Raw genomic sequence first — 41,694 nt, 5'->3', positions numbered from 1 at the left:
CTTAGATGCCATCTTCGCTTGGCAGACAGACGCGAACGTTTCTAAAGAGTCGTTTCAAGTCTGGAGCCTGAGAGTGAACGACGATAAGTCGGCACTCTTGACTGGCGATGACGGAAATGGAAATGAGATTGCTTCACAAGCTATTCCTTTTACCGATTTTCCGCTCTCTGAAATCCAGCTCTATTTCACGGACAGGACAGTTCTTCTACCCGGTGAATATTAAATGATCTTAGCTATGGGGTGGAAATCCCTGCCCCATAGCCCCAGGCTCTTCTAGCATTCGTCCCCTACCTTGCCGCAAGACACATCTTCAGCAAGGTAAGGGGTGGTGATGAAAACACTGTGAAGATGTGACCTTTTCCAAAAGAAAAAGGCTAGTATCTAAGTGACATTTTAGACATCCAACCCAGAAATACCGTCAGGCTTCGCTTCTACTCCGCAGGGTCGGCTTTTACACCAGCATCATCTACCTGATTGCGTTCGCTGTAGAGTCGTTACACAAAGCGCCACGGTATGAAAAACCCAAACGATGCACCCTTGTCAGTACAAGGGCAGCTTGGCACTGCAAATTCTTTATCCTGCCTGACACAAACACCGCTGCAAGATAAAACACACAGTTTCAAGGAATCAGCAGCCAGCAATGCCGCTGACTACGTTATCGTTCCAGGTACGGTTGATACAAAAGTAACGGAACGTTTTACGTGGTTTTATCGAGAAGCACTTTACAACAATGAAGCAGGCGTTTACCTGACTGATGAGCAGGGGCGAGTGAACGGCATTGCTCCAAGCGATCCAGGCTATGCTGAGGCAGTATTAACCAGCCCAACCCACAAAACTCTCTTCACCAGTGGGCAGCATCCGCTTGTCACTACAGAAGCCACATTCAACGGTGGCGATCGGCTTTCGTTCTACATCATTCAGAACAACACGTCTGAGGCGTGGCTCAACGCTAATCCGCAAAACACTATTGGTAAGGGTAAGCCTTTAGCGTTCTTTTCTGTAACTGATGCAAATGCCGATCATTTTGACCATACGCACAGCACGGCACGCAGTGATGGAAATTGGCAAATCAACTGGGAAGACCTGACCTACGGCGGGGATAAGGATTTTGATGATGTTGTGTTCAAGATTGAACCGATCGCAATCGAAACGCTGCAAAAACCGCAATTATCCATTGGAGACGTAAGCGTTACAGAGGGGGACGCAGGGTTTACCCCGGCACAGTTCACCGCAACACTCTCAGCCGCCGCGACGACACCCGTTACCGTTTCTTATACAACGGCTGATGGCACCGCCAAAGCAGGGACGGACTACCAGGCAAGCAGCGGGCAATTGACCTTTAACCCTGGAGAAACCAGCAAAACCATCGTTGTGCCGATCGGGGGTGATTTGCTACTGGGGGCGGATCGAACCTTCAGCATTACCTTAAGCGAACCGCTGAATGCCCTGTTAACCAAAGCACAAGCAACAGGCACCATTGTTGATAACGACACCGCAGCCTTTGCAAGCACTGTCAACCAAGTTGGCGCACTGAGCAGCACGCTTAAAAGCGAGCTTGACCAACTGGATGCAAACCTTGCCCTATTCAAAACCGAGCTAGCAAACGCTCAAACTGAGTTTGCACAGGCGCTTCAAACAGGAGCAAACCAGCCGCCTAGCATTATTTCGATACCGCAAACACAAGCCGTCGCGGGGCAGCTCTATCAGTACACCGTGCAAGTCCAAGATGCGGACGGCGATCCGATCACCTTTGGATTGGACAAAGCCCCTAATGGCATGACGATTGATCCAAAGACAGGCGTTGTCTCTTATAACCCTACTGCCAATACCACGACCCTTGTCTTTGACACGTCACAAAATCCATTCACACCGGGAATTAATAATCAAGGGTTCTGGAGTGCTACTTATCCTATTGATGGATATAGCTCCTACACGGTGGGAGAGCCATTCTGGATTGCTTCCAATCTGCCTACAGGCGATGTTATTAACGGCTATTGGACGTTTGACTTATCGTCCCTCACAGCTCCTATCACTTCAGCTACGTTAGAAGTTCAACGCTATTACGGCAGCGGCGACCCGACAGAAACGTTAGGGCTTTTTAGTGTGGAGACCGATGCCGCCACACTCAACAACCGTATAGGAACCAATAGCGCTATTTTCAACGATCTTGGAAGTGGTACAAGCTATGGCACTTATGCGGTAAGCACGACGGGCGATCCGACAGAAATTCTTGGATTCAACCTCAATACCGCTGCGATCGCTGCGATCAATAAGGCAAAAGGCGGCTTCTTCTCCATTGGTAACACCATCTTGAGCTTGGATCGTCCCAACAGCCAAAGCCCAGAGTATTTGTTTGCCTTAGTCGAGTTAGCCAGTAGCAGCGGGGTTCCACGGCTGGTTTTAGAAACCAGTGGACAGCAAGATGTTGTTATTACAGCGAGTGATGGGCGCGGCGGGGAAACGACCCAGCAATACACGCTTAACGTTACGGAAAACGCCTCCGGTGTCAGCAGCTCGCAGGGCGCAACCACTATTGTTCAAAACAACAGCCCGCGTTCATCAAGCTTTTTGACCAACCTGTTTAAGGAATCTATCAACACGGGACTTACCCAGTCGCAAGCGGCGGCGGCAGAAGTGACCACTCTTGCCCAAAAGCTGCACACAGCGCAGCAAAACCTGGATGAGATCACCGCGCTGGATCAGAAAGTTCTGGCGACCACAGCAGGGGATAACAGTAGTGGTGCAACCTTCCTCAGAGGACTTGCCCAGTACGTTTTAGATAGGGCTGTGAGCGATACCAGCAGTCTGACGCAAGACCTGACGGCAGCGCAAGCCAAGCTCACCACCGCAACAACCGCACTGGATGCGGTGAAAGCGCGGGTAAACAGCTATGTCACCCCACTGCCATCGGCAACCAACACCTTTAATTTTCCTGTTTCTAATCAGCCGCTGGTGGGCGTGATTGACACAGGCTTTGCCCAAAACAACCCGGATATTGATTACAGCCGCATTATTGCAGGCAAGGATTTAGTCGATGGTGATGCCAATCCCTTCCTTACACCAGGGCAGGGAAATGAGCATGGAACGGCGGTACTGGGCGTGATTGCGGCAACACGCGGCAATAATCTTGGTATTGATGGAATTAACGACAAAGCCCCGGTGTGGGTGGGCAGGGCTGTTGGCTCTGGTAATTGGGCAGCGTCTTTAACGGAATTTGTGGATGCGGCAAAAGCTGCCAATAAGCCGAATGCGATCGCGCTGCTCGCCTTTGATCTGACGCAGACAAACCCGGATGGCAGCGTGACTACTCGTGACAAGCTGACGCAAGAAGAGGTGGATGCCCTTACTTACGCACGGAATAACCACATTTTGGTGGTGGTGGCGGCTGGGAATCAGAACGGCGCACTCTCTGCGTTGGGGCAAGCCTCACAATGGTTTGACAATGTAGTAACGGTCGGTGCTGCCACGGGTACGAACAAAGCTAGCTATTCTTCCTTTGGGCAAGGGCTGACCTTGGTGGCAACGGGCGGTGATGGTGCTAGTCCTGTGCTGTCCACGGTCGGTAATGATGTGGGTGTGATGGATGGAACCTCGATCGCAGCAGCGGAAGTAGCCGGAGCTGTCTCAGAGGTATGGGCAGCAAACCCAACACTGAACTACCAGCAAATCATTAGCATCCTAAAGAATACCGCAACAGACTTGGGCGATTCCGGCTATGACCCACAAACAGGCGCGGGGCTGTTGAACCTTAATGCTGCGGTTACACAGGCGATGCTGACCACCCCCTTACAAGCAACCAGCACCGCTACTGCTCCCGCTCCCGTTCTCAACACCGCTAATTTGCCTAAAAGCAGCCTTATGGAAAGGGCAGCGAACGAGAATTTAGCTTTACGCAATGTGCTACCCATCGAAGCAGCGTACAAGTTAGGAGAAGGATTAGCTGTTCTTTTTGCAGGGATTGCGGCGATACTCCAGACACCTCATATACCCAATGATGTAAAGGATAACCCTATTGCCGAGGGAGATCCAATACCATCTCCCGGCAGTAGCGGTGGCAGCAGCAATGGCGGTGGTAGTGGCGGCAACGGTGGTAGTGGATCGAATACAGGATCACCAGGGGATCTACCACCTCAAGACCCTAACGAGCAGGGAAAACAGATTTGTGAAAAAATAAAACCTTACATCGATGCAATTCAAGAGGGAAGGCTGGATAGGGTTACTGGTTGGAATACTATTGATTCCCTTTTTACATACTTCAGAGGGCAAGGATACTCAGAGGCAGGACTAAACGCGGCACGGCAACAATGCGGACAATATGCATTTCCTGATAGCACAGGCAAAGAACCACTACAGAAAGAATATGAGTATTTTGTAGAACTTATGAAAAATATAGGAAATCAACGCTAAAAACAGATCCTATTTACCAAGGAGAATTTTCCATTGCTTAGGCATGGTATAGGGGAAATACCTTGCAACAAAGGCTGAACCTTTCTTCATAAGACGGACAGGCATAAAATTAGGATTAATATAGCCTTGCAAGTGGCTCGGCATTATTTCCATAGACGGAAGATCAAAAATATACCCGGCTTTATCAAGCATAGAAAGTCTTTCTGTGAGTATAGTAAGCGAGGTATTTGCCCTGTCTATGTCAGTTTCCAAATCATCTTCATTACCTCTATTCAAGAAATACCGTCCTTCTAGGACGTACTCTTTTAGTTCTTGTCCAAAAGTTTTATGTTCTACATTATATATCTCGCTAGGATGTCTTTCTAACCAGTAACGTTTTGCCCACCTCGATTGCGATTGCGAACTATCTTGCTGATTAGTTTCTTCAAGCCATTTTTCGTATTTATCAGCGCAAAGTGGCAGTAGGCTAATGAAGCTGCAATTATTCTCCTTCCAGAGACGGAATTGCATACTACGCAGGAATTGATAATAAATGTAAGCATCTTTCTGGAATTTTTTGAATCCCTCTCTATTATAGTGAGCAAAATCAGCATCATTTTGATAATAAACCCATGATGATTCTCTTTTATCTTTTTTGTCTTTAAACTCTATAAGCATTCCCAACCATAATTTATTTCTTTCTTCCCGTCGTGTGTCGTTCAAATGATTAACAATTTTTCCTAGTTTTTCAAAGGTTTCTTCTGGAATTTGCTCTTTGTTTTCTTCCCAGTTCTTGACAAGTTCAGGTTCGATAGATAAGTTCATTATCTTAATAAATTTCGCTCGACTAACACCCAAGTAGTCGTGTCTGAGTATAAAAAATGTTTCACCATCCATACAGGCAATAAGGCAGAATAAATTTGAATTTGTCAATAAAAACAATATTTTTATTGACAAATTCTAGCTTTAAAGTGATTCTCGACATTTAGCGATAGCTTTGGTACTGTTCATTCTGCGAATCAAAACACAAATCTTCGTACTCATACTCTTAACAAGAGAGTGGTAATGCAAGAGCCACTTTTCCTCGATGTGCCGTTTCAGGAAAAAGAGCAAGCCAAGCACTTAGGAGCGCGATGGCACCCTGACCGTAAGAAATGGTATGTGCCAGAAGGGATGGACAAAAACCGCTTTCGCAGGTGGCTTGCTGTGGAACCTTCTGTCGCCTTGATGCCTCCCTTGTGGCTGGTAGAGGCACCGCAGCGGCATCCACCACAATGGATGGGGTGCGTGCAGTGCGGGTTTGATGATAATCAGTGCTATACCTTGGCAGCCTCTGGGGGGCACGATGAAAGTAAACCGTGGCAGCCGCGCCTAACCAATGAATTGGTTGTGCTGCGGTGGATGGATGCACCGCCCGAAGCCATAGCGGCGGCGATCACACGGCAGGCGAAGGGCTATTTTCCCGATCGCTCCAAGCAGATGGGAATGCGATGCTACGTCAACCATTGCCAGCAGTGCGGCATGAGCCTGTATGAATCCTATCTGGGCGATCGCCTTGCCCCTTTTCTGGCAGAAACAAGGGATTGGGCAAGCAGAATTAGGCTTTACCAATTGCCGATCGCAGAGCCTGTCCGGGTGGAGTGCAGCTATATTGCTGGTGCAGCCGTTTCTCTGTTGGCAGAGCACGCGCAAAGGCTTTTATTGCCAGAACCAGCAAGATTACAGCCTTAAATCTCACATGGGAAAGGATTTCAGGCAGTGTGATACCTAAAATTGCCAGAAACGGTGTCATATCCCGAATTAAGCCGCAAGGCGTGCGCGTGGAGCGAAGTGACACACAATTCGCTTACAGCGGTGTAGGATAAAGATCCAGTCAATTCAATCAAGCAACCAGAATACAATCATGGGACTTTTTAATATTTTTGGTAGTAGTGATCGAGTTCGAGTTCGAGGGAAGGAAGGTAAAATTATTCGGAAGGAGTTCCTAGATAATGAACATTGGATCACGGTTGAAACTGATGATGGTCAGACCATCACTGTTAAACAATATGAGGTGACTGGGATATAGATTAAAACGTATAGAGCAGAGGAGAAGGTTAAGTTTCGGCAAATCTTTCACTTCAATAATCGCAACCTTACGATTTGAGCCAAGCCTAAAAGTACTGAGCAGAAAAAACTTTAGCGCCCGCCTCTATTCTTTCTCTTCAAGTCATCTACCAGCGTGCGCCGAATGCTTCCACCAACTTTTAGGCTTTTCGATCCTCTCCAGGCATAGCTATCGGCAATGAAGCTGGCGGTGCGTTCTGTTGCGTCCGACAGTCCCAGAGAAAACCCTAACGAGATCCGCAAAAGTGGCACGAGGAGCGCACCACTTACCAAAATGACACCCATATACTCAATCGTCATGCGCGGAATTAAGAGCAGCAGGGGAACTTTGGCACTGTAGTACAGCACAATCAGAGCAAACAGACCAAAGTACAGGATGAAACACAATAGGGGATAGCGGGCGCGTAAGAATTGGTAGAAAATCCAACTGCCTGCAACCAATCCTAGAAAAACTTCTATTTTCATGCTGGCTCTCACGCTACAAGTGTGGCTGTGTAAGAACGTTGAACGTTTTGGTCAAAATGCAAGGAACACCATTGGTAGACCTGATTTTTTATTCCTGCTCCATAGCAAAAATCCGGTAGATTGCAGAAATTAAGGGATAAAAATGTACTGTTTTTCTCAATAAGACATTGACAAAAGTTCATCTTTTTTGTATCAGAAGTTGTGGATGATATTTACGATTTTGAGCAGCAGCAAAACCAACAGCAGCGGAAATTGAGCAAGAGCTATGCCGCGCTTTCGGCGCTGGGTAAGTATATTCATCCGACATATCAAGACCCCGCCTGGACAAAACGGCTTGACCCCGATTTTGTTGCTGGAGAGCCGGATACAAACTATACCCTCTACAACGATCAGGGTCTGCCGAAAGGGATTGATTGGGAGCGGTTCTTCAGCGATCAGGCGGCTAAAGAGGCGGCTCGCCCGGTTAATGAAAATGCCTTGCCTTACCCGCAACAACCCTACAAGGCTTTTTCGGTGAAAAGTACATCATCTTCTGATGAAGAAAAGACCAATCCTGCAACATTACGCGCAAGTATACAGGCAACGAAAAAAGCCGCATTGGTTGCCCGTATTCATGAGCTAAGTGAACCCGCTAAATCAAGCTTGCTGGCATACCTTGATAAGGATGCTGCGTTACAAACCAGCCCTAACCAAGCAAAAGATACCTCAATCATCGACAGGGTGGACTGTCGCACAATGGATCGTGCGCTCCTTAAAAGCCACTTACAAAAGGAGAGAGCGCAGGAAATACTTGCGGAACAGCAGCGGAAGAAAACCTAACGCTCTCGTTCCTGATAATGCGCCATATTTTGGGCTTGTGCGCCATGTCGGGCTTGTGCATCTTGGGTTGCTATCTCTCGCCCTACATCGCGGTATCGTGCATCTAGGCTGGCTGTTTTCGGGGTATGGCTTTCCTGCAAAGAACGCTCTGGTCTTTGATTTTGCTCCTGCTCAACCTTTTTTTTCATCTCTTCGGTCAGCTCACTGCCATACTTTTGCTGCTGTTCAGGGGTTAGATTGGCGACAAAGGGACTATGGGTTGCCAGCGTCTGGGCAACGCCTTCAGGATCACGCTGGTGGTGCAACATGTGTTTGGCGATCGCGCCGTCCATGTCGCGACTGATGACTTTTTCGGGATGCCTTTCAACAATCTTGTCTTCGGCAAAACCCAGCGTTTTTTGATAGAGTTGCCGATTCGGTAAAAGATGGTCATCCATATCATAGACAACCTCATAAGTTTTTCGAGCCGCGTCTAAGCGTTCTTGCTGCTCCTGCGTTAGGGGCGGACGGGTGGCGCGATAGGCGTTTTGAGAAAACTGGCTATACTTGCTGCTGTTGGGATTCACCATAGGTCTAGGGGTAAGGGAATTAGGATGCCTGTAGAGGCGCATTAAACGGCTCAGGGATGATGGTTGTGTATGGGACTGGGGGGGAGGATGCCTGCTGCTGCTCCTGATCCTTAAAAACAGGCTTTAGCGGCGGCTTTGCCCGTGATCTTTATCCCGGTTGGCTAATCCGGGTGGCAACGTCCCATTGGGCGGGGGTGGGTTATCTTCTGCGTTTAGAAAGCTCAAGTCGAGTTCCGGCGCTGGCGGCGGGGTTACTGTAGGCATGTTGCCAGCATTGAATGAAGGCTTGATGCGCTGCTCGTCCCGTTGTTTTGCCTCGCGTCGCTGTTCTAGGCGCTGCATGATACTGGTGATGCCAAGACGCTTCCAATCTTCCCTATCCCAGAGGCGCAGCCGCTGATAGTGGTCAGGAGCCGCGAAGAAATCAGCGCACGCCTTATTTGGGGGTTGCAGGTTTTCCGCTAAAAATCTCAGCGGATAGGTGTGCTTGTGGGTGAAACGTGTTCGGTAATAGCCTGTAAGTCCCTGGTCGCTATCAATAGGGGGAATATTCAGGAACTCCGCAGGTAGAACGGTGCGCTCCGTGATAATTTGCTGGCTTTTGCCTGTGGGGTCGTTATAGCCGAACAGTTCACCCCCTTCGTCTTTATAAACTTTGGTTTTACGGTCTAGCTGTTGCTCTCCGATCGACTGCGCTGTCCACTCAGCGGTACGCGGCTCATCAAGGCGTAGCATTGCTTTATGGCGAAACTGTCCGGTGATCGCTTCACTCATGCCATCGCCATAAATCCGCCGCAGGTCTTCCATCGACTGGAAGCCAACTACGAGGCACACGCCCTTGCTGCGTCCTCGTGTTGCCAGAGGGTGCAGTTTATCAATCTTGCCCAAGCCTGGTAACTCATCCAGCACAATGAATGTGCTGGGCGGCTGTCCCGAAGGCTGATCACGACCATTCAGCAGCAGTTGCGCGGCACGGGTGAAAATCACGCGGTTGAGGGTGCTTAAGATTGTCTCTGCTTCATTATCTATTCCCAATACTAAAATACTGCTGCCTTGTACCCACTGTCGCAGGCTGATTTTATGCTCTGCTCGGTGCCAAAGGGCAGCGATCGTTCGATATTGCCCGATCTTGGTGGCAACCGTGGACATGATATTATCGGCGGTTTTTTCACTGCCTAGCACTTGCAGAAAATGGCGCGTGGCAGGATCTGAACCCAGCAACCCCACCGTCAATTCCAGAGATTGCAGCACAATTACCACATCCCGCAATGTCCACGCGCCGGGGGCATGACCGATAAAAAACTCGATCACGCCTTGGAACAATTGAATGGAGGCGGATCGAAAGAATTCGTCTTCTCTATCGCCTTCCCGTGGCACGAGGATATGGACGAGCGATTCAGCAGCGGCAAGGGTATTAATATCTGCCGCTATATCCCACGCATGGCAGCGATCATCAAACGGGTTCAGAATGCAGACTTTGGTTTGAAGACCCATGCCCGCAAGAATCGGCAGCATATTGCGCTGAGCGTCATAAATGATCGCTCGTTTGCGACTACCTTCAGTGATACGCGGCAATATATCCTGCATTAGTAGCCGTAATGTAACGGTTTTGCCGCTTCCCGAAGCGCCAGCGACTAAAAAATGGGTAACGGCTTCTGATTCAGGTATTCGTGCGCCGCCCCATAAAAAACCAGGATTTTCCGGGGTTAATCGACCGCGATAATAGCGCTGCGTTTTGGCAACAGAAAGCAGTTGTGTCCCTCGCAAATGCCTATCATTGCTAGCTTCGCTGCTTAAGTAATTTCGCCCCACAAACCACGGGGCAAGCAGCCCCATTACAGTGCCAAGAAAGAAATGCATCAGGTAGGCAAGCGTCAAACAGAGCAGACCAATGCCCTGAAAAACGTAGTATGCTCGCAAACGCTCTTTGTTGTTCTGAAAAATTCTCTGCAATCGTAAGAAGGCTACCAACAGCATGTTTGCCACAACAAGCAGTAACAGCCAGCCATTAGCGGTTAAGTAGTACGGTTTCCACAAAATAACCTGCGGGTACAAGTCGTGCAATGAGGAATGAACACAATACAAGACAACATTCATAAATGTTGGCTCTAACTGCGTTAGGGGGCGTAGGGCGTTTTGAGCGTTAACAATAGGCAGAACGACCAAGAACGTCCATAGAGCCAATAATCCAGCGGTGGTGTACCAGTGGAAATTTCGTTTCTCGAAGCTGTTTGCAAGAAAATCTAAGGCTAGTTGGAGCCGCCACATACCAGTACCAGGTGAGGGACATGAAGAAGACAACCTGCTGGTAGATGCTTATTGTTGATGTTAAGGCACTGGCAAATAAAAATAAAGCGAGATACAGTCGTTGTAGAAAATGGTACGCAGTGAAAAATTGCAGTATTTGCTACGTTTCGCCGTCACTTTATAGAACTGGGAGAGCATCTACCATGCCGTTACCCTGGAGTGATCAGCAGCAATGGCTGAAATTTTCTTGTTTAGTGGTGAGAAGGGAGGGGTAGGCAAATCGTTTGTTTGCCGTACTGCCGTTCAATACCACCTCGATCAGGCGATTCCTTTTGTTCTGTTTGAAACCGATCGCAGCAACCCTGATGTAAAGCGGATTTACGGGCACGCCACGGGGTGCCGTGTCTCGGTGTTCTCGGAAGGGGAAAAGTATGAAGACGCTGCTAACAGCATCTATAACGCTGCCCTGACTTCACGGGTGTTGGTTAATTTGCCTGCCCAGGCGTTTATTCCCTTACGCCAGTGGATAGAAGCCAACCAGCTTCTTGATATTGCCCCTGCCGATGGGGTGACGTTCGCCATTTGGTTTGTTTGCGACGGCGGCTATGACAGCCTGAAACTTCTGCGCCAATCGCTGGATTATTTCGGGGAAGCCATCCCGCATATTGTGGTGCGGAATTTTGGCAAGTGTGAGGACTGGGAAGCGCTGGATAAGGACGAGGGTTTGCAGAAACTCCTCAAAAAGTACAAAGCGCGGATGATTGATTTTCCCAAGTTCATTGGCAACGCCGATCGCAACCATATTGATGCCGAATCGCTAACCTTCGGGCAAGCACGCGATTATGAGGGCTTTGGCTCCATCTCAAAGCAACGGGTGAAGCGCTTCTTGAAGGAAGCGTATGAGGCTATTGGTCAAGCTGGGGTGTTCTAGCCATGCCCCACACCAACAATAAAACGCAGTGGCTGGACAAGGCACTGGACGGGCAGAGCGCTCATATCAAAGCGCGGGTGCTGGAAATCATCCTAAAGTACGGCATTGATCCCGAAAACGAGTTTTTCATTATTTTTGTGGCACTGGGGCAATTGCAAGTCCTGCTTGAAAACAGCCCCACGGAGTGGGAAGGGGTGTTTCAGTCGTTTCATAACGAGTTAGACCAATGGACGGACAGCAACCTGAAAGTACTGGAATCGCTGGTCAGCAAGGCGGAAGCGACCGATATGCTGGCACAAAGCTTAAAAGAGCTGGTGAGCTTATTGAGCAATTTGACCACCACCTGCGGCACGCTGCTGCAACGATCGCAGACATCCGACCAGACATCAGCCGACTTGATGCCCAGGTTAGAACGCTTAATCAAGGATTTGGAAGGCTCCTTGAGCCACAGCAAGCAAGACATCAGGCGGCAGAACGAGGCAATCTTGCAAGAGATGGGCGAGATCAGGAAGAAATGGGCTAACGCTTCGACGCATCTTAATTTGCTGAAGTGGTTGGTGGCGATCGCCCTGGGCAGCAGCCTCTTAAGTAACGTTCTATTGATTTTCTTGAGGAAGGCTTAATCCCGTTCAATAGCTATCGTTTTAGCCTGTTCTGGTTGTGGTTGGTGCTCTACATCTGTTGCCAGGTACAGACGATCAAGGCGCTTTTCCTCAAGGAGAATGCTCTGCTGCGCTTTCCAGCTCATCCGATCGGCAATAAACTGCTTTACCTGCGGCTGCTCCCAGGCTGTGCTAACGATGCCTTGCCCGTAGTCGGTTTTATGGGCTGCTTGAGGACTGGCATCATTCAGCGCTTTGATAACGGTGTCGCGGTTGTAGCCTGCTGCCAGCAACATGACCGCGCTATTCATGTCATGGATCTGTCTTTGTAGCGGCGAGCCTAAAATCTCGTCCGCTCCTTGTGTCTGAATTTTACGGAACAGCTCTTTTTGGTATTCCCGCAGGGCTTCTCCCTGGTAGGCTGGCGGGTCTGGTTGCAGAGACACTTGCCTTGCCTGGTTGCAGCGCTTTTGAAACTCTTGGGCAAAGCTGGTCTTCAGATCTGGGCTATCCATGCTGCTAGGCGTTTGAATGCACCATCAGCATAACCAACTTCTATCAGCGATCCTTCAAGTGATCGCCCCTTTTCCCGCTTGACAAGTGCAGGTCGCTATACCGATCGGTCTTCTAATTTACGGTTCGGGTTGTTGCTTTGCAACAATCTCTTGTTGCTGTTGCACGTCGAGCGCCTGGGCAAGCAAGCCTGCTGATCCATGCGTTTGACCAACCACTAAAGACTTGGCTTTGTCTAGTAGCTGCTGAAGCGTGGGTATTGCTGGTTTGTCCATTGCTCAATTCCTGGCTAATTAACCGTAGGCGATCGCGCTGGCTGGAGATACCTTTAGCCTTACTGGTTTTCTAGCAAAAGGTTGTACGGCTGGCAACGGCTTTAGCTTGCCCTCATCGTGTGATAGTGGGCAATGCGGCAAGCAGGCACCCATGTTAGAAACAGCCGCATGACTGATGCGTCCAGCAACAATCCTGCTCATAAAGGCTATCCGCGTTCTGCTGCGACCGTCAAGCGAGAATTTCAGCGTATTTTAGAACAACTGGCAGGACACAAGCGCCCTTACGAAATTTTTCGGGATTGGGCTGAGATGGCTGCCATCTCTGTTCATCAGCTACCTTATCACGCAGGTGAACGCCCCGTTGATGCCGTCTTTGAGGGCTTGGAACAGCAATTTTCGGAACGGGAACAACGCTACACGCCAGAAGAGCGAAAAACGCTCTCGCACCTGTTTGCTTTAACGATGGAAGGATTGGCAACTCCGAATGATTTTCTCGGTGAGCTGTACTGTGAGCTGGGCTTTACGAATACCAATTCAGGGCAGTTTTTCACACCCTATACTGTCAGCCGGATGATTGCCCACATGCAAATGGGAAATATGGAGGCAATTGTGCGTGAAAAAGGCGTTATCACCGTTGAAGACCCTGCTTGCGGGGCGGGGGGAATGCTGGTTGCCGCGACGGAAGAAGCCTTAAGTCAAGGACTTGACCCTCGGCAAATCTTGCAATTTTACGCAACAGACATTGACCGGGATTGCTTCAACATGACCTACCTTCAGCTCTCCTTGCTGGAGGTGCAAGGCACGGTAAGGCATGGTAATACGCTTTCTCAAGAAATATGGGAAACCCGTGATACACCACAAATGCAGTTCTTTAAGGACTGGCTCAAAGGAAGACAAGCCGAAGAACGTATACGGCGAATGCTGGACATCATGAAAGGGATGGATCGCCCTAGCGACAGTACTGCCGCAACGCCAGAGCCAGAAATACCAGAACAGCAACCAACCCCTGATATTGTGTTTAATCCGCAGCAGCTATCCCTGTTTGATTGGAATGAATTATCACAAGGCTTGTAGTTGCAAAGGAAGCTTGCCGCCTCGAATGTAGCGCGATAGCGCCTTTCCCCGCCTAGCGACCGTAGGGAGTGGGGCGCGTGTGGGTAGTCTGGGATTATTTCTTCAGGAATGCCCGCTTAATCGCAGCTTCCTTCTTAATATATTAAAAAAAGATTAAAGAAAGATTAGCAAGATTTTCTAATGCTCAATAACTACTTGTTAAGAATGTGGAAATTCGGCTTATCCACAGGTTGTTTTGTGCATCGAAAGCCGTGCCTCTTGTGCATCGAAAGCCGTGCCTCTTGTGCATCGAAAGCCGTGCCTTGTGCATCGAAAGCCGCGCCTTTGTGCATCGAAAGCCGTGCTTTGGTGCACCGAAAGCCGTGCCTTGGTTTTATGATGCGGTGTTTTGCGCCTAAAATCTTGACTTATCCACAGGTTTGTATGTGCATCGAAAGCCGTGTCTACTCACTACGGGATAGAGTGGCAACTCGCGTGACTGTTACGGCATCGTCTTCAATGTTGTAGTTTTGCAAAAAACCTATTTTCACAAGCTCGTCTAAAGCGGTACGGGATTGTCGTTTGAAGCTCGCGGCTTGTGTATTTTTGCAGCCCGTCAGCCGTTGCAAGGTCGCAAGTTTTACCGGATACGGTGTGCGATGGCTGCTGTAATAGGCATGGAGGGCTTGTGCAAGAGATTTGCGGCGCAAGGCTAGGCGCTGTTCCCAGTCGATCGCCGTCCATTGGGATTCACCGTAAAGCCGAATCAGGTCACGGTTAAGCTCTATGGTGTAGTGGGCTGTCGGCTCGCTTTTTGTACCCGATTTGATCAGCGATCCAAAGTATATTTTGCCTTCGTGGATGATCTCAACGGCTGTTGCGGTTAGCCGAATAATGGCTGAATGCAGTTGCCTGTGCTGCTCACCACCTGTTGGTAAGCGCATCGCTTTCAAAATCCCGTGCGCTGTGAAACTGCAATGGTTGCCTAAAGGGTGTTTTCTGGCTAGATGCACCAGGGTTTCCCAGAGCGTTAAATCTTCTTGGTTGAGCTGTTCGCCTGTGTATTTGACGGTGATACCCTGCTGGCTATAGAGCGTGGCTTCTTTCAAAGAACGCCGATCTTTGCCCTGAATTGCTGAAAACAAGGCGGATCGAATAAAACTGTTTGGGGTGCCGCGCTTGGCTTCTTGCCATAGTGGGAGCTGGATAACTTGGGCGCTCGTCTGCACTTCAACAGCGCGGCGAAAAGACTGTAGGCTTTCATCTAGCTTCTTGTCTGCCATATGTTGCCCCTTTATGAATGCGGCATATAATCGCCATATCTACAGAATTTGTCAAAGCCGCAATGCTTGCGGGATGCCTCATTGGAAAGGTGTATGCTTTGAGCGCGTCGTAGCAACGCTTTTCCCTTCAGGATTTGGTTAGACTGGTGTATACTTCCTCCTGTTTCGCCCGTATCGGAGATACCATGAGCATTAGAGAGCAGATTTTTCGTCACATGGAGGCTATTGAGGCTTCTGGGGATATTGGCTCTCTGAATGCCGCGATTTTGGCATGGCTGGGAGAGGTAGACGAAACGGATCGTCACCTAACTGTATTGGAACAAAAATTGGCAGAAAGCCGTGCTGCGCTTTCTGTTCAAGATGAAGACGCAGACATTGACAACGCGATCGGTTTTGAACCATTAACCAAAGACCAGCGCTTGCAACGGCTCGATCAGCGCTGGGAGCGTTATCAGCAAACAGGTCGTACTGTTTCGCACGACGAGATGAAGACCTGGGCTGCCAGCCTTGCGACAAAGCAGTAATCGTTTATGTATGCGGTCACCTGGCTTGAGGAAGCATCGCAGGATGTCTTCCGTCATTATGAGTTTCTTAGCGCCAAAAATCAGCCAGCAGCAATTCGCGCTGTCCAGGCAATCCTAGAAGCTGGGGAAAGCCTACAAACGTCGCCTTATAGAGGAACAGTCTTGCGAAGCCGACCCCATATCCGCTGGGTCAGGGTATTTTTTGGCAAATACGGGTACATCCTGCATTACAGGGTTGAGGAAGACACGGTGATCATTCTTGAAGTCTATGACGGGCGGGAAGATCGCGCTTTGTAGGAGTTGAGGTGAACTCTAGCAAAAACAATCACCCCACCTGTTGAGGTTTAACTTAACTCCAAGACCAATATCTTTCATAACTTATCCGCTTCTTCCAGAGAATGACGCAATCTTTGCCAAACCTGCTGTAGTAGCTGTGGTCGCAGACACACAAACACAATTAGTCCACCAGTTATTAGCTGTCCCCAACCGGAGCCATTGTAAGTTGGACAATCCCACAAGCAGATGTTACCGTCACCGAAAAATGATGCAAGCAAGGAGATTCCCACAATTTGATACATCCTTAAGAACTCAACTCAATTAGTAAAGAAAAATGATAACAATTAGAAATTAGCTCTAACGCTCCTTGTTCAAAACTTTAAAGTTAGCTTCTAGCCCTTCAGAACAGGCAACTGCTTCTAAGATTTCTATACGTCTTTGCAAATAGCCAATTTGCTCTGATAGCCGATTCTCTGAGGGCTTACCAGCTATCCAGATAGCAATACTACTAAATCCAGAAGTAGCTATGATGAGACATGGAAGTATAACGCCACTTTTTGTAATCTCTATGAGAGGTACACATAAAAGCAGACTCAGAACTGATAAGCCCCAAACCCACTTTGTAGCGCTAAAACGTAGATCTATACGCTGAGTATCTGCGGCAGCCTGAGTCATACCAAAGCTTATAATATGTTGTCTGAAGTAAGAGCATTAGGCTTAGGCGTGTTTAAGCACCTCTATTGCACCTCTTAGTAAAAGATGCTGAAAGGAAAAGCTACCTAACACAGCATGAGCAGCGCCAGTTACAGTAGATTGAGTAATTGTTGCTGCGTAACCTACACCTACATCGCCGACAGCAGAATTGACCACGCCTGCAACGGCGGCAGAAGAGACGAAATTGCCTGCACCACCAGCCAATCTACAAACTAATTCGGGGCAGTCCATTGCTTTAGCAACTTTTTCGGCACAATATCCACCAACAATTCCAGCTATTACCCCAATGGGAGCAGAGATAGGCGTTGAATACCCAATTGGCATAAATTCTCCTACTGGAGCAACAGAAGGGAAGTTAAATATATACTAGAGCATTGATCCCAAGATATGCTGTGTTAAGCGTTAAGCGTCAAAATAGCAGTATCTTTACATTGCATTCACATAAACAAGCTGCTGTAGTTTTGATCCGACATAAGTGGGGTTGAGTCAAGCTCAACTTCTTTAGCAAAAGCCTTCTATCGCTCCTGTTCCCGGTCTATTTGCTGCTTGAGGATATGCGGCTCTGGGTTTGATGTCTGCGCCTGTTGCTCTTGTTCCCGTTTCGCTTTGGCGGCAATAACTTCGGGGTCTAGCAGGACTTTATCGACTGTTCGGTTAACATAGTCATCGACGTGCCCCGCTTTGCGCTCGTGCAGGTTGGGGCTGGTCTCGCTTAAGGCGTGTTTGATCGCATCCGCGCTAAAGCCCAGCTTCGCCAGTTGCTTACACACCGCCCAATCCATTCGGCTTGCGTCTTCGTTCGGGTGATGGTTTGTATGGCGCTGGTAAAATCTTTGGAACGTGGTGTCTGCCCGTTGTTTTTCGGAAGGGGTCGCGGCGGCTTTTTGATGGCTTTCTGATGGTGCCTGGTTCTCTTTTGGTGCCTTGGTAGCCTCCAGACGCTTGTCTGCTTCGGTGAGCAATTTCTGGGCGTTTACGGCGATTTTGCCGTGATAGCTTTCCAGCAGCACGTAGGGTTGGTTGCCGTCGGCGCGGGTGTGGATGCCTTTCTGATTGGTAAAGCCCGCTAAACGCCCGAAATGCCGCCAGTCCGCACTATTAGGATCGCCGCCGTAGCGTTCGGCTAAGATCTTCGCTGCTGCGGTTGCCTGTTCTTTGGGAATAGGTTGATCGCTGAGACGCACCCAGGCTTGATAGTTCATTGGGCTGGTTTGGGTAATGGCGGCAGGTTTAAGACCGTCCTTGCCCATGCGCTCAAAGCTGCCTAAGTCCAGGTCATCAACCAGAATTAACCCCGCGCTGCCCAACGGGCGGATGTATACGTCCCTACCTTGGCTGTTTAACCGCTTTAGCCAAGGCACCGAATTTTTAACCTGGTCGCTTGCCCAGGTGCGGGTTAGCATTTTGCCTGTTTTGCTGTCCCTTAACCCTATTTCATACTGCTCTGCACCCATGCCTTGCAGTTGGCGGGTGATGCCTTGATAGGTGCGATCGCGCCGCTGGTTTACGGGCGGTGTGTCATCCTTGCCAAGGCTAGGCTGCTGTAATCCCGGTGCTGGCGGTGTAGGCTGTTTGGTCATGTCTTTTTCAATAGCAGAATGCAGCGGCTCCGCCACGGGCTTTTGCTCCCCTTGGCGGTGATTGTTCTGCTGTTGGGCAATCTGCTGTTCAATGTCTTGCAGTTCGCGGTTGATGGTGGCAATTCGCTGATACTGCTCGCCCCGTTCGGTGCTGATGACTAGGTTGTTACGCAGATCGCGCTTTAGCATCTTGTTCACTTTGGCTCCCAAGTGGATCTGGGGTAGCCGCTCAACGCCTTGTTCCTCCAAGCTGCGGTGGTCGATCCGCGCCTCATGCGCTGCTTGCTCAAGGGCGCAGTTTGTGTGCTGCGACCAGGCTTCCCGCCACTGCTGCAACAGGGCTTTTTCATTCCAGCTTCGGTTTTTGTTACCGAACCCATCTGCCCTAATTTCCCGCAAGGTCAGCAATACATGAGCATGAGGATTTTTCTTGTGCAGGTCGTGGTAAGCAATGTCCGCGATCATGCCTTTGCTGGTGAATTGCTCTTGCACATACTGCCGAACCAGTTCCATTTTCTGGTCATGGGTAAGCTCAATGGGTAGAGCGATGTCTATTTCCCGTGCCAGCTCTGCATCTTTGCGCTTCTCAGCGTGTTCAACTCCATTCCACAGTCTGGCGCGATCGCGCATCCATATTGGAGCATCGGAAGGAACTAGAATTTCCGTGGCATACACACCCCGCTTGCGGGTGTAGTCATGGGTAAGTCCCGTGCGCTCATCGTGGATTTCTTGCGCTGCCCGATACGCAGCAGCGCCCGTTGCAGTCCGTCCGGCACTGCGCTTAATTTTGCTAACAGATAAATGGTAAATCGCCATTTTCAGAATCGCAAAAAGAAGAAAGCAAAAGTGCTAAAGCCTAAACCGCACCATGCGCCATCGGCAATACAAAACGGATAACCTGAGCCTGTTAAATCGAAGCAATGTCAAACGTTCATTCACAAAAAGGTGCTGCCCCTAGCAAAAGCGAATGAACATTAACTCGCTAACCTGCTGTTTTCAAGTTTGAAAACGCCAGGTCTACCATTGCGTTCCTTGGGGAGCGCAATGCAGGGGTGCAGGGGGTTCCCCCCTGCCGCACTTACATCGCTTGCGATGTGTAAGTGCGCTCTTCACCTCCTCGCTGGCGCTCAATGTTCGAGGGGCAGCCTGCGGCTGACGCGGCTTGCCGTTGCTCCTTTCTTCACAAGGTTTCCTGAATTTCTTGAAAGATTCGGAATAATTTTCTATAAATTCACTGAAATTCTGGCAACTAGGGAGAGGGCGTATGTCAGGAAAACTGGAAAAGCTCTTAACAAAGCAGCAACAGCTAAAAGAGCAGATTAGACAAGAAAAATCCAAAGAGTCACAACAGCAACGCAAACTTGATACCCGTAAGAAGATCCTTGCTGGTGCAATGGTGCTGGAATGGATCAATCAGGGGAAGTTTTCTGAAGAAACGTTGCTGGCGGGTCTGGACGGTTTTTTAAGCCGGGATCAAGATCGCGCGGTGTTTGGTCTGCCCCTCAAAGCGGCGACAGGCGACACCGAACTGTCCCCACCCAAACCGCCTGCGAAACCCGCTGCCCCTAGTACAACTAACGCTGCCATAACGCAGCAAATAGGGAGCACTGCCCCAACGCTGCCCGCTCCTCGAACCCGACTGGTGGAACGGCAGGAACAGGCAGAATTGGAAAAAGAGTTTTTTTAGCGAAAACCAGAAAGCTGGTATACCAGCTTTCTGGTTTTCGCTATTTGCTTACTCACTTTCTACGCTGACACTGTGACAGGGGAAAGCAGATAGGCAAAGGTTCTGCCTATCTGCCTTCGGCTTAGATAAATGCGCCTGCGGTGAAATTTGCAGGCACGGCTTCGGGATAGCGCTGCGCTTGTTCTTCGCGGTGTTCTTGCTCCCATAAATACCGCCGAAAGTTGAATTGGTAAGAAACTTCTTCATCCGGCTGAATATCGCGGTCAAGTTTAACAACCAAGCGGTATAGTTCACGCAGACGCTTAAAAGGTAGGGTTTGTAGGTATTCGATAAAGTCAGTAGAATTGCCGCCTTTGATGGTCGCATCTATCATCCATTGGGTTGTATCCATCCACTGGGTCATGCAGAGCCAGCCGCCGGATCGCCCTTCTATAGTAAATTTGCAGTCGCCTGCGTAACCATTGAGGTAATACCGTAAGCCGTCCTCGCACGCTCCCGAAAAATAGAGGTCTCGGAAGGTCTCCCCGGTGCGGCAATGGGCAACGGTCGCAAGGTGCGCTTCCCATGCTGCATCGTATTCAGACGTAACGGAATAATCTGGGTTGCCATTGTTCCACCCCGTTTCGTCGCTGTTATAAACCTTGATATTCCACGCCAGTGGGTAATAGGTATGCCTGCCGAAGTAGGCGCACCGCTTAGGCGTTTTATTTGTCAGAAAGGAAATAATCGCTTGACGGGAGCGTAGCGGAAAAGCGTAGGGGGAGCGGAGCATCATAATGTGGGTCTTTCATGTTTTGCGATGATGGGGATAAGAAAGGACAGGACAGCAAGCCCTGCCCTGTTCAAGATGCTTAAGCATTGCGCGGTAATAGCTCGCGAATGACTTCAAGAAACTGCTTGGCGATCGGTATGGGCAACCAGTCACACTTCAGCCGTACCGTTTGTGAAAAGTAGGATGCATCCACATCCACATTGAACCCGCCGCCCGTGGCGCTGGTGGGCACATACAAAGAAGCGTTGTCTTTTGCCTCATACACCCGCACCTGATCGAGGCAATCAGCAAACACAGCGGTAAGCGTGGCAAAGTTTTTCTTGCCGCGCTCGCGTGTAGCGTCCTCTTCGTGTTTGATTGCCACGATCGCCGCCTTGAAGGTCTGAATGTAGTCACCTAAAAAACGGCGGATGATGTCTTTGGCGATCGCCTCTGGTGGGCGGCGGTGTGAAACGCTGATTTCGGGTCTTTTATTGCCGTTTCGCGGGCTAACATTCGTTTCTGGGTATCTACCGTAAACGCGCAGGCGTTCCGGCTCACTATACCGACTGTGGCGCAATACAAAGGCTGCACCATCTTCGCGGGTAAAAGTAACAGCATCACAATGAAGCTCAAGAGCGAGTGTCCAGTCTGGAAAGTAGGCGGCGATCGCTTGAAACAATGCCGGGAAGTCCTGGGGGTCTTGCGTCTTCATAAGGTTTGCTCGTGTTGGAAAAGGGTTAAGAACGTCGTTCTGAACCCTTGCCCCTCGGCGAGAGTGGGGAGGCAAACGCAAGCCCGTAACAAGGGGGTGGGGCATCACCCTGTCTGCACGCAGCAAGTGCAACGCAGCGAAGGAAGATAGGGGATACCCCTTTGTGTAGCCTGAAGGGTTGGCTTGCGTGCGCTAGGGGCAACGTCCCTTAGCCCTGGAATTTACTGAATGAACGGTTGACAGCAATGCGCGTCGCCGTCGGGAATTGGACAACCACAGGGGCGCAGGGCTTCGCCCTACTCAGAAAAAGGGTGCTTCGCACTTGCGGGAAGTTGCCACGACAGCAATGACTTTATGAAAGAATCCCGGATGGGGCACAGCGCCTAGCGTTTAATGCTGTAAGTACTTACCCGCCTGCTTTTATTGATATTCCTTGGCTTGAATAAACGCCATTTGGAGAAACCCTATGTCCATACTGAGATCGAAAACAGTCTGCTTTTGCCTCGGGAGGAACTCCAACACCGCGATTCAGATAGGAGTTGAGTTAGACTAAGCCGGACGGTCGCCTGCCCGGCTTGCTTACAAAAATAAAAATCTTCAAAGTGACTGCTCCGCTGAGTTTAACCCCGATTACTGGTAAATCTTTAGGTAAAATAAATTTATTCTTAGTAACATTACCGACATGTTATAACCGTGCTGAGTCCAAGTAAGCATCAATCATGCCAAAAAGTTACAGGCTTCTCATAGTAGCTCTTCTTGTTACAGCTTTCGCTGGCGGGTGTCGATCTACTGAAGAGTATCAAAAATTATCTGAGGCTGGTACAGCATATACTAATGCTCTAGATAGTCTACTAACAGTTGCAGGTAACAAAAGGCTTGATGCAAGCTCCGAATTACTGCTAAAAAGTCGTGCCTTTGTACCTCAAACGATCGAGGACTACAAGAAGCGCACTACTGCTGACATTGAGAGACTCATTGTTCTTGAGGACATCCGTAGACATAATCAACTTCTGGCGCGTTATTTCGACCTAATTAATCAACTGGCATCTTCTAATGCGCCTGAAACTGTTCAAAAAGAAATTGGAAGCACTGTTGATAGCCTCAATAAGGTTGGCAATAAATTGCGGGGTAGTGACTTTATCACGAATAAAGCAGCCATTCAAGGAATTGCTGGTCTTGTTGTCAGTGGTCAAATTCGAGGTGCCTTAGGCGAGGAACTGAGTAAGCGTAAAGATACAATCAATCTTGAATTTATCACGCAGAAAGAACTACTTCTAGCACTAAGTGAATCGCTACAACAAGACATAAAGGTGATAAAAGAGCAGCAAGAATCACGCTTTGTTATTAAGCCCTTTGTCTCAACTACTACTGTTAACAACGCTCGTGCTTCTAGTCCGATTGATGATGACGGGTGGATTACTCAAAGAAGAACTATTTTAACGATGGAGGCAACAGCAGCAGAGTTAGAAAGTGCTAGTAGCGCGATGAGTGAATTCAACGAGGTTTTCAAAGATTTTGTTGAAGGAAAGTTGAATCAAGGCAGACTTAACTCCCTTTTGTCTGACATTGAATCGTTTGTTTCGGTGGTTGAGAAACTGAAACCTAGTCAACTTAAGAACTAGTACAAGAGTCGATTTTTAATGGTGGAGGAACTTCAGGATGACAAGAAAGCGTGATAAAATTGTTGAGGGATTCTTTGAGGAAGAAGTACTATCAGTCTTTGGAAGATCAATTGCTTTTGAAGGTCGTCTATCCACAGAGTTTGATGAGTTAAAGAAAAAGCTAGACAGCGACCTTAAAGATCTGCGTGAGAAAGAATTAAAGCTCTTTTCTGATGAAGTTGAAGGTGCCTTTGCAGGCAAATCTGAAGACGAAAGGAAAAAATTTGACCAGTATAGAGCAGAACTTAGCATTACGCGAGAAAAATTGGAAACTGAAATATTTGCTAAAATTGCAGGTCGATTTAAAACACTTTCAGGAGAGCTAGAAAAAGGAATCGAAGCTTTAAAGGTTGACATCGAAAGTGTGAAAAAAACAACTCAGTTTTTTGAAACTCTAGCTCGCGTTGTTGGCATTATTGCTCGAATTCTTGTACTTTAATGTGAGTGCCCGTCATGCCCGATCAAAGCAAGCCCTATCCATAGCTTTGCAATGCCAAGTGGTAGCAGTTGTATAAAGCAACCGCGCTAGCCGTTCGATCGCCCATTTTGCCTGCTTAACCAGTCCTGTCGGGTAGCCTTCCAGAAAGGCCAGGATGTGCCGTCCTCAATAATGATGCGGTTGATCGTTGCGCCATCTAGCGCGACCGTTACCTGGAAGGGGAACCAATCCCCATAGACATAATAGTCCTGGCGGATTTGCTCCAAGTTGAGGCTGTATTCGCCTTCCAACGCGATCACAATCAAGCCTTCTAAAGCCTCTCTCGATCCGGGGTTTATAGCCAAAAAACTGGTATGCCAGAAAACCAGAAAGCTGGTATTATTGTAAACCAGCTTTCTGGAAGGCTCTGCCGCAGCAATCCTTAAGCGGTGGTGGGAATATTTTCCCTATCTGCTGTTTGAAAGCCTTGGTAGCCGTACTTTTTCGCTAATTCACCTAGGCTGCCTTTAGACCTTTTGCTCTTCTTCCAACCTGCTGGCTTGTAGTACCATTGCTTGCGCTCGCTATGCCATTGCAATCCGGCATCCTTCAAAGCGGCGCGGTTGCTTTTGGTATCTCCAGAAACCCAGATCCAGTAACCGATTAGGGCAATCTCTAGTGAGCGTAATTTCAGCAGTTCTAGCAGCTTATTCATAATCTCATTTTCAACCGCTTCTTTATACCGATAGGGTTTTTCGCTGTTCTCACCTACCCTGCCCTCGCTGCTTTTCAAGGCTTCGTGGTACTGGCGGTTGATTTCTTTCATGCTGTCCTCATTCCCGCCTCTGTCGGGGTGATGTTGCATTGCAAGAGTACGGTACAGGCTCTTAATGGCTTCAACGGTTTTTGTATTGATAAAGTAATTGATGGTCATTTTCAGTTTCCTTTCAGGGGTTGAGAACATCGCGTTCTGAACCCCTGCCCCTCGGCGAGAGTGGAGGAGGCAAAAGCAAGCCCGAAGCAGCGGAAGGGGTATCGCCCAGGCTGCACAAACACCGTGCGGAAGCTTGGGGATGCCGATGCGTAGCTTGAAAGGTTGGCTTGCTTGCGCCAGGGGGCAACGTCCCCTTAGCAAACTGGTATTCTGGTATTCTGGTTTGCTGTTAAACCTGAATACCGAAAAACTGGAATGCAATAAAACTGGTTTACCATTTAGCCAGAAACCATAAGTCTGGTATTCTGGTATTCTGGCAGCTTTGTTCAGAAAGCCAGAATACTGGTAAACCAGAAAGGGAGAAAACCAGATGAAAATATTGACGGTGACTGGCTACAAAGGTGGGGTGGGGAAAAGCACGACCGCTATCCACCTAGCAACGTATTTCAGTGACAAGGGCAAAACCGTTCTTGTGGACGGCGATCCGAATCGGACTTCCATCGCATGGGCAGAGCGCGGCAACTTGCCTTTTACCGTGGCAGATGAACGGCAAGCCATGAAAATGATTGGAGATGGCGAGTACATCGTGATTGATACTCCGGCTCGTCCCCATACCGATGATTTGAAAGAGCTTGCTAAGGGATGCGACCTGCTCATTTTGCCTACGGCTCCAGACGTTTTAAGTTTGGAGCCGATGTTGGAGACAGCGCGGGATTTAGGCGACGCGAAATATAGAGCGCTGCTTACGATCGTTCCGCCAATGCCCAGCAGGGAAGGGGAGTTGATGCAAAAAGACCTGATAGAGGGCGGCGTTCCTGTCTTCAAAACGATGATTCGGCGCACGGTTGGTTTTCCCAAAGCAGCGCTGGCAGGTGTCCCCATTCGGGACGTAACCGATCACCGTTTGAAAGATGCGTGGCAAGACTACGTTGCGCTGGGCAATGAAATCATGGAGATGTTGTAATGAGTGGTAAGTTCGGCGATTTAATCCGCAAAGCCAGAGAAACGGAGCAACAACCAGAAGACCAGAATACTGGCAAGCCAGAAACCCAGAAGACCAGTCAAGAGGTTGCGCTGGTGGCTGAAAAGGAAAAAGATGTGAATTTGTCCATTAAGGTGCCTGAATCATTGCGCCGCCACTGGGCAGCAGAGTCAAAACGAATTGGCGTTAGCATGACAGCCGCGATTATTGAAGCCTTGACAGAAAGGTTTGGTACGCCGAAGTAGCTACAATAGCACTCATTGTTATGCCACCCATCTCAGGACAGCCAACCACTATGTCTACGCTAACTTTTGTCATGCCTAGCACCAGAGTTACACGTAGACTATAAAACTGATGTGAAGTTCCTAAACAAATATTGTCTAACCAAGTTTAATCAGTAAGAATACTGAGAAGCATACGTATGCATCTACCTTCGTAATTAGACGTTAATTCATGTACGAAGGAGAGAAGTCATGGCTTTCAAACAACTTGCTATTGCAGCAGGTTCACTAGCTACAGTCACAGCATCACTTTTCACTGTTGCTGTTCCCGCTCAAGCCGCGAGCGTAACAGCAACTTCATATGTCAACCTGATTGATGGACCTAATATCGTCACAGACGTAGGATTGAATCCATCAGCCTCATCATCTGCTGGCGGCGGCGGCGGTTCAGCTATTGCAAGCGCTGGACCAACCGCCAGCTTGAGGGCGTTTGCAAATTCAGAAAACTCTATCTTGAGTACTCCTGCGGGTGCCTCCGCAGGATTTGGACTTAATTATGTCCTTGCTGGAAACCCAAACGCTGCCTTCATTCCTCTGACGTTCAATTTCAATCTTTCAGGAGGATTGAATGCCAGTGTTGATGTCACTAATACGGGCAGCGTAGCCAGTGCTAATTTCCAATATCTCATCATAGACACTGCTTCTTCTAATGTCGGAGGCAGTTCCTCATTAACCTTGCAAGGAAGGCAGGCTCCACTATTTTTTAGCTCTGGAACATTGGGTGATACTGGTAATGGCGGTCGTTTGGGAGCAAGAGTTACACCAGTTCTCAATATTCAAGGAACTGTTAATGTTGAAGGAGAGAAGATTCGAGCAGAAGACTTTCAGGATCTCGGTGAAACCCCTGCAGAGAAAGCACTATTTGCAACAGTAGGAAAGTTTTTAACAACAGATATTCCTCTGGAACAGTTTAGAACGGAAACTTCTTTCTTAAATGGTGCTATTATCAACGCCATCTCAAGCTTTGGGCTACCAAGATTAAATATTCCTGCGGGAAAAGTGTTAGGTGCAGACATTGACCTAGGGTTCGATACAGAATTTTTCTTTAACACCAATGTTCAGCTAACTAGGCAAGTTCAGGATAAGGGGTTCTTGATTGGTAGTCTTACAACTTCTGCTGCAACAAGTCCATTCGATGCCAATGCTAGCTCAAATTTTGGTAGTACCCTTAAGTTGACATCAATTACTGTTCCTCAGTCGTTTAATGCTGTTGATGTTAGCAATCTCAAGGTTATGTTTGATTCCGGACAAGTTTTTGATGTGATAAGGGAGTCCAATCCAACTCCTGTCCCGACTCCTGCCTTACTGCCAGGGCTTATTGGCTTTGGATTAAATATGTTTCGCAAGCGCAAACAGTTACAGCAAAAGCAGCTTTGCTAGTTCTACTTAAGTAGTGTCCATCTTGCATAGAACCATAAAACCAGAATTCTGGTTTTATGGTTCTATGGTTTTATTTTTCAGTTTTACAAATTCCTTGAGTTCAGTCATTGGAAACATCCCGCTAAACTCTTCCCACACTTCTTGCTTATCGAGGTTGGTGTAAACATACTGCACACCGTCCAGCATGGTTGCGCCACGGACAAGCCCGATCGCGCTGGCTAGGTCATACCATTCGTTGAAGCCAGGAGGGGCACTGCGCTGTTTTTCATTTCCAGCGCTGCTGTTGGAGCCTAATGCAGTGTTTTGCCTGCTATTGGGTTGCCATTGGTTTTCTATGGCTTGGCGCAAGAAACCAGCGGGGTTTTTGACCCGTCCGTTTTGCATCCGCTCCTTGAGGGCGGCGATCGCGTCTTTGACGGCTGTGGTTGTTGCAGAAACAACCACCTTGATGAGGTGTGGATTCAGCCTTACGCCTGTTTGTTCGGCTTCTGTTAATAATTCTTGATACGCTGGGTATTGCGTTTCTGGCTGACTTGTGTGGCTTTCATCCTGTTTTTCTGTAACAGGGTGGTGGGTGGGTTCTTCTGTCTGTTTGCTTTGAAATTCTCTGTTAGAGGGAACCGAGGAATGCGGGTTTGCGGGGCTTTTTTCGGAAGTTTTCTGCTGGTGAAAGGAAGATTCCTGCCTGTTTAAAGAAGTTTGCTGCCCTGGATGCCAAGCAATGAGCTTGTAGATCCGTCCTGAATAGCGCCTTACCACTTCAACCAAACCGTAGTCTACGAGCTGACCAAAGGCGATTTTTACCCACTTGAGGCTGTAGCCTGCCCATGTTTGAAACTCATCCAGTATGACTTCCTGGGACTTTCCTGCGGGGACAGCCCTGAGAAGCCAGCGGTACAGGTGTCCGGCACAGGGCGTTAATTCAAGGGCAAGCTGATCATGCTGTTCCGTAATCCTTGCGAAAGCAGTCATTTTTGCAGTTCTCCATTAATAGATGTGTTCATTCGCACGAAGAACTGCTATCCTTGAATTGCCACACTCAAAGACAGTTAGTTCTTCGCTTACTTTTCAAGCGACTAACGATTAATAAAGTTTGAAACCAGCATCCTAGAAGTTCTTGTCCAACTTCAGTGCTGGTTTTCAGCTTTTTAGGGCATCTCTAGTTTTTATCGTTATCATCACCTCCCTAGTTCAGGCTGATTACGCTTCGGTCAGCCTTGAGCATCCTTCTTATTACCCGACGATGGCTCGTCGTTAATTTTGCCGTCGGCTTTTGCCCTGCGGATCGCTTCCTCGATCGCAAACAACGCCATCTGTGAGAGCGATCGGCGTTCGTAATTGGCAAGCTTCTCAAAGTCCTCACGGACATCGGGAGGCATGTAAATCACGATTCTGGGTAGTTTCGAGGGCACACCGTTGACCATAGCTGTAACCATGCTGCCTGATCTTACTCCTGAGTGCATTTAACAGTTCCATTATGATCTAAAAGTGTCAGTCCAGGACTGACAAGGTACTGCTACTATTGAAACCATGTGTGGCGTTTGCACGTTGCACGCAGCAAAAAGCCCTGTCCAGACAGTTTCTGAGGCTCATCGGACAGGGCTACCCCTTAACGAGGTATATCCATGATGACAGAACAGCGAAGACAGGACTGCTGGGGCGTTGTGATGCGCGTCTCCAGCCAAAAGCATCCTACGTTTCTCAAGCATCAGATCGGTGTCATGCAAACGGTTGGGGCGATGGCCATTTTTATTCCGCTGCTACTGATTACTGGCGATCGCCAGACGCAAGCCGCGCCATTTACGGGCAAGATTGCTCAAATAACAGATGATTTACGCCCGTATGCCCAGAATGGGGGCATTAGCCAGCGTCAAATTGATCATCTGAACCGCTCCTACGCCAAACGGCAGAGTTATAAAGCCATTCAAACACTACGGCGGCGCGGGGAACTGGGTAGTCCCAACTACGTTTCGGAGTTCAGAGAGGTTTATGAAATCAGAGGCGGCGATCGGTATCACGCCCCGCAAAAGTTTCACATCCTCTACCGTCTCTCGCCTAGCTGCAACTACCGATGCAGTGAGGCATACGACTGGTACAAACAGTAAACTAAGAGCAATACAAGGAGAAGCCGATATGCTAGACCAACCCTGGACTCTGGAAACGCTGAAGAGCAAAACGTATGACTTGTGGCGCGAGCTGCACAAGTTGAATGAATGCTATTTCCAAGAGAACCCAGATGCTAGCAGCAACCTGCCTTTTGTGACTGAAATTCAGTCCTATGGGGAGTTAGAGCACGTAGAAACTTGGCAAGCCGCCTATGCCTCCCTTAAAGCCAAATTTTTGGCTGATGGGTGTTTGGAGGATGGGCAGTATCTGATTGAGTTCTACTTGCTGTATGCCTCCAAGAAATGGGGCTGGCGGCATCTGCTTCCCCTTGTGATTGCTCAACTCGAAATGATTCCCAAAGCTGTAGAAGCGATCGCCGATGGGCTTCGCACTATCGGTGTCTACGGCTGCGAATACGGTGCGACCGCCCAAGACATTGAGCAATTCAAGGAGTTTTTAATCAATGGCGATTCGGAAAAGTGGCGATTCTTCCGACCTGAACCAGCCGCAATCTCTTCGTGATGTCCGCGTTGAACAACGCAGAAATTACACCGATGCCTGCTCTGAAAAGGGGGCTGATGGTGAGGGGATTGCACGCGGCACAAACCGTGTCTATAACGAGACCTTCGGCAGTAAACCAGCAGGCAAACGCGACGATTGGACAGACAGGCAACAACAAGAAATTGCGGTTTCTGAAAACTTTGCCGCTAACCGGGTGCGCGACCTGCCTACACCAGACGAAGGCAGTTCACAAAGTAAAGCGAATGATCGGGTTGTTGAGGCTTCTGGAGAGGGAGCTAAAAACGCTAAAGACTATGTGGACGATCAGTCCGATAACGGTAACTGGTGGTCGAGGCTTTTCTAAAGGAAAGGGCAGGGGGCAAGGCTTTCCTGCCCCCCGCCCAAATATCTAACGATTTTCAGCCTGACGATACTGCGATCACCAGCATTTAACGACCTTGGAGGCGTAGAAACTGGCAAACACTTTGCGAGCGGCTTGAGTTTCCAGGAACGCAATTTGAACATTCACTGGACAGAGGTTATAATACGTTAGTATTACTGAGGAGAGTTATTATTCAGAAATGGAGGAAACGTGAGAATATTCATAATCTCCTCTGAACTAAGCTGAATATGTAGCGATTTTCCTATTTGTATTCAACATAGCGACTAAGCGTCTTGACTGCCTATGCATACTGCCACCTTTTACCCGATTGGAAATGCTGACACCTGTTTTATCGAACTTGGTAATGGACGGCGTATTCTTTTTGACTACGCAAACACTTACGATCCAAACGATGAGAAAGACAAAAGGATTGATCTCGAAAAAGAAATCCGCAGAGCGTTTGGCAGTAATAAAGAAACCGATGTTTTAGCACTGTCACATCTTGATAGGGATCATTACAAGGGGGTAACTGAGCTTTTTTGGCTAGAGCATGATGATAAGTTTAAGTCTGATAACCGAATTAAAGTTAAGACTTTATGGGTTCCAGCATCTGCTATTCTTGAAGAAAATCTTAAAGATGAGGGTGTAATTCTTCGTGCTGAGGCGCGTCATCGCTTAGAGAAAGGTGAAGGAATTCAAGTCTTCTCAAACCCGAATGCATTAGATGATTGGTTGAAGGACAAGAAAATTAATCCAGACGATCGCCAGGATTGCATCACTCACGCTGGTGAGCCAGTGCCAGGATTCTCACTCGCAAGTGATGGTGCTGAATTTTTTGTTCATTCGCCTTTTTCTGAACGCTGTGAGGATGAAAGCCTCGTTGTACGAAATGCGTCAGCGCTTTTTATGCAAGTTACGTTTGAGGTAGATGGAAGAAAAACTCGTCTTATACTGTCGGCAGATTGCCCATACGAGGAAATTGAAGCAATTGTCAGAGTAACTAAGAAACATCAGAATGAAGATTGGCTGAAATGGGATATAAATAATATTCCTCACCACTGTTCTTATCTCTCTCTCTCGGATGAGAAAGGTGATAAAAAGACAATACCTACAGATAATGTAAGATGGTTGTATGAGGAACAGGGGGAAGAATTTGGATTATTAGTTTCAACAAGCAACCTGATTCCTACCGAGGATACGGTTCAGCCACCGCACAAGCAAGCTGCGGCTTATTATGAAGATGTTGCGACCAAGCTTCATGGTGAATTTCTTGTCACGATGAATGAGCCGAAATCAGCTTCTCCAAAACCCCTTATTATCGAAATTACAGGTTCAGGCTATAAGGTAAAAAAATCTATATCCTCACCTGCAATAGCCATAACTACTAACAAACCACCGCGTGCCGGATGAAACTAAGATTACTGTCAGGCGATATAATATCGCCGGAGAAACTACGTTCTCCTCGTGCAGTAGCCCTTCATCGTTATTTAAATACTAGGCATTCTCTCTATTTCCAACTAATTGAATGTCTAGCTACTGAGCGTCTTGATACACTTGTGGTACAAGTCAGTATTGAGGTTTATCAACACCGTACTATTGATATTAGACCAAAGGAAATATTAGCGATTTCATTTGTCAGTGATAGGGATACCTTACCTATTTTCTATCCATTAAGGCTCGATTTTCCAATTGATCTTGTCCATATAATGGTTGATTGGAATGAAGAGTATCCAAGTCTTTGTTTATGGGAAGAACCATTTGAGGATCTTCGTTCTAGGCTTACGCCCTATCTACTTCTTGCACGGCTAAAAGAATGGCTTGAGCAGACGGCTGATGGAACATTGCACGATGATAAACAACCATTAGAACCTGTTTTACTAGGCAATAACGATCAAATTATTATCCCAGTGGACGCAACCGCGTCTGGGAAAAAATATGTTGCCCTCAGCTCGGAGAATGCTCAAGGGCAGTCAACTCTTTGCTTTGTAGAACAGAATAAGTTGGGGAAAGATGAAAAGCCTGGTTTTGTTTTAGCTGGGTTTACGACTCCTCCGATTACGCATCGGGCTGTAAAATATGCTCCTCGAAATCTTGAGCAATTGTATAACCTTTTACATGAGATTAAATTTGACATAAAGGCAGAATTAACAAAATGGATACAACAGATAAAATCATACGAAGATTTAGTAGAAGCCCGTCTGGTAATTTTGATTGAATTTCCGAAAAAGCGGACGGAAATAGGAGCAGTTGAATCAACTGAAAGTTGGGCTTTCATCACAATACAATCAATAGCAGATATTGGTGAAGCACTCGGTACGCTTGTTGATGCTGGCTCATATGGTATTCCAGCTATGGGAATTGTGATTAGCCCAAATACCATTAATTCTGATTTGGAAAAGTTTGAGATCTATGCACTTGCAGTTCGACGTGAGTTATCGAGCGAAACCTTATCAGTTCTCTCTGGTTATGGTGAAGAGACACGACCTTCTATTGCAGCTATCGGAGCTGGAGCCTTAGGATCGAAAATAATAGAGCTTGCAGTTCGTTGTGGCTTTGGTCAATGGTCAGTAATTGATAAAGATATTTTTTTACCACATAATTTTGTAAGACATGTACTCGGTGTCTGGGCAGTGGGAAGACTTAAAGTCAATGCACTTCAGAGTTTTGTTAACAGCTTGGTTCCTAACAACCCAGTACGTAGAATCGTTGTCGCTGATGTAATGGCTCGCCAAAATAATCAGGAGATAGATGAGGTATTTATCAACGCTGATCTAATCCTTGATATGTCAGCATCTGTATCAGTTTCACGTCAATTGTGTGAACACGTAGTTAGCAAAAGGCGTGCGTCACTTTTTTTAAGTCCCAGTGGTAAAGATATTGTGCTTCTTCTTGAAGATGTTGAGCGAACAGCTTCTCTTTGGGATTTGGAAGGCATATATTACAAAGCACTCGTTAATGAAAGTTTATTACAAGGGCACCTCACTGATGAGGATGCACCAACCCGTTATGGAAATGGTTGCCGTGATTTGACAGCTCGAATTAGCGCTGATCAAGTTTCTACTTTAGCTGGTATTGGGCTTCGGCAGCTTATTCAGCAGTACAAGACTTTAAACAGTTCGGCGACTATCTGGCGTTCAAATTTGCAAAATGGTGAGGTAAAGGCACTCAATTTATTAGTTACCCCAGGAATTGAAATTCAACTCGGTGACTGGTGTGTTCGCTGGAATAAGGGCTTACTTGATGAGCTAGTTACCCAGCGGTCAGGGAGCCTACCTGATGAAACAGGCGGTGTTTTAGTGGGAATTGTAGATTTTGAACATAGGAAGGTAGTGGTGGCAGCCGACATCCCGGCTCCACCCGATAGCGTGAAGCGACCGCACTATTTTGAGCGTGGAGTAACAGGGTTGAACGATACTCTAGTAGAAACAGCACGCAAGTCAGCAGGACAGCTTAGGTATATTGGTGAATGGCATTCTCATCCCAATGGTGTAGCGGCACGTCCTAGCAATGATGATGAAGGTGTTTTCACGAAACTTGGCGAAGTATTTGATGAAACAAATGAGTTCTACCTAATGGCTATTCTTGGAGCTAATGAGTTATTTGCTCGCATGGGTTTAGATGGAAATATTCAAGAAGGAAGTATCCCATTACTAAACGAAAATTAAAATTTTTAGAATGTGTAATTTAGCAAGATTCAACAAAGGAATGAATTATGGGATTACCTGATGTATACGTCTTGAGAGCACGAGTAGCACCAGTAATGATTGTTGGAATTCCTATATTGGCACTGTTTATAAATGGTTTGATAACAGGGGCTGAATTAAAGAATCTGGCTGTTATCGGCATTGTGGGAGTTGCAGTTATCACTTTGTTTGCACAGTTAGGACGAGATTTAGGTAAAAAAATCGAACAAGCTTTATACAAAGAATGGGGTGGAAAGCCAACAACCTTGATGCTGCGTCATAGTGACAATCGCATTGACACAACTACAAAGACGCGCCTTCATAATCGATTAAGTGAAAAAGTTCCAGATCTTCATTTGCCCAATCCTGATGAGGAAAGCAATAATCCTCAAGATGCTGATTTGATATATAACTCAGCCGTCCTATGGTTAAGAAGTAATACACAAGATAATAACAAGTTTTTGCGCCTCCATGAGGAAAATATCAGCTATGGGTTTCGCCGAAATCTTATGGGTTTAAAGCCATTAGGGTTGTTTTTAGCTTTTAGCGTTATAGGCATAAAAATTGCGATTGATAGACCATTTATGTTAGAGAAAATTGGTAATTTTGTTCTTCAGCCATCGATTATTGCTTCGATTTTATCAATTTTATTTCTTGGCTTAGTAGTTACTAAGAGTTGGGTTAAATATGCTGCGGAATCATATGCATTCGCTCTCTTTAATGCAGCAGAATCAGTATAGATTGTGTTCCTACGCCCTCTACTTACAGTAAGGCTGCTATGTTATCTCCGTGGCATAAAATTACACGTATCTCGGCTCAATCCCTAGTAAAGTTTCATAGATCGGCTTAGTTTCAGCATCGTTGCAACTTTGCAGCTAAAGCTGCTGCCAGCATCTGTTCTATGCGGTAACGCGGGTCAAGCTTAGGATCAGCTAATTGCACAATGCCAGCATCAATCAACGGTCTTGCTGCTTGGAAAACGCAGTCCGCGAAATACGAAGCATCGCCTGGGCAGTGGTGCGTATTCCAGTTCTCTAGTACGCGGTCTTTTGTCTCTGGTGGTAACAGTCTTAGAAGCTGCCGTGCGCGTCTCCAGGTTTGGGCGCTGTAGTCACGCTCGCGCTGAATGCGATCTGCTTCTCTATTCTGGAATGTCTCTAACCGTTCTTCAGGGGTTGGTTGCTGCGCCGCAATCCAGTCTTGAAGTAACGGAAACTTCTCACGCTCTTTTTGCAGTGTCCGTTCAGCAATTTTCAATCGTCGCTGTGTGATCGGTCGCGGCAAACGCTTAGAACTGCGGGTGAACCGCATAAACGATTAATCACGGCTCACAGCTTGCTGGAAACGGGCAAGAACAGCTTGCATGTCTTCGGCTCCAGCGGCAGGGTCAGACTTGGTTACGCTCGCTAGGTTAAACGTGGCTTGCACCACCTGCCAGTCTGCCTGGGCACGGTTGGTGACTTTTTCAGCAAGGGTGCTGGCAGCACCAAACAGCCTGTTCATACCTTTCCTGATTTCTTCGCTACGCTGCTGCACCACAGCGGTTGTAGTCGTAGCTGTGTCTGCAAGGCGAGCTGCAACACGGCGCGGCATCTCCACTGTCTCAATCAACGGGTTCTTATACGCTGTATCGCCAGTCAATTGCCGATTTAGATCAGCAAGGGTTGCTTCAGCTTCCTTGTTGCCCTGAAGATGCGTAGCAAACTCCATAAACATCATTGTGCCTTGCAAAAGTTTAGGGTGCATGTAGTCGAATTGGTCAGTTTTCTCTTGCTTCTGAGGTGCTTCCTGCTGCTGATCTTGCAGATCAGTTTTAATTTCATACAAAATGCTTTCGATCACTATTTCATCATTAAACAACTTGCCTAATTTAATCGGGGTAAATGCTGATTTCCCTTCTAATCCAAATTCTGCATTTACCTGATTGGCAACATCTTTATAACTGATGGCGTTGCTCGGATACGCGGTATTCTTGGCTGCTAGATACAAGGCAAGCCGCTCTGGCGATTGTGTTCTGATGGCTTCTGGAACTTGCTCTAGCAGTCTAAAAATGTTTGCATACCCTACTGGCAGTAGGCATGGTTTCAACTGCTTTGACATAAAAACACTCCCATCATTTGAGAATGCTTTTTAAGCATATAACAACACTAAAATAAACCTTCTTTGCTTTTAAGCCTGGTATTAGACCAGCATTCTGGTTTGCCAGAAAACCAGAAGCTCTAGCCTTTATCAGGTTTGCTTTGAATTTGTCCTTTCAACTTGGTTCACTTCGCCAGTCAAAAGCTTCAATACCAAGTTCGTGAGCTATGTCCGCAAGACGCTTATCGGCAGTTGCCAGCGGTACACCCAGTTTTCGTGCAAGAGCCAGGTAGACACAATCATAGAGACTGTGCCGTTGCGCCAGAGATAATTCCACTTCGTCTTGATAGTCTTTGTCGCCTTCAACTGTAAATAGCGCGCGTCTGGATAGGGTAGAATGCCAGCGCTGAATTTGCCGGGTGGCATCGGCGATGCTGAGCTGATTGCGGCGTGCAACCTTGGCGATGGTTGCCAGAACTTCAACACGAATGAGGGCAGGGGCGATCAGCTTGCAAGGCAAACGGAAGAGAGCGAGGGCGGGAGCACTATCTTCTTCATTCAGTAACCACTTCACGGCAACACTGGCATCAATAACTAAGATGTCAGTTGCGATCATCGCGCAGTTCTCGGATCAAGGGCGTGCTATCAGGCATGGTCGGGTACTTGGCAGCAAGTTCAGCGAGTCCTTGCTTCAACTCATCGGCAAAATTGGCTTGTTCAATGAGCGGCGATTCTCGCAGCATCTGGCGCATATAGCCTTCAAGCGTTTTTCCTTGTTGCTCAGCAGAGTCTTTATACCAATTTACTAACCAATTGGGAAGGTTACGAACTCGTATTTCCGGCATGAAGGCAATCCTTTCTTAAGGGAACTGAGTATATACACATTTTCCTATTTTGGCTACAAACTTTTTAGCTCTCTGTGTTTATCTTGTGCTCAAAATGATCGCAGCGCGTACTACCAACTTTAGCTCAAAAGTTGGTATTATGGGGCAACGCCGCAACGCCGCGCCTGGTTTTGCACCCTGCCTAAAAACCGTGCCCACCTATCGAAAGTTGGTAAAATGATCTGGACGGGCGACCCCGACAGTTGCTATGCGTAGGGGCGTGAAATTCCAAACGGGGATAAGGACGGCGTGGGTGACTTGATCGAAGGCTATGGCAATCTGCTGGTTGAGGTGAAGCAGCGTATTCACGCTGCCCAGTACGAAGCCCTAAAAGCAGTCAACCGGGAATTGATTGCCCTCTACTGGGACATCGGGCACCTGATTGTGACCCGCCAAGAGGGGAAGACTTGGGGTAAATCGGTTGTCACCACTCTAGCCAAAGACTTGCAGGCTGAGTTTCCCGGTATCAGTGGCTTCTCGGCAGCAAACCTGTGGCGGATGAAATCGTTCTACGAAAGCTACGTTGCGAGTGAAAAACTCGCGCCAATGGTGCGAGAAATTAGCTGGAGCCACAACGTAACTATTCTGGAGAAGTGCAAGGACGATCTGGAGCGGGAGTTTTATATCCGCATGTCCCGCAAATACGGCTGGACGAAAAATGTCCTTATCCACAAAATCGAAAACCAGACGTATGAGAAAACTCTACTAAATCAGACGAATTTCACGCAAACCCTGCCCGAAGCGATCCGCAACCAAGCGCACCTAGCGGTTCGGGACGAATATACCTTCGACTTCTTGGCTTTGGGCGATGAACACAGTGAACGGGAGCTGGAGCAGGCGCTCCTTGGCAAGGTCGATGCCTTTTTGCGGGAAATGGGCGGCATGTTTACGTTCGTCGGCAGTCAATACCGCTTAGGGGTGGGCGATCAAGAGTTTTTCATTGACCTGCTGCTGTATCACCGCCGCTTAAAATGCCTGATTGCGGTTGACCTCAAGATTGGCAAGTTTCAGCCTGAATATGTCGGCAAAATGCAATTTTATCTCGCCGTTTTGAACGAGAAGGTACGCCTCGACGATGAGAACCCCTCGATGGGCATCGTTTTGTGCAAGTCCAAAGACAAAACCATTGTGGAGTATGCCCTTAAAGATTCGGATAAGCCGATCGGGGTTGCCACGTACCGAATGGTATCCACCCTGCCCAAAGAGCTGAAAGGACAGCTTCCCAATCCTGAACAGATAGCAAAACTGCTGGAAAACATGGGCTAGATTACACCCTCACCGTTAAGGTTGCATCATTCATGGCGGCAAACAGCAACGCACCTACACCCACAGACACAACGGAGCAGAAGCGGCGATCGCCCAATGCCCGCAAATATGCAGACGTGCGATCGCGCGAACATCTGTTGCCGGATGAAGTGGATATGATGCTGGCGGCAATTAAAAAGAGCAATGGCAAACACGCCCACCGGGACGCAACCTTGATCCTGCTTTTGTACCGTCATGGGTTGCGCGTTTCCGAAGCAGCCGCACTGAAATGGGAACAAGTGGACTTCAACGGCACAACCCTGCACGTTACCCGCGCCAAGCGCGGCACACCGTCCACCCAGCCGCTCTATGGGGATGAGCTGCGAGCGCTTCGCAAGCTCAAGCGCGATTATCCCGCTTCAACCTATATTTTTACGTCATCTCGCAAAGCGCCACTCGCGAAAGACACGATCGGCGGCATCATTGAAAAAGCAGGTGAACTGGCTGGGCTACCATTCCCAGTTCACCCCCACATGCTCCGCCATGCCTGCGGCTATTATCTGGCGGCAGAAAAAGGCGTGGATACCCGCACGGTGCAAGCCTATCTGGGGCACCGAAATATTCAGCATACGGTGCGCTATACCGCTCTTTCACCGAAACCATTTAAGGGATTGTGGGACGATTGACATTTCTAAATGCCCAAGCCAAGAAGCTGTAAAAGAAGGGAGAACGGCATGTGAGTCTTGCTGACTAAACCAAATTACGGTGTTAGAAAGTTTCCTATCTTAAAAAAGACCCACTCAATTGAGTGGGTCTTTTTTAGGGCTTTATTCAACGGTTAGAAGTCGCGGTTTTGGGAACTGCCTTCAAACTCAAGAGTTCCAAAGTTAGTTTGAATGCCTCCTTTGAAGTCGTAATTGTTGGCAATGGAATAACCACAAAGACAACCAAAAACAAGCATAGCAATCAATAACAAACGAGCAAAGTCATTGTCTGACATGATATTACTCCTGCTTAGAGTTGAAAAACGAAGGGCGAAGATTTGAGCTAAAAATAGTCAATTTCAATCTTTAAATTGATGTTGACTGTCAATTTATCAAACTCTTATCTCTCAAATCTATTCACATATTAGCCCACAAAAGTATGTCTTGATTGCTGGTTTATGACATTCAAAAATAAACAGCAACCAACAATAAACTGGTTAGTTACTAATATCTTCCTCTGCTTATTCGGTCTTTTTAAAAGAGAACACTGTGAGATGAGCGGAAAATCGCAAGAAGAAGTGCGAAAAATAGGTAGTTCGTAAAGAACTCTGAATATCATACAAAAATTAGATTGTCTCTACCTATGCTCTCGCCTCATTAGTACGTCTGTTCAAATACGTTCTCTGCTGTTCAGAGCGAACTATTACGCTCATTTACAGGAAATTATGTTATCAGAATTCATGAATTTAACGTAGTTTTTCATAAGCTACGCTTTTCATTTTCTATAATCCGAAGAAATTCTGAGAATTGTTGCGAAAAACAAGCGAATTAATCAGAATTTAAGAAGATGTATTGAGATAATCAGGGTAAATACTGAAATGAGTGAGCCTGACAAGGAACAGACTCCCTACCTGTCAGGGCACTCTGACGGTCAGAGGAGTAACAGACCATCGCGAGTCACATCCAGCTATATCGAAGAGATTGTATTAAGGACTCTTGAGAGCTTGCCTACGGACGAAGCCAAGCGGAACTATGCCAAAGCAATGATGATGGCTGTAAACCTGGGAGATATGCGAGAGGCTTCTCCCTGTCATCCTGAGCAGATTTATAAAGAATGTCGTTTTAATGCCTCTGCCCAGCGGGAGTACAAAATTGTGTTGAGCAAAGATGATGCTGTTGATTTTCTGAAAAGCTTTTGCGCTACTGATATTTCAGAAACAGGCTTTAAGCGGACGCATACACGGGCAACATACGAGCAGAAGTTTAGTCGGATTTCTTGGAAGGCAGGCAGGAGAAGTATGCTGTGTACCTATGCAGAATGGCTATATATGCATGACTACCTGTTTGAACCTAGGCTGCCAAAGCAACTCGTCGATCTAGTGCCAGACGGATGGAAGCCTCCAATCGGTAAGGGAGAGCAAATTAATGAGTAAGTTTGTAACGCTGGTCTGCTCACATGCACCGCCATGCCTGCGGCTACTACCTGGCGGCGGAAAAGGGTATTGATACCCGCACTGTGCAAGCCTATCTGGAACACCGAATATTCAGCATACCTGCGCTATACCGCCCTCTCACCGCATCCATTTAAGGGGCTGTGGGATGATTGGGGCATTGTGATGCAATTGAGTAGGGCATCTCTGCTTTTTTAGTTCCTTAGTACTGTTTTGTGGGTATAACTTTGATAGGACAGTTGCTTCTTCTGAAAATCGCCAATGGCTACACTCTTTTTCTCTTACTCACACCGTGATGAAACACTACGCGACGAGCTAGAGGTTCATCTCGCCATGTTGAAGAGACAGGGCGTTATCGAAACATGGCATGATCGGCGCATTACGGCTGGTGAGGAGTTTGACAAAGCGATCAGCAAGAACCTTGAAGAAGCAGACATCATCCTTCTACTCGTAAGCCCAGACTTCCTTGCTTCTAGTTACTGTTATGACGTTGAGATGCAGCGAGCGCTGGAAAGACATGAGCAAGAAACCGCGTGTGTCATGCCAGTCATTCTGCGACCGTGCGATTGGCGCACTGCACCTTTCGGAAAGCTTTTAGTCATGCCGACCGATGGTAAAGCTGTCTCAAAATTCCCTGACAAGGATGATGCCTTTCTTGAGGTTGTCACTGAGATTAGAAAGGCAGTTACTCGATTAAAGCCACCTGAAGACAGAGTGCCGCAGCCAAGTAAAAGCTACAACAGTACATCTAAGCAATATGTTATCGAAGAGCCGCGATCGAGTAATCTACGAATCCAAAAAACATTTTCGGATCGCGATAGAGATAGGTTTTTAGAAGGATCGTTCGAGTACATAGCTAACTTCTTTGAAAATTCGCTTGCAGAGTTATCTACTCGAAACGCGGAAGTAGAAACTAGCTTCAAACGTATTGATACTGATCGCTTTTCAAGCGTTGTTTACATCGCGGGGAAAATTGCTGCCCAATGCCAGATTTGGCAGGGAGGGGTACGTCCTTTCATGAGTACCAATGGTATTGCATACTCGCATAATGCTTCAAACAGCGGTAATGGCTTCAACGAATTGCTATCAGTAGCGGATGACAGCTACGACCTGTTCTTGCAACCTATGGGAATGGCGATAGGGGGAGGGCAAAATGCGAAGAAACTGCTCTCCTTACAAGGAGGTGCTGAGTATTTTTGGGAGATGTTGATCAAACCTTTGCAGCATCGATAGCTCTTATTCAGGCGGAAAATTTTTCTTGAATTGAAGCGCTATTGCTTTTATTAAGTCCTGGCTGTCTCTTCACGCTTCGGGCGTGTATACGGTCATGGCTTTGTCCAATGAAGATCTCAACCAATTTACAGGTACACAAAACTGGCACCGCCATTTTATGGGCGGTCTCTATACCGATGGAACCAAATACCTAGCTGATAAGGCTGGTGCCTATTGGCTCTTAGATGCCATCTTCGCTTGGCAGACAGACGCGAACGTTTCTAAAGAGTCGTTT

Annotated in this window: 49 protein-coding genes; 27 read left to right on the top strand and 22 right to left on the bottom strand. The window is 47.7% G+C overall.

What is annotated here, in order from left to right:
- Both AC5JLP_RS22580 and AC5JLP_RS22575 read left to right on the top strand, forming a co-directional pair.
- Positions 1-223: DUF6876 family protein (locus AC5JLP_RS22580; RefSeq protein ID WP_496070212.1), on the top strand; the 223-nt coding region annotated here is incomplete at its 5' end.
- A 290-nt stretch (positions 224-513) separates the two neighbouring features.
- Positions 514-4,407, top strand: coding sequence for a S8 family serine peptidase (locus tag AC5JLP_RS22575; protein ID WP_496070211.1), 3,894 nt, complete (start codon positions 514-516; stop codon positions 4,405-4,407).
- A gap of 9 nt (positions 4,408-4,416) precedes the next feature.
- Here the strand turns inward: AC5JLP_RS22575 and AC5JLP_RS22570 are convergent, their stop codons facing one another.
- On the bottom strand, positions 4,417-5,283 hold the full coding sequence (locus AC5JLP_RS22570) for a hypothetical protein (protein ID WP_496070210.1): 867 nt from the start codon (positions 5,281-5,283) through the stop codon (positions 4,417-4,419).
- 168 nt (positions 5,284-5,451) lie between these two features.
- Between AC5JLP_RS22570 and AC5JLP_RS22565 the strand changes: the two genes are divergently transcribed.
- Positions 5,452-6,117 carry a DUF5710 domain-containing protein gene (locus AC5JLP_RS22565; RefSeq protein WP_496070209.1) on the top strand — a complete coding sequence of 222 codons (666 nt, stop codon included), beginning with the start codon at positions 5,452-5,454 and terminating at the stop codon, positions 6,115-6,117.
- A gap of 447 nt (positions 6,118-6,564) precedes the next feature.
- Here the strand turns inward: AC5JLP_RS22565 and AC5JLP_RS22560 are convergent, their stop codons facing one another.
- The gene (locus AC5JLP_RS22560) at positions 6,565-6,957 is read right to left on the bottom strand and encodes a hypothetical protein (protein WP_496070208.1); all 393 of its coding nucleotides are present in this window, start codon (positions 6,955-6,957) and stop codon (positions 6,565-6,567) included.
- Between the two features lie 252 nt (positions 6,958-7,209).
- On the opposite strand from AC5JLP_RS22560, the gene AC5JLP_RS22555 reads away from it, so the two are divergent.
- A complete protein-coding gene (locus tag AC5JLP_RS22555; protein ID WP_496070207.1) occupies positions 7,210-7,776 on the top strand; it encodes a hypothetical protein in 567 nt (188 codons plus the stop codon).
- Here the strand turns inward: AC5JLP_RS22555 and AC5JLP_RS22550 are convergent.
- Positions 7,773-8,345: a hypothetical protein gene (locus AC5JLP_RS22550; protein ID WP_496070206.1), complete on the bottom strand. Its 573-nt coding sequence runs from the start codon at positions 8,343-8,345 to the stop codon at positions 7,773-7,775. The two genes, AC5JLP_RS22555 and AC5JLP_RS22550, sit on opposite strands and share 4 nt — an antisense overlap.
- A 123-nt stretch (positions 8,346-8,468) precedes the next feature.
- Positions 8,469-10,442: a type IV secretory system conjugative DNA transfer family protein gene (locus AC5JLP_RS22545; RefSeq protein ID WP_496070205.1), complete on the bottom strand. Its 1,974-nt coding sequence runs from the start codon at positions 10,440-10,442 to the stop codon at positions 8,469-8,471.
- Between the two features lie 382 nt (positions 10,443-10,824).
- On the opposite strand from AC5JLP_RS22545, the gene AC5JLP_RS22540 reads away from it, so the two are divergent.
- Complete coding sequence (locus AC5JLP_RS22540) at positions 10,825-11,523, top strand: P-loop NTPase family protein (RefSeq protein WP_496070204.1); 699 nt, start codon at positions 10,825-10,827, stop codon at positions 11,521-11,523.
- A 2-nt stretch (positions 11,524-11,525) separates the two neighbouring features.
- A complete protein-coding gene (locus tag AC5JLP_RS22535; protein ID WP_496070203.1) occupies positions 11,526-12,146 on the top strand; it encodes a DUF6753 family protein in 621 nt (206 codons plus the stop codon).
- On the opposite strand, the gene AC5JLP_RS22530 is transcribed toward AC5JLP_RS22535, so the two are convergent.
- The 3 genes from AC5JLP_RS22530 to AC5JLP_RS22520 form a co-directional block, all read right to left on the bottom strand.
- Positions 12,143-12,640: a hypothetical protein gene (locus AC5JLP_RS22530; RefSeq protein ID WP_496070202.1), complete on the bottom strand. Its 498-nt coding sequence runs from the start codon at positions 12,638-12,640 to the stop codon at positions 12,143-12,145. The two genes, AC5JLP_RS22535 and AC5JLP_RS22530, sit on opposite strands and share 4 nt — an antisense overlap.
- Before the next feature lie 117 nt (positions 12,641-12,757).
- Complete coding sequence (locus AC5JLP_RS22525; protein WP_496070201.1) at positions 12,758-12,913, bottom strand: hypothetical protein; 156 nt, start codon at positions 12,911-12,913, stop codon at positions 12,758-12,760.
- Positions 12,914-12,931: 18 nt separating this feature from the next.
- A complete protein-coding gene (locus AC5JLP_RS22520) occupies positions 12,932-13,114 on the bottom strand; it encodes a hypothetical protein (RefSeq protein WP_496070200.1) in 183 nt (60 codons plus the stop codon).
- On the opposite strand from AC5JLP_RS22520, the gene AC5JLP_RS22515 reads away from it, so the two are divergent.
- A complete protein-coding gene (locus AC5JLP_RS22515; RefSeq protein WP_496070199.1) occupies positions 13,082-13,987 on the top strand; it encodes an N-6 DNA methylase in 906 nt (301 codons plus the stop codon). The two genes, AC5JLP_RS22520 and AC5JLP_RS22515, sit on opposite strands and share 33 nt — an antisense overlap.
- A 443-nt stretch (positions 13,988-14,430) precedes the next feature.
- Here the strand turns inward: AC5JLP_RS22515 and trfA are convergent, their stop codons facing one another.
- Entirely contained in the window at positions 14,431-15,249 is an 819-nt protein-coding gene (trfA, locus tag AC5JLP_RS22510; protein WP_496070198.1) for a plasmid replication initiator TrfA, read from the bottom strand.
- A 185-nt stretch (positions 15,250-15,434) separates the two neighbouring features.
- Between trfA and AC5JLP_RS22505 the strand changes: the two genes are divergently transcribed.
- Together AC5JLP_RS22505 and AC5JLP_RS22500 are read left to right on the top strand one after the other, a co-directional pair.
- Positions 15,435-15,773, top strand: a complete 339-nt coding sequence (locus AC5JLP_RS22505; RefSeq protein ID WP_496070197.1) for a hypothetical protein — start codon at positions 15,435-15,437, stop codon at positions 15,771-15,773.
- 6 nt (positions 15,774-15,779) lie between these two features.
- Positions 15,780-16,070 (top strand): type II toxin-antitoxin system RelE/ParE family toxin, encoded by a 291-nt coding sequence (locus AC5JLP_RS22500; protein ID WP_496070196.1) that lies wholly within the window; start codon positions 15,780-15,782, stop codon positions 16,068-16,070.
- Between the two features lie 336 nt (positions 16,071-16,406).
- Here the strand turns inward: AC5JLP_RS22500 and AC5JLP_RS22495 are convergent, their stop codons facing one another.
- The 3 genes from AC5JLP_RS22495 to mobQ all read right to left on the bottom strand — a co-directional run bounded on the left by AC5JLP_RS22495 (position 16,407) and on the right by mobQ (position 19,159).
- Positions 16,407-16,724 (bottom strand): hypothetical protein, encoded by a 318-nt coding sequence (locus AC5JLP_RS22495; RefSeq protein ID WP_496070195.1) that lies wholly within the window; start codon positions 16,722-16,724, stop codon positions 16,407-16,409.
- Between the two features lie 42 nt (positions 16,725-16,766).
- Positions 16,767-17,087: a hypothetical protein gene (locus AC5JLP_RS22490; protein WP_496070194.1), complete on the bottom strand. Its 321-nt coding sequence runs from the start codon at positions 17,085-17,087 to the stop codon at positions 16,767-16,769.
- Positions 17,088-17,278: 191 nt separating this feature from the next.
- A complete protein-coding gene (mobQ, locus tag AC5JLP_RS22485) occupies positions 17,279-19,159 on the bottom strand; it encodes a MobQ family relaxase (RefSeq protein ID WP_496070193.1) in 1,881 nt (626 codons plus the stop codon).
- 448 nt (positions 19,160-19,607) lie between these two features.
- On the opposite strand from mobQ, the gene AC5JLP_RS22480 reads away from it, so the two are divergent.
- Entirely contained in the window at positions 19,608-20,030 is a 423-nt protein-coding gene (locus tag AC5JLP_RS22480; RefSeq protein ID WP_496070192.1) for a DUF8583 domain-containing protein, read from the top strand.
- Positions 20,031-20,151: 121 nt separating this feature from the next.
- On the opposite strand, the gene AC5JLP_RS22475 is transcribed toward AC5JLP_RS22480, so the two are convergent.
- Both AC5JLP_RS22475 and AC5JLP_RS22470 read right to left on the bottom strand, forming a co-directional pair.
- Positions 20,152-20,805, bottom strand: a complete 654-nt coding sequence (locus AC5JLP_RS22475) for a hypothetical protein (protein WP_496070191.1) — start codon at positions 20,803-20,805, stop codon at positions 20,152-20,154.
- 76 nt (positions 20,806-20,881) lie between these two features.
- On the bottom strand, positions 20,882-21,496 hold the full coding sequence (locus AC5JLP_RS22470) for a hypothetical protein (protein ID WP_496070190.1): 615 nt from the start codon (positions 21,494-21,496) through the stop codon (positions 20,882-20,884).
- 719 nt (positions 21,497-22,215) lie between these two features.
- Here AC5JLP_RS22470 and AC5JLP_RS22465 point away from each other — a divergent pair.
- Both AC5JLP_RS22465 and AC5JLP_RS22460 read left to right on the top strand, forming a co-directional pair.
- Complete coding sequence (locus tag AC5JLP_RS22465) at positions 22,216-23,118, top strand: hypothetical protein (RefSeq protein ID WP_496070189.1); 903 nt, start codon at positions 22,216-22,218, stop codon at positions 23,116-23,118.
- 37 nt (positions 23,119-23,155) lie between these two features.
- A complete protein-coding gene (locus tag AC5JLP_RS22460) occupies positions 23,156-23,596 on the top strand; it encodes a hypothetical protein (protein ID WP_496070188.1) in 441 nt (146 codons plus the stop codon).
- Between the two features lie 86 nt (positions 23,597-23,682).
- Here AC5JLP_RS22460 and AC5JLP_RS22455 read toward each other — a convergent pair whose 3' ends face one another.
- Positions 23,683-23,940 (bottom strand): hypothetical protein, encoded by a 258-nt coding sequence (locus AC5JLP_RS22455; RefSeq protein WP_496070187.1) that lies wholly within the window; start codon positions 23,938-23,940, stop codon positions 23,683-23,685.
- A 77-nt stretch (positions 23,941-24,017) separates the two neighbouring features.
- Positions 24,018-24,509, bottom strand: a complete 492-nt coding sequence (locus tag AC5JLP_RS22450; protein ID WP_496070186.1) for a hypothetical protein — start codon at positions 24,507-24,509, stop codon at positions 24,018-24,020.
- A gap of 370 nt (positions 24,510-24,879) precedes the next feature.
- Here AC5JLP_RS22450 and AC5JLP_RS22445 point away from each other — a divergent pair, with 370 nt between their 5' ends.
- From AC5JLP_RS22445 to AC5JLP_RS22435, 3 genes are all read left to right on the top strand, one after another.
- Positions 24,880-25,473 carry a nucleotide-binding protein gene (locus AC5JLP_RS22445; RefSeq protein WP_496070185.1) on the top strand — a complete coding sequence of 198 codons (594 nt, stop codon included), beginning with the start codon at positions 24,880-24,882 and terminating at the stop codon, positions 25,471-25,473.
- Positions 25,473-25,736, top strand: a complete 264-nt coding sequence (locus AC5JLP_RS22440) for a hypothetical protein (RefSeq protein WP_496070184.1) — start codon at positions 25,473-25,475, stop codon at positions 25,734-25,736. Before AC5JLP_RS22445 ends, AC5JLP_RS22440 begins: the two co-directional genes overlap by 1 nt.
- A 228-nt stretch (positions 25,737-25,964) precedes the next feature.
- Positions 25,965-27,152 (top strand): PTPA-CTERM sorting domain-containing protein, encoded by a 1,188-nt coding sequence (locus tag AC5JLP_RS22435; protein WP_496070183.1) that lies wholly within the window; start codon positions 25,965-25,967, stop codon positions 27,150-27,152.
- A 54-nt stretch (positions 27,153-27,206) separates the two neighbouring features.
- On the opposite strand, the gene AC5JLP_RS22430 is transcribed toward AC5JLP_RS22435, so the two are convergent.
- Entirely contained in the window at positions 27,207-28,124 is a 918-nt protein-coding gene (locus AC5JLP_RS22430; protein WP_496070182.1) for a hypothetical protein, read from the bottom strand.
- A gap of 239 nt (positions 28,125-28,363) precedes the next feature.
- Positions 28,364-28,588, bottom strand: a complete 225-nt coding sequence (locus tag AC5JLP_RS22425; protein WP_496070181.1) for a ribbon-helix-helix domain-containing protein — start codon at positions 28,586-28,588, stop codon at positions 28,364-28,366.
- A 189-nt stretch (positions 28,589-28,777) separates the two neighbouring features.
- On the opposite strand from AC5JLP_RS22425, the gene AC5JLP_RS22420 reads away from it, so the two are divergent.
- From AC5JLP_RS22420 to AC5JLP_RS22395, 6 genes are all read left to right on the top strand, one after another.
- Positions 28,778-29,257, top strand: a complete 480-nt coding sequence (locus AC5JLP_RS22420) for a hypothetical protein (protein ID WP_496070180.1) — start codon at positions 28,778-28,780, stop codon at positions 29,255-29,257.
- A 28-nt stretch (positions 29,258-29,285) separates the two neighbouring features.
- Positions 29,286-29,780 carry a hypothetical protein gene (locus tag AC5JLP_RS22415; protein WP_496070179.1) on the top strand — a complete coding sequence of 165 codons (495 nt, stop codon included), beginning with the start codon at positions 29,286-29,288 and terminating at the stop codon, positions 29,778-29,780.
- Positions 29,722-30,123 carry a hypothetical protein gene (locus AC5JLP_RS22410; protein WP_496070178.1) on the top strand — a complete coding sequence of 134 codons (402 nt, stop codon included), beginning with the start codon at positions 29,722-29,724 and terminating at the stop codon, positions 30,121-30,123. The genes AC5JLP_RS22415 and AC5JLP_RS22410 overlap by 59 nt, the downstream gene beginning before the upstream one ends.
- A gap of 321 nt (positions 30,124-30,444) precedes the next feature.
- The gene (gene mblB / locus AC5JLP_RS22405; protein ID WP_496070177.1) at positions 30,445-31,551 is read left to right on the top strand and encodes an anti-phage 6A-MBL system MBL-fold protein; all 1,107 of its coding nucleotides are present in this window, start codon (positions 30,445-30,447) and stop codon (positions 31,549-31,551) included.
- Positions 31,548-33,806, top strand: a complete 2,259-nt coding sequence (cap2-3, locus tag AC5JLP_RS22400; RefSeq protein WP_496070176.1) for an anti-phage 6A-MBL system cap2_3 protein — start codon at positions 31,548-31,550, stop codon at positions 33,804-33,806. Before mblB ends, cap2-3 begins: the two co-directional genes overlap by 4 nt.
- A gap of 47 nt (positions 33,807-33,853) precedes the next feature.
- A complete protein-coding gene (locus tag AC5JLP_RS22395; protein ID WP_496070175.1) occupies positions 33,854-34,564 on the top strand; it encodes a hypothetical protein in 711 nt (236 codons plus the stop codon).
- Positions 34,565-34,676: 112 nt separating this feature from the next.
- Here the strand turns inward: AC5JLP_RS22395 and AC5JLP_RS22390 are convergent, their stop codons facing one another.
- The 4 genes from AC5JLP_RS22390 to AC5JLP_RS22375 all read right to left on the bottom strand — a co-directional run bounded on the left by AC5JLP_RS22390 (position 34,677) and on the right by AC5JLP_RS22375 (position 36,748).
- Positions 34,677-35,135, bottom strand: coding sequence for a hypothetical protein (locus tag AC5JLP_RS22390; protein WP_496070174.1), 459 nt, complete (start codon positions 35,133-35,135; stop codon positions 34,677-34,679).
- 6 nt (positions 35,136-35,141) lie between these two features.
- Positions 35,142-35,924 (bottom strand): hypothetical protein, encoded by a 783-nt coding sequence (locus AC5JLP_RS22385; protein WP_496070173.1) that lies wholly within the window; start codon positions 35,922-35,924, stop codon positions 35,142-35,144.
- A gap of 154 nt (positions 35,925-36,078) precedes the next feature.
- Entirely contained in the window at positions 36,079-36,519 is a 441-nt protein-coding gene (locus tag AC5JLP_RS22380) for a type II toxin-antitoxin system VapC family toxin (protein WP_496070172.1), read from the bottom strand.
- On the bottom strand, positions 36,506-36,748 hold the full coding sequence (locus tag AC5JLP_RS22375) for a hypothetical protein (protein WP_496070171.1): 243 nt from the start codon (positions 36,746-36,748) through the stop codon (positions 36,506-36,508). The genes AC5JLP_RS22380 and AC5JLP_RS22375 overlap by 14 nt, the downstream gene beginning before the upstream one ends.
- A gap of 288 nt (positions 36,749-37,036) precedes the next feature.
- On the opposite strand from AC5JLP_RS22375, the gene AC5JLP_RS22370 reads away from it, so the two are divergent.
- Complete coding sequence (locus tag AC5JLP_RS22370) at positions 37,037-38,053, top strand: PDDEXK nuclease domain-containing protein (RefSeq protein ID WP_496070170.1); 1,017 nt, start codon at positions 37,037-37,039, stop codon at positions 38,051-38,053.
- Positions 38,054-38,085: 32 nt separating this feature from the next.
- A complete protein-coding gene (locus tag AC5JLP_RS22365; protein ID WP_496070169.1) occupies positions 38,086-38,718 on the top strand; it encodes a tyrosine-type recombinase/integrase in 633 nt (210 codons plus the stop codon).
- A 152-nt stretch (positions 38,719-38,870) separates the two neighbouring features.
- On the opposite strand, the gene AC5JLP_RS22360 is transcribed toward AC5JLP_RS22365, so the two are convergent.
- The gene (locus tag AC5JLP_RS22360) at positions 38,871-39,032 is read right to left on the bottom strand and encodes a hypothetical protein (protein ID WP_496070168.1); all 162 of its coding nucleotides are present in this window, start codon (positions 39,030-39,032) and stop codon (positions 38,871-38,873) included.
- Between the two features lie 708 nt (positions 39,033-39,740).
- Here AC5JLP_RS22360 and AC5JLP_RS22355 point away from each other — a divergent pair.
- From AC5JLP_RS22355 to AC5JLP_RS22340, 4 genes are all read left to right on the top strand, one after another.
- A complete protein-coding gene (locus tag AC5JLP_RS22355; protein WP_496070167.1) occupies positions 39,741-40,169 on the top strand; it encodes a hypothetical protein in 429 nt (142 codons plus the stop codon).
- Between the two features lie 33 nt (positions 40,170-40,202).
- Entirely contained in the window at positions 40,203-40,385 is a 183-nt protein-coding gene (locus AC5JLP_RS22350) for a hypothetical protein (RefSeq protein ID WP_496070166.1), read from the top strand.
- Positions 40,386-40,448: 63 nt separating this feature from the next.
- A complete protein-coding gene (locus AC5JLP_RS22345; RefSeq protein WP_496070165.1) occupies positions 40,449-41,420 on the top strand; it encodes a toll/interleukin-1 receptor domain-containing protein in 972 nt (323 codons plus the stop codon).
- Between the two features lie 94 nt (positions 41,421-41,514).
- Positions 41,515-41,694: DUF6876 family protein (locus AC5JLP_RS22340; protein ID WP_496070164.1), on the top strand; the 180-nt coding region annotated here is incomplete at its 3' end.

The organism is Stenomitos rutilans (assembly GCF_059505485.1).
Note: the sequence above shows the minus strand (reverse complement) of the source record. Positions and strands in the feature narration are given on the sequence as shown.

What these genes read in the sequence shown, in the direction of transcription:
- AC5JLP_RS22575 (WP_496070211.1), top strand. Translation starts at nt 514, where the DNA reads ATGAAAAACCCAAACGATGCACCCTTGTCAGTACAAGGGCAGCTTGGC.
- AC5JLP_RS22570 (WP_496070210.1), bottom strand. Translation starts at nt 5,283, where the DNA reads ATGGATGGTGAAACATTTTTTATACTCAGACACGACTACTTGGGTGTT.
- AC5JLP_RS22565 (WP_496070209.1), top strand. Translation starts at nt 5,452, where the DNA reads ATGCAAGAGCCACTTTTCCTCGATGTGCCGTTTCAGGAAAAAGAGCAA.
- AC5JLP_RS22560 (WP_496070208.1), bottom strand. Translation starts at nt 6,957, where the DNA reads ATGAAAATAGAAGTTTTTCTAGGATTGGTTGCAGGCAGTTGGATTTTC.
- AC5JLP_RS22550 (WP_496070206.1), bottom strand. Translation starts at nt 8,345, where the DNA reads ATGGTGAATCCCAACAGCAGCAAGTATAGCCAGTTTTCTCAAAACGCC.
- AC5JLP_RS22545 (WP_496070205.1), bottom strand. Translation starts at nt 10,442, where the DNA reads ATGAATGTTGTCTTGTATTGTGTTCATTCCTCATTGCACGACTTGTAC.
- AC5JLP_RS22540 (WP_496070204.1), top strand. Translation starts at nt 10,825, where the DNA reads ATGGCTGAAATTTTCTTGTTTAGTGGTGAGAAGGGAGGGGTAGGCAAA.
- AC5JLP_RS22535 (WP_496070203.1), top strand. Translation starts at nt 11,526, where the DNA reads ATGCCCCACACCAACAATAAAACGCAGTGGCTGGACAAGGCACTGGAC.
- AC5JLP_RS22530 (WP_496070202.1), bottom strand. Translation starts at nt 12,640, where the DNA reads ATGGATAGCCCAGATCTGAAGACCAGCTTTGCCCAAGAGTTTCAAAAG.
- AC5JLP_RS22525 (WP_496070201.1), bottom strand. Translation starts at nt 12,913, where the DNA reads ATGGACAAACCAGCAATACCCACGCTTCAGCAGCTACTAGACAAAGCC.
- AC5JLP_RS22515 (WP_496070199.1), top strand. Translation starts at nt 13,082, where the DNA reads ATGACTGATGCGTCCAGCAACAATCCTGCTCATAAAGGCTATCCGCGT.
- AC5JLP_RS22520 (WP_496070200.1), bottom strand. Translation starts at nt 13,114, where the DNA reads ATGAGCAGGATTGTTGCTGGACGCATCAGTCATGCGGCTGTTTCTAAC.
- trfA (WP_496070198.1), bottom strand. Translation starts at nt 15,249, where the DNA reads ATGGCAGACAAGAAGCTAGATGAAAGCCTACAGTCTTTTCGCCGCGCT.
- AC5JLP_RS22505 (WP_496070197.1), top strand. Translation starts at nt 15,435, where the DNA reads ATGAGCATTAGAGAGCAGATTTTTCGTCACATGGAGGCTATTGAGGCT.
- AC5JLP_RS22500 (WP_496070196.1), top strand. Translation starts at nt 15,780, where the DNA reads ATGTATGCGGTCACCTGGCTTGAGGAAGCATCGCAGGATGTCTTCCGT.
- AC5JLP_RS22495 (WP_496070195.1), bottom strand. Translation starts at nt 16,724, where the DNA reads ATGACTCAGGCTGCCGCAGATACTCAGCGTATAGATCTACGTTTTAGC.
- AC5JLP_RS22490 (WP_496070194.1), bottom strand. Translation starts at nt 17,087, where the DNA reads ATGCCAATTGGGTATTCAACGCCTATCTCTGCTCCCATTGGGGTAATA.
- mobQ (WP_496070193.1), bottom strand. Translation starts at nt 19,159, where the DNA reads ATGGCGATTTACCATTTATCTGTTAGCAAAATTAAGCGCAGTGCCGGA.
- AC5JLP_RS22480 (WP_496070192.1), top strand. Translation starts at nt 19,608, where the DNA reads ATGTCAGGAAAACTGGAAAAGCTCTTAACAAAGCAGCAACAGCTAAAA.
- AC5JLP_RS22475 (WP_496070191.1), bottom strand. Translation starts at nt 20,805, where the DNA reads ATGATGCTCCGCTCCCCCTACGCTTTTCCGCTACGCTCCCGTCAAGCG.
- AC5JLP_RS22470 (WP_496070190.1), bottom strand. Translation starts at nt 21,496, where the DNA reads ATGAAGACGCAAGACCCCCAGGACTTCCCGGCATTGTTTCAAGCGATC.
- AC5JLP_RS22465 (WP_496070189.1), top strand. Translation starts at nt 22,216, where the DNA reads ATGCCAAAAAGTTACAGGCTTCTCATAGTAGCTCTTCTTGTTACAGCT.
- AC5JLP_RS22460 (WP_496070188.1), top strand. Translation starts at nt 23,156, where the DNA reads ATGACAAGAAAGCGTGATAAAATTGTTGAGGGATTCTTTGAGGAAGAA.
- AC5JLP_RS22450 (WP_496070186.1), bottom strand. Translation starts at nt 24,509, where the DNA reads ATGACCATCAATTACTTTATCAATACAAAAACCGTTGAAGCCATTAAG.
- AC5JLP_RS22445 (WP_496070185.1), top strand. Translation starts at nt 24,880, where the DNA reads ATGAAAATATTGACGGTGACTGGCTACAAAGGTGGGGTGGGGAAAAGC.
- AC5JLP_RS22440 (WP_496070184.1), top strand. Translation starts at nt 25,473, where the DNA reads ATGAGTGGTAAGTTCGGCGATTTAATCCGCAAAGCCAGAGAAACGGAG.
- AC5JLP_RS22435 (WP_496070183.1), top strand. Translation starts at nt 25,965, where the DNA reads ATGGCTTTCAAACAACTTGCTATTGCAGCAGGTTCACTAGCTACAGTC.
- AC5JLP_RS22430 (WP_496070182.1), bottom strand. Translation starts at nt 28,124, where the DNA reads ATGACTGCTTTCGCAAGGATTACGGAACAGCATGATCAGCTTGCCCTT.
- AC5JLP_RS22425 (WP_496070181.1), bottom strand. Translation starts at nt 28,588, where the DNA reads ATGGTTACAGCTATGGTCAACGGTGTGCCCTCGAAACTACCCAGAATC.
- AC5JLP_RS22420 (WP_496070180.1), top strand. Translation starts at nt 28,778, where the DNA reads ATGATGACAGAACAGCGAAGACAGGACTGCTGGGGCGTTGTGATGCGC.
- AC5JLP_RS22415 (WP_496070179.1), top strand. Translation starts at nt 29,286, where the DNA reads ATGCTAGACCAACCCTGGACTCTGGAAACGCTGAAGAGCAAAACGTAT.
- AC5JLP_RS22410 (WP_496070178.1), top strand. Translation starts at nt 29,722, where the DNA reads ATGGCGATTCGGAAAAGTGGCGATTCTTCCGACCTGAACCAGCCGCAA.
- mblB (WP_496070177.1), top strand. Translation starts at nt 30,445, where the DNA reads ATGCATACTGCCACCTTTTACCCGATTGGAAATGCTGACACCTGTTTT.
- cap2-3 (WP_496070176.1), top strand. Translation starts at nt 31,548, where the DNA reads ATGAAACTAAGATTACTGTCAGGCGATATAATATCGCCGGAGAAACTA.
- AC5JLP_RS22395 (WP_496070175.1), top strand. Translation starts at nt 33,854, where the DNA reads ATGGGATTACCTGATGTATACGTCTTGAGAGCACGAGTAGCACCAGTA.
- AC5JLP_RS22390 (WP_496070174.1), bottom strand. Translation starts at nt 35,135, where the DNA reads ATGCGGTTCACCCGCAGTTCTAAGCGTTTGCCGCGACCGATCACACAG.
- AC5JLP_RS22385 (WP_496070173.1), bottom strand. Translation starts at nt 35,924, where the DNA reads ATGTCAAAGCAGTTGAAACCATGCCTACTGCCAGTAGGGTATGCAAAC.
- AC5JLP_RS22380 (WP_496070172.1), bottom strand. Translation starts at nt 36,519, where the DNA reads ATGATCGCAACTGACATCTTAGTTATTGATGCCAGTGTTGCCGTGAAG.
- AC5JLP_RS22375 (WP_496070171.1), bottom strand. Translation starts at nt 36,748, where the DNA reads ATGCCGGAAATACGAGTTCGTAACCTTCCCAATTGGTTAGTAAATTGG.
- AC5JLP_RS22365 (WP_496070169.1), top strand. Translation starts at nt 38,086, where the DNA reads ATGGCGGCAAACAGCAACGCACCTACACCCACAGACACAACGGAGCAG.
- AC5JLP_RS22360 (WP_496070168.1), bottom strand. Translation starts at nt 39,032, where the DNA reads ATGTCAGACAATGACTTTGCTCGTTTGTTATTGATTGCTATGCTTGTT.
- AC5JLP_RS22350 (WP_496070166.1), top strand. Translation starts at nt 40,203, where the DNA reads ATGCCTGCGGCTACTACCTGGCGGCGGAAAAGGGTATTGATACCCGCA.
- AC5JLP_RS22345 (WP_496070165.1), top strand. Translation starts at nt 40,449, where the DNA reads ATGGCTACACTCTTTTTCTCTTACTCACACCGTGATGAAACACTACGC.